We start from the raw sequence: 57,671 nt of genomic DNA, 5'->3' as shown, positions 1-57,671 counted from the left end.
CTTTTTAATTGAATCATTATATGTATTGATTTGTTGCTCTAGAGCTGGGATACCCGCATTCGTACTTGCTAAAATCGAGGTTAGTTGATTTGTGTCCTCTTTAAAGCTATTTGTGTCTTTCGCCATTCTATCACGAAAGGCTTTCAAATTACCTAATAATACATCTACCTCATTTTGATTCTTTACAATATCCGCATACAATGTTTCTAAATCCGCTTTTAACTTTACGCTATCTTTTTGATCAATTGCTATTAACATGTTATTATAATACGCTTGAAAAGTATTGTTGTAATTAATAATATTTTGATCTGTTTTCATAATTTGAGGTTTCATATTGTTTAACCAATACGTCGCGTTAATTTTTGCATCTCGTTGGTGCTGAATCATATTTCCTTTAAACTCACTATTAATCGAACTTATTTTACTCAAATCAGTCTCTTGTTGATTTTGAATTAATTTTGCATATGAATCCATTGCAAATATGCTTGATGTCGTTTGCGCCATTACATCTTGGAATCCAGCTGGCCCTAATGAATAATTTTTCGCACTTTCTTGCAATGTTTTTACGTTTTGTTCTGCTGCAAAAGGATGTAAAGGCAATGCATTACTCGTTGCCACCCCAGCAATCATTAACGTTAACAGACATTTTTTATAAAATCTTTTCTGCATTCTTTTCACCTATTTTCTTTATAAGGATATAGAAAGCTCCTGCTCACAACTGAACAGGAGCTTCAAATCTTTCATCAATACGTAACACTCTAACGATTCGTATTTGATTAAGCTTTTTTCGTATCTACTACTTTAATATCTTCAGCATAAATCTTTTCTGCATAGTCTTTAATGTTTTTCCAGCTATCTTTCGCAATGTTTAAATCTTCTTTAATGAAAACAAGGTCATTCGGACTAATTGAATCTACATTTTGAAGTAAAGAATTGTATTTTGATCCCATTGTGTACCATTGGTTTGAAATGTTTTGCAACGCTGTAATTGCAGTATCAATTGTATTTGTTAAATACTCGGTTTGTGTTTTAATGTTCGTTAACCCAGCTACTTCTAATTGAGCAGTTGTAACTTGTCCTGTTATTTTTTGAATTTCAGCTTGTGCATTATCAAGTTCTTTTTTCGCTAATACGATACCAGCTGTACCACCGCCTACAGCTGCTGCACCACCTGCAATTAACGCGACTCCTAGCGGCGTTCCTGCACCTGTAGCAATCACTACTGCACCGCCAATAATTGCAATTGGTCCTAAAGCTGTCGCAACTGATGAACCGATAATAATTGCATTATATTTACTAATTGCTTCATTGTACGTTGTAATTTGATTTTGCAGAAGCGGGATTCCTGCATCTTGACTAGCTAAAATAGATGTAATTTGATTTGCGTCTCCCTTGAAGTTTTGCGTATCGGACGTCATTTTATTTCGGAATTTCTTCAAGTCATCTACTAACTGATCTACTTGCGCTTTATTTTCATTAATACTACTTGATAATCTAGTTAAACCTTTCGTAAGAGTCGCTTTATCTTTTGCATCTACCGCAGCAACTAAAGTATCATAATAGTTTTGGAATTTCGTATTGTAATTAATGATATTTTGATTCGTTGAAATAAGCTGTGGCTTTAATACATCTAACCATTGCTTCGCATTTCCTCTAGCTGTATCCTGGTGCTGAATCACTTTCCCTTTTAAAGCCGCATCAACAGACGATACATTTCCAAAGTTAACATTACCTTGTTTAATAATTGTTAAAGCGTACAGATCCATTACTAAAGCGTTTGAACCTGTTCTTTCCATTGCATCTTTTAGGCCTTCTGGTCCTAATGAGTATTCCTCATAGTCATTATAAGCTTTTGCTACCGCATGAACTGGAGCTTGTTTCACTGTACTTTCAGCTGCATACGTATGGGCTGGCATAATGTTTCCTGCTGCAAATACTGCCATAAGTGCTGATAGAGCCATTACTTTATAAGGTTTTTTTGTCATTTTTCTTCTCTCCCTATATCGTTACTTATTTTTAATGTACTTCAACGTTTGTAACGTAATCTTCAAATTGATTTGTTTGCTTATTCATTTCATCACTTACTTTTTTAATTTGATTGAAATGTTTTTGAAGTAAACTACTATCTGTATATGTGCCTTCTTCAACATTCTTTTGAATTTGGATCATATTATTGTTTAGAACTTTCCAATCTGTTAATAACGTTTCTAAAGTTGTAATTTGACGATCGATTAGTTCTGTGAAACTACTTACTTGATCTTCAACGAATGTAATTTGTGTCGCCTCTGCTTCAGTTTGTGATAATTTTTGAATAAGTGGTAGTAGCTCTTTTTGCTTTTGCTGAATGCGAAGAGCTGCTTCCCTCGTTTGACTATCGGCAGCATTTACAATTTCATTACTTAAAGTACCGATAGAAACGAAATCAATTGTTTTCGTTTGTGCAGTTTGATTTGTAATTGTAAATACTTGTTTACCGATATTAATAGAACCTTTAATAATTTCTTGAGGTCTATTCAAAATAGTAGTTAGTTCAGCTTGAATTTCCCCTTGAATTCTTTTAATATCTTCTCTTAACTTCACAATATCTCCACTTGATCCTTGCAGTATTTTTATTGCTTCATCAGCTTTAATCGATAAGTTATTGCTATCTTTGTCTAATACCGTTTTAAATCGATTTAACTCTAATAAATCTTGCTCCATACTCTCTTGGATGCTTTGTACTTGCAATTGTAACTTTCCATATGCACCTGTAAAATCCGCTTTTGCTTGTTCATCTTCATTTACGTTTCCTGCTAGTTCATAGAGCTTACTATAATAGCTATTAAATCGAGTGCTATATCTCATCATCTCTTGATTTAAGTCGATTAGCTTCGGATTATATTCATCAATCCACTCTCGTACATTTGCCTTTGCAAACTTTTGATGATTCGTCAAACTACTCATCGCGTTCACCTTAATGTCTGGCTGTTGTAAAATAACTAATCCGTATGCTTGTATAAGCGGCGATTGTGATCCTAACATTCTAATTGAATTGGATAATGTATTTGGAGCAATTACATTTTGTGCATATACTGCTTTCACTTCTGTTTGCCCCTCCTTGGCGTAAGCGCTTACAGGAATGAAGCAACTCGTAGATACTGCTGTAACCAATAACCCTGTGATTAAAGTCTTTTTCACTTTAACTCCTCCTATGTATTAGCAACTATTACTATCGCATTTTATTATTCTATTTTCTTGCACATAATTTGAGATGGTTAAAATAGAGAACGTTCTCACCGCGATCCATGTATGAACCACCTCTCTCAACTTTTATTGCTACAGTACTTACTTATTGTTATAAAACATTTCATATATGATTAGTATGAATAATATTGTATAAAACTTCTATTTTATAGCCATTTCCACATTCACATAGTGAATATATTACATAAAAATATTATTTGTTATAAACTAAAAAACGTACGTAAATATGAAATTTCGTTTTGTTTTTCATGTAAGTTTTGTACTGTAAGGTCATTTAAACACAGCTATTTATATAACGTAAAGAAGTATTTTCATTCCCTTTATTTTCAAGCTTTATTGTCCTTATTCCAAAATATAATCCTCTTCACTTTTCCAATTGAAATATCCATATATCACAACAAAAACCTCTACTTATTTACAGATTCAAAAATTATATCAATATATCTTTTATACTCATATGCAATTATGCATAGTGTATACACAAAAAGGATAGCTTCACTTTCATGAAGCTATCCTTAAAAAATCTTCTTACTTTTTCAAATGATATGGAACTGTCGTAATAACAACATTTCTTTTATAGAGTAAATACGCACGAATGAGTAAACTAGACTGATTATGAAGAATGTTATGCCAACCTTTTTTCGGAATGAACTGTGGTATAACGACAGTAACACGGTAATTTGATTCACTCGCTTTATATTGCACTGTATCAATAAACTTTGTTAGCGGTTGAATAATACTTCTATAATGAGAATGTAAGGTAACAAGTCTTACTTCAGGTTGCCACTTCTTCCATTTCTCTTCAAATTTCTTTTCCTCTTCCCTGTCAAAAGCAACATATACAGCGATAACTTGATCTGCAGAAAGAGACTTCGCATAGTTCAATGAGTTTTCTACCACGTGCGTCATACCAGCTACAGGAACGACAATTACATTTCCTTCAATCGGAACAATCCGTTCACAAGTTTTTAAACTTAGTTGGTCTCCTACTGCATCATAATGCTTCTTAATTCGGTGGAACAAGAAGATAATAACAGGTAAGAAAATAAGGATTGACCATACTTGTGCGAATTTAGTTAAAAAGAACATAATCATTACGATAAAACTAATGACTGCTCCAATTAAATTGACCGTTAATCGTAAAGCCCATCCTTCAGGCTTTTCGCGAAGCCATTTTAATACCATCCCCGTTTGAGAAAGTGTAAATGGAATAAATACACCTACTGCATATAGCGGAATTAAATGTTCTGTTTGTCCTTGGAAAGCTACAATTAAAATAATTGAGGCAACTCCAAGTATAATAATACCGTTTGAGTAACCTAGGCGGTCTCCTCTAATCGTAAACATTCTCGGTATAAATTTATCTTTTGCAAGGTTAACCGCTAATAAAGGAAATGCAGAATAACCAGTATTAGCAGCGAGAATTAATATTAAAGCCGTTGTACCTTGTATGAAATAGTACATGAAATTACGTCCAAATGTTTGTTCAGCAATTTGTGAAACAACTGTTACTTCTTTACTTGGAGTAATTCCGTAATAATAAGCTAAGAAAACAATTCCTGAAAATAAAACGGCAAGTAATGCACCCATTGCAAGCAATGTTTTCGCAGCATTGTTAGGTGCAGGATCCTTAAAGTTTGGAATTGCGTTAGAGATCGCCTCAACACCTGTTAAAGCCGAACTACCTGATGCAAATGCTCGTAACAGTAAGAACAAACTAATACCCGCAACCGGAGTTCCAATTGGCGTGTGTAATGTCGGTGAAACTTGACCAGTTATAATATTATATATACCTACACCAATTAATATAAATAGTGCTAGAACAAATAAATAAACAGGATATGCTAAAACGGAAGCTGATTCCGTTACCCCTCTCAAATTTAATATCGTAATAAATATAACAAATATAATCGCAATGATTACATTATGTGCATGTAAACTAGGAAAAGCTGATGTGAGCGCATCTGTACCTGCTGATACACTTACCGCAACAGTTAAAATATAATCCACTAATAAAGATCCTCCAGCTATTAACCCTGGATTCATCCCTAAGTTTTCTTTTGATACAACATACGCGCCTCCGCCATGCGGATAAGCAAAAATAATTTGACGATAAGATAAAATAAGGGCTGTCAATAATACTAATACCCCAACAGCGATCGGAATTGAATACCAATAAGCAATCGCTCCAAGACCTGCTAAAGCAATTAAAATTTGCTCTGGTCCGTATGCAACCGATGACAATGCGTCAGAAGATAAAATAGCTAACGCCTTCGTTTTATTAAGCTTTTGTTCTCCTAACTCTGTTGATTTTAACGGTCTTCCAATTAAAAATCTTTTAATAGATGAAACCAATGCTGTCCACTCTCCAATAATTTTGTACGAACTTTTCTGCTAGTTACAGCGAATAAACTATTTCCTCAGAAAACAAAAATGTCTACAAGCCATAACGAAATAGACTTGTAGACATTATATTTTTTGTCGCACAAGCTCCACCTTCCTTCTCAATATAACGCTTACGAGGTTAGCTGTCGGATTCGGGCCTATGAGTAGCCCTACCTTTTTCAAGGATTCACCCCATTGGATTAAGAACTAATCCATAAGAACGGGTCCCCCGCACCATGCGGTTTCAGCGATTTAGAAAATTGAAACTGTGGATTATAATACTCCTTTATTTTCAAAATGTAAATAAAAATTTTTAAAAAGACAAAATTTAAATGATTTCGCATAATTCGCCGGTAAACATACATAATGAATACTAAAAAATTGATAAAGGAGACTCACATGTCTAAAGAAAAGAAGCCTATTTTTTCCGATTCCTATTTAGATGCATTAGCAAATGAAATTAATCAATTATACGGTAAACGTGAACAGGAAATAAATTTGACAGATAGAACGAAAAGAAACAAATAAGTTGTCATAAAAAAGAAAGCAATACACTTATATATTGCTTTCTTTTTTATTTTTTCATACATCCAATTCTATTGCTGATTTGTTAAAGGTCATTTCTTCATACACTTTCAAATTTTGATATACCGTACCCAATAATGGTGCTTCTATAGAAAATTGTTCTGCTACATCTAGTAAGTATCCTTGTAAGTGCTCGCCTTCAATGAACGAACCTTTTTCCATATCCCGCTGCATCGATGACTTCATATCATATGAAATTTTATCAATTGTTTTCATATGTTCTTGGGCAATACCATCCTTAACTGGAGCTTTCATAGATCTCATGATTTGCACACATTCTTCAAATAAGTTTTGGATAAAAGCGCGTCCACCTTCGCTTTCGCGAATCGGTCCTATCGGTGCCCGCATTAATGTTGTCACACCCGACATTACAGTAATAAATAAATATTTATGCCACATATCTTGCATAATGTTTTCACTTAAAACAAAACTAGATTTCGTACCTGTAAATGCTTTAGCAATATGCTTTATTCTCTCTGAATCTTGAGGCTTCATTTCTCCAAACACAAGTCTATTTGCAGCACTCGTCTGTACAATCTCTCCTTGATCGTTTAACGTCGTCTCGATAAAGCATAAACCGCCAATCACTTTCTCTTCACCAAATTCTTTTTGTAATAGTGGTACATGTGCGATACCATTTAGTAATGGAATGATGACAGTTCTTTCGCTAACAAACGGTTTTACATCTTGAATTGCCTCGTTTAAGTGATACGCTTTTGTTGAAAATAAAATAACATCAAACTGAGAAGTTTGATCTTCTTTCGTTATTAATTTTAGTTGGAAGGAAAAATCCCCGTTAACACTTCGGATTACAAGCCCTCTTTCCTCCAATTGTTTTTTCCGTTTACTACGAACAAGAAACGTAACATCTTCTCCCTTTTCTACTAAGCGACCTCCAAAAAAGCCTCCAACACCACCAGCTCCTAATACTAAAATACGCATGCAACATCCCCCTTTTCAAAATATAATTTTATAACTTTTCGTATACATAACATTATACATGTCCCCTGCTAAATAAGCTGAATTTTCATACTTAACCAAGTGTAAAACAGTGGTTATTTTCAAATAAATTTGGGCATGTTGTTTTTATAGCATATATGGAAAGGAAACAATGTAAATGGAGGCAATACAAACAATCGAGGAAAAGGATGTAACAACAGCTATATTTCAATTTATATTCCCGTTTTCTTTTAAAACTGGATATGAACAAAATATGTTTCCCTTCTTACAGAAAAATGACTTTCACCCTTTTCGACTCGATCATCTTGAAAATGAAAATACATACTACGGAAAGTTTCAAGTTTCACATCAGAATATGGAAGCATATTATCTTTCATTTACAAATAAAATACTCTTTCCTCACTCAGAACATCAAAAAGGATTGCAGCGTTATTCTAAAGACCTTAACTTAACTGGACATTTAACAACAAATCTTATTTCCGTTCCATTTAAGATTCATTCTATTGACGTAACACTTTGTCCTTATGAGCTCGGCTTCTTAACAATTCGGACGGAAGTAGAAACCGCTCCAAACATGACATTATCGGAAGCAATTGAATTCGCTGCCCGCTTCCGTATACTTGAAACTAAAAATGATACAAACGAGACTATTTGTATTGAATGTAATGGAAAAAAATATTCACAAGTAGAGAAACTTATATTCGGCTATTTATTTCATGGGGTAACCGACTTCTTTGAGAAAAAGAGATTGCGGAGCTCTTACTTTCAAACATTCCCATTCTTTGAAGATCAACGAATGTATGTACAAACTTTATTATCCATAGACAAAGAGTCGGACCTTCATGTAGTTGATGTATACCGAGCTTCCAGTCTTTCCGGATTAACAGACGATGGTAAGCCCTATATTAGTGCAAATAATGTTCCTTATATTCAAGATTATTTAACAAAACATTCTTATCAAAGATGGGCCCCTAATCGCTACTTTATTATGGAAGAACACATTTTTACATGTATAACAAATGAAGGTGAGCAAGCAATCGCTAAACTTGCGAGTCAAATGTATGGGGAGTTTTATTACGCTTTGTTATTAAATCTATTTCATAAAGTTGTTTTATTAAAAATGGCAAACGCTTATGCCGAGTTAAATATTGAACAAGATACAAATGAAATAGAGCAATTAATTTATTCAATCAATTCGTTTACAGCGAATTACTTTTCTTTAGAGTTAGTATCTCAATCACAGAGTGAAGATATTTTCTTTCGATTAAGAAAGCTTTTTAACATTGAAGTACTATAATCGAATGCAAAACAAAATCTTGATAGTTTGTTTAAATATCAAGAAAATGTCGCTTCAAAAAAAGATAGCCTTTTACTATTAATTTTAACGCTCTACTCTGTAGTAGGCCAACTGTTAGGTTTTACTATGATTGATTTGTTAAGAAACACCGATTCAAACAAAATATCGTCGCCACTTGAATTTTTCGCGCTTTTAATAGCTATTAGCGGCATCGTCATTTCACTTATTTTAGGTGCACAAAGTTTATACCAATGGGGCATACAACATAAACGAAGAAAAGCGTGGGTAAAACAAACTGTACTTTCTGCTGTGAAAGAGAAAGATGATAAGAAGTAAAGAAGGTTATTCTCAAATTTAAAATACGTGGTACACGTTTTAGTAAACGAAATTTTTATCGGCGATATATTTCGATTATATCAGCGCAACTCGAAATATATTGCCGATTTTTAAGATATATTGACTTACCGAAAAAAGCTGACAAAAAAAGTACTCCAAAATAAAATTTGGAGTACTTTTTTATTAAAACTTACTTTCCTGCTTCGATTTTTTCTAATGCAGCAGCTACTTGTTCTTCTGTTAATTCATGTTGTATTACGTAGCGGTTACGAGGGCTTACACGACATTCATGAGAACATGCACGTAAATATTTCGCTTCGTTTTCTTCAGAACATAAAATTTTCTTATTACATTCTGGATTTGAACAGTTTACATAGCGCTCACAAGGTTCACCTGAGAAGTGGTCTTTACCAACGATAACATGTTCTTTTTGGTTTACTGGTACAGCGATACGCTCATCAAACACGTAACATTGTCCATCCCAAAGCTCACCTTGTACTTCTGGATCTTTTCCGTACGTTACAATACCTCCGTGAAGCTGACTTACATCTTCGTAACCTTCACGAACTAACCAACCAGAAAACTTCTCACAACGAATTCCGCCTGTACAATACGTTAAAATCTTTTTGCCTTCAAGTACTTCTTTATTTTCGCGAATCCAATCTGGTAATTCACGGAATGATTCGATATCAGGTTTAATCGCACCTTTGAAGTGACCTAAATCAAATTCATAATCATTTCGTGCATCAATGATAACTGTATCTTCTTGTTTCATTGCTTCATAAAAATCTTTTGGCTCTAAATACTTACCAGTGATTTCGTGTGGGTTAATGTCATCTTCTAGACGAAGTGTAACTAATTCTGGACGAGGACGCACGTGCATTTTCTTGAATGCATGACCATCAGCTTCATCTATTTTAAATACGATGCCATCAAAACGTGGATCGTTGTTCATAGCCTCCATGTATTTCTCTGTTTGTTCTACAGTACCAGAACAAGTTCCGTTAATACCTTCTTTTGCTACAAGAATTCTACCTTTTAATTCAAGTGAATTACAAAATGCTAAATGCTCTGCCGCGAATTCTTCTGGGTTTTCAATTGTTGTGTACATGTAATATAGTAATACTCTATATGGTTTTGTAGTTGCCAATGTATTTCTACCACCTATCTAATTTTTAAAATCATGTATAAGTTAACGTTCATATCAAAACATATATAATAAGAAAATGAATCCATTTTCTTCTCTTTATACTATTTTCTATCAGTTAACAAAAATAAAAAACAAGATTACACACCAAAACACTATGGTTATGTTGTAATCCCAATATATTATATATCATACAAATGCAATTCCATCAATTAATATGCTGTATTATCGGCTTTATGTTCACATAAATTTCAAAAATAGTCCTTTAATTTATTATGTTTCCCCACGTCTTCACACCATAAACTCCCAATTTTTTATAACGTCACACCATTCATTGTATAAAGGCATATAATTTGCACTAAGGAAACATTTATGTTCAAATAAAAATATCATCTAATACATTTACATGTATTGAAATAAACAATAAGAATACTTACAATAATTTCATCATGTTAACATTTCAAAGGGGAAAACGACTATGAATAAAGATATATCAAAAAATGAACAAGTCCCTTCTCAAAGTACAACTGTTCAATCAGCGCATTTAGCATTAAGCGGACAAACGAAAGGTTTAAAAAGACTATTACCTTTTTTAGGTCCTGCTTTCATCGCTTCAGTCGCTTATATTGATCCTGGCAATTTCGCGACAAATATTGCCGCTGGATCACAATATGGATATTTATTACTCTGGGTAATTCTCGCTTCTAATTTAATGGCTGTATTAATCCAAACTTTATCAGCTAAATTAGGAATTGCTACAGGTAGAAACCTTCCTGAAATTGCTCGAGAAAACTTCCCAAAACCTGTTTCCATCGGCTTATGGATACAAGGTGAACTCGTTATTATGGCTACTGATTTAGCTGAATTTATCGGGGCAGCACTCGGATTGTATTTATTATTTGGAATTCCGATGCTACCTGCCGCTTTAATTACAGCAGTCGGATCATTTATTATTCTTGAGTTTCAACGCAGAGGATTTCGTCCATTAGAAGCTATCATAACAGGAATGATTTTCATCGTTGTTATCGCTTTTGGTGTACAAGTCTTTTATGCAAAACCGGAATTAAGCCCTCTACTTTCAGGGCTCTTCATTCCAAAATTCCAAGGTGTAGACAGTATATTACTTGCAGCGGGAATTTTAGGTGCGACAGTTATGCCACACGCAATCTATTTACATTCCGCCTTAACGCAGCGCCGCGTAGTCGGAACAAATGATGAACAAAAGAAAAAGATTTTCCGCTTCGAGTTTATTGATATTATTATCGCAATGGTTATCGCTGGAGCAATTAATGCAAGTATGTTAATTGTTGCTGCTGCACTATTCTTTAAAAATGGCTTACATGTTGAAGACCTTGATGTTGCTTTTAACCAGTTTAGTACTTTAGTCGGTCCTGTATCAGCTGCTTTATTTGGAATTGGGCTCTTATCAGCAGGACTATCTAGCTCTTCTGTCGGTACAATGTCAGGCGATATAATAATGCAAGGTTTCATTCGAATGCATATTCCGTTATATTTACGACGTTTTATTACAATGATTCCACCATTAGTAATTATCGCTTTAGGTGTAAATCCAACTTACGCTCTAGTCATGAGCCAAGTCGTCTTATCATTCGGTATTGCCTTTGCGTTAGTACCACTGATTATGTTTACAAGCAGTAAAACAATTATGGGTGCGCTCGTTAACCACCGCATAACAACTTTTATCGCTTGGATTATTGCTGCACTTGTTATCATTTTAAATATTTTCTTACTGTATCAAACATTTGTAGGTTAATAAGAAAAGGTATTCCAATAATACTGGAATACCTTTTTTCATTACCACTTATGTACGTACCTTTTTCCGGCATTATCACACCTTTCTCAGTTCGAAAGTAAAGTGGTAATCCTTCCGAAAGAAATATGCTCACCTTGGATGGATCCTGCCTTTGATGATGAATATGCAAATGCGGCTCACTTGAACTTCCTGAGTTACCGACCTGAGCAAGAAATTCTCCTCCATTTACATGTTGTCCTTCTTTAACTTTAATTGATCCTTGCTTTAAATGGGCAAGAATTAAATATGTCTCTGATTCATCTAGTCGTAAATAAATATGATTACCCGCCATTGATTGAAAATCATCCTCTCCCGGAACTACATCTTTTTCACCATTATTGATGGATACAACTGTTCCAGAAGCTGGTGCCATTACTTTCGCTCCATATATTCCATAATCCTCTAACTTACTGCTTTTCACTTCAGCAGGAGGAATAAGAATATCATATGCCCAGCGCTCATTTGGTTTTATAACGTGATAATTCGTTTCTAACCGATCACCGCCCCAGCCGATTAATGCTCGTTCATTCAAAGGAAAGCGAACGACTACCTTAGGACTCATAGAATGTACATCTGCTGGGTAAGCAAGTACCCCTATGTTAGCAAACCACCCTAAAGGCCAAGCTCCAATTATAGAGAAAAGAACGATGAAGAGTAGCGCTCTATCTATTCGCTTTTTGAAAATTCCTTTCCACAAAAAAAGTAATACTGACCCTATCAAAATAAAGATTGATACTAAGCTAAAGGCTTGTATACTCCACCAAGCAATGACTGATATAACACCTTTAGCTAAATAAACTACACTCCAACTTATAATTAAAAACGCAACTAAAATTACTAATACATATTTCTTCCACATGTTGTATCCTCACTCCCATATCTTTGTTCTACATAATACGAAGTGAAAATTACGACATCTAAAAGAAATAATTACGACTTTCTTACAATTCTTTATAATGCGGTAAAGCGATAGTGAAAACAGTTTCTTTCTCGTTACTACGCACAGTAATATCCCCGTTATGAAGCTCTGCTATACTTCTCGCAATTGCAAGCCCCATTCCTTTGCCACCCGTATGAGAGCTACGTGATTTGTCACCACGATAAAACTTCTCAAAAACGTAAGGAAGGTTCTCATTGGGAATGCATTGTCCAAAATTTTTAATTTCTATTTCAACATTCATGTCTCTTTTAGAAATTTGAATCAAAATCTGTTTTCCGTCTTTCCCGTACATAATACTATTACTAATTACATTTTCGAACAGCCTCACCATAAGCGCTACATCCATTTCCACATGTAACTCCTTATCACTATTAATACAAAAGCTCATATCGGCATCATCTAGTTGTGGCACAAAATCAATCATGATTTGTTCAATGAACGCTTTCATATTTACTACACTTTTATGTAATTCAATCTCCCTATAATTTATTTGACAATACTCTAATAAATCATCTACTTGATTTTTTAATTCATAACTTTTTCGCTTTAATATACTTACATACTGTTCACATTCTTCTCTATTTGTATGAAGCTGACTTCCTAACAGGTCCACGTAACCGATTAGAGATGTTACAGGTGTTCGTAAATCATGAGAAATATTACTAATCATTTCAGTTTTCATTTCCTGTGATTTTTTTTCATTTTCGATAGACTCTTTTAAACTTTTAGCCATTCTATTAACATTCGCTGCTAATTCACCAATCTCGTCATTTTTTGAAATAGGTATATGTATTTCCAAATTACCATCACTTATTTCTTTCACGTTCTTATTTATTTCAGATAACCTTTTCATCATTGTTTTTGTCATGAATGCAAAGTATATTGTAGTAATAATTAAAAAAGCTATTACATATAAAAGTGAATATTTTTCTTCTAACGCAGTAACATGACTATATATATTTCCAATTACAATTTGAAACGCTATTATACTTACAGTCGCTAATAAGATGCTACATATGAATGCGATAAAAAACTTAGCTCTAATGCCTTGTAATGATTTAATCTTCAATTTTATATCCGACTCCCCAAACATTTTGAATAAACTTCGGTTCTTTTGGATTCTCTTCAATTTTATTTCTTAATCTTGCGATATGAACCATTACTGTATTATTACTTTCATAGGCTCTTTCTTTCCAAACGCTTTCATATATTTCTTCAATAGTAAAAACACGATTCTTTGCAGCTGCCATTAAGTACAAAATATCATATTCAGTTTTCGTAAGATTGATTGTTTCTCCGTATAACATTACTGTTCTAGACACTTCATCTATTTCTAAACCTCTAATGTTTATTTTCTTTTCTATTACTTGGACAGCATTTTGATTGAAATATGTATACCTTCTTAATTGAGCTTTCACTCTCGCTATAAATTCAATTGTACTAAACGGCTTCACAATATAATCATCTGCGCCAGTACTAAATCCAATTACTTTATCTACATCCGATGATTTTGCACTTAAAAACATAATTGGTAAACTATGTTTCTCTCTAATCCTTCTGCACAATTCTATCCCATCCATGTGTGGCATCATAATATCCAAAATAGCAAGTTGAATACTGTTATTATTTATAATTTCTAAAGCCTCTTCTCCGTTATGAGCACTTAAAACTTTAAAACCTTCTTGCATTAAATTCGCGTTAACAAATCGAACAATATCTTGATCATCATCTACAATTAAAATTGAGTTTTTCTCCATATACAAACCTCTTTTTGAAATATATTCCACAATCAATTTTATCACAAATCAAAACCATACTTCCCTCTTGAATAATCTTTATTTTCAGACTAGATTATATAATAACAACACATTCTAGTTTCAAAAGAAATGGAGTGAAAGCATGTTTCCTATATTGAAAACCGACCGACTCATTTTAAGAGAACTTACCGAAGAAGATGCACCGAGTATACTACAATGCTTCTCTAATACTGACGTACTGCGCTATTATGGCCAAAAACCATTACAAGATGTTGATCAAGTGAAACAAATCATTCATAACTTTAAACTGAGTTACAATGCAAGAAGCGGTATAAAGTGGGGAATTGAATTAAAAAACAAGAAAGAACTCATTGGAACAATTGGGTTTCATGATTGGTCTTCTGAGCATAAACGGGCCAATTTAAGTTATGCCTTTTTCCCTGAATACTGGGGAAAAGGATATGCGACTGAAGCTGTTTCTGAGGTTATATCATACGGTTTCCATACCATTCACTTAAAGCGTATTGGGGCAATTGTATTTCTTGAAAATGAAGCTTCAAATAAGGTGCTATTAAAATTAGGATTTGAAAAAGAAGGCGTTCTAAAAAATTATATGTATCAAGATGATATCCCCTATGACACGAATTTTTATTCTTTATTAAAATCGGTTTAATAGAAATTATGCGTAAAAACTCGTTTCAGAATAGTGGATCTTTAACGAAAGATGGGAAACCGAGCGTTGTTCATTTCTTAGATCATCATGCGACTGATGCGAAGTACAATAAATTATATAATTTAAAAAAAGGGGCATGAGCATATTCTTACTCATATCCCTTTTTTACGTTCTTTTTCTGTTTTCGCAATGCTTTTGGAATGTATACACAGAAAGGTTCGCTTTCCATGTAATCTCCCGTTATTGCATATGCTCTAGAACGAGATCCCCCACAAACATATCGAAACTCACAAACACCACATTTTCCTTTATAATTGTCAGGATTACGAAGGTTTTGAAAAACAGGGGAGTTTCGATAGATTTCAGCTAGCGATTTTGTTCTAATATTCCCGGTTTTAATCGGCAATAACCCACTTGGATATACATCTCCAATATGAGAAATAAATACAAAACCGTTTCCATCATTCACCCCTTTTGGAGCACGCCCAAGCTCATTAACTCGCCCCGTCATCCCATTTATCAATACATCCTGATATTGAATGACCTGTTTTTCCTTTTTATGTTCTTTCATTTTTTCTTGGATCACAACACGTCTATAGTGCTGACCAGCTGTTGTTTTAATATCAAAAGAAACCTTCTTACTAAGTTGATATAGCCAACGGAATACCCTTTCATGTTGAGCTGGTGAAATCATATCTTTTTCCTTACCTCGCCCTGTTGGAACTAAGAAAAATATACTCCAGAGTACACATTCTAATTCTTCTATTAATACTGCCATCTCTTCAAGTACATCCACATTATAATTAGAAACAACAGTATTAATTTGAATAGGAATTTTTAATTCATGCAAATAACGAATCGCATTCATCGTTAATTGAAATGACCCTTCTGTCCCTCTAAAATGATCGTGTATTGCAGCTGTTGGTCCATCTAAACTAAATGCCCATCTAGCAAGTCCTACTTCTTTTGCTTTTTGAATCGTTTCTTTCGTAACGTTCGGGGTGGCACTTGGCGTCATAGATACTCGAACACCTTTTTTCACTGCATATTCCGCAATATCATATACATCTGAACGCATTAATGGATCTCCACCAGTAAATACAAGCATTGGGTTTTCCATTTCATATATATCATCAATTAGTTTTTTTCCTTCTTCGAATGTTAGCTCTAGAGGATGACGATGATACTGTGCTTCTGCACGACAATGCAGACATTTTAATTGACATGCCCTTGTCAACTCCCATATTACGATAAATGGATTTTTATTAAAATCAAGATTCATCAATATTAACCCTCCCATCAATTGATATTCTAATTGTAAAGTTATATATGTATTTATGGTGTGAGATGCATCACAAATAACTCTCTTCCTAACCTGCTGTTGATCTAATGTTTCTACCTTCCTCTTCAACAATTACAGAATCTCTTTTTTAATATAAATACCCCTTTAGACTAAATTATCTAAAGGGGCAAAACTACACAACTTTTTATTAACATCGCGGCTTTCTTCAACTCATCAAATTTAAATTACGTTTTTTTAAAGTTTTTCAACATCTTTACTTCTTTTCTAAAACCATAAAGAATGTACTATCCGGTAGCGCAACAGCATTCCCAGACTCATCTTTAAACTCGATTTTCTCGCTAAGATGTTGTGTATATCCATCCTGTAAATAGTTCATAGCTTGAACGATGTTTATGTTATCTCCAAAGATACCCTTTACGAAATCCTTATATTCGTTTGGCGTAAATATTCCAAACTGCTCTTGCACCTCATGAACGAAGGAATCCTCGCCCCATGTATACGTATATAAGAACTCCATTGCATCGTTAACAGACATTTTGACTGTATTGTCTGCAAGTACCTCATACTGGATTATGCGCCCCTTAAATTCACGGATATACTGCTCTAAGAACTTCATTGCACCTGCATCTTTAAAATGAATCACACGCATTAACGTTTTATCTTCGGTCATGATACCATCACGAATGATAATACGACCTCCTGGTTTTAACACCTCATAGGCACTCTGCAGCCCCTTTTTAATTACTTCATGATTGAATTTCTTACCTTCATACTCGATATAAGAGAACAGCTCATGAAGGATAGAAGAATATACAATCGTATCAACCGATTCTTTTTCAAACGAGCTGTTTAAGTTGATTGCATCCCCTTTAATGACGTCCCAAGAACGCCCCTCGTTCTGCTTCTTCTTTTTCAACGTATCAATTACGTTTTCAGAAATATCGATACCGTAGATTCGTTTGTCCTCGGTCTCTTCTTCGATCATGTCTAACATGACACCGCCACCGGCTCCGACATCTACAATCATATCTCCCTTTATATAATCAAGAATAATTCGTTTATCATCAGCTGAGCTATTCATATGCTCCAGATACACTTCTTCGTTATGGAATCTATCATATGCATCCTTACGTAACCCGAAGAAATCAAAGAGCAATACATTTGCCCGAGCATGCATCATATCTATCTTTTCTGCCTCTACACAGAAGGTAATTAACGCCTCACCTACAGCAGAAAACTGAAACGACACATACGCGGTCTTCATATCTTCATCGACTTTCACCTTAAAAGAAACATGCGTTGTATTCGGTTTCTCGTTCTCACGGTACTCCCGTAGATACTTCTCAATAACCCGCTTACGATACACGTTGTCCTTTTTTTCGCCTTTGAAATCATAATGCAGCTGCTGCATCAATTTCTCGAAATGTATATGCTGAACTTTTCTAGTGCCTATCTCGTTCTTTAACATAACAAAAACTGCCCAAATATCCTCAAAGCTAAGAGCATGCATAGACGGTTCTACATACCACAAATCCTTATCAGATAAAAATGTTTGAACGTCTCTCTTCTCGCTCCCCATAATTATATCTTTTTCAAATACTGACTCCTTATGTTTTGGCGTGAGTCTATGTATACGAGAAGTAAATGGCTCCATATAACCATCAAACAGGCCATCAATTGTAATCTTCAAATCGTTCTTCACTTCACTCCACAAAGCTTTTGATACACCTTCAATAATGCATTGGTTAAGATAGTATAGAATCTCCTTTAACCTAACGTCTCCGTATTCTTCTTTATATGTATTAATTAAATCAACATGAGAGTCCAAACGAGCCTCCCCGCGTATATACTGCCCGATTAATCCATGTGTTCTAATTAAATCTCGAATAAACAAATACTCAGTAGAGTTTAAGTTTGTCTCTACACGTTCAATAAACTGAATATCACTAAAGATATCAGCAGAACCCTCGTTATGTACGAATAGATTAATCCCTTTTTTCTTCCATTGCTCCCGCTGTTTTAAAGATCCTACCTTTGCAAGTTCACTATACGTTAGTACCTTTTCAATAATACGATACGCTTCTTCATCTAAAGGCAGTCCATCTAACACTTGTAGCGTACGGTGTACATAGTACAACACCGCATCTGTTTTTAATGTTCCAAGTACTTGTACATTCTCATAGTTTTGATGTATCTCCTCTGCCTCAATTAAATACTTTAACCACGTAGGGAGAGTATCGGAAAACCCTTCAATGTATGTATTTAGAATCTCAATGTTTTTCAACTTATTTACCCCCATATATAATCAATATCTGTAGTAAAGTCTGGGCACCTTCTCTAAAAAGATCATCACCCTATGTCCCCCTTTACCATCTAGAACTCTTTCAAATACAAACGCATCAAACCCAGTCTCTTTATCTTGTAAAAAAGAGTTATCAAGTTTGTAACATATTCTTTTGTTCATCTCTTATTTTAACTTCATCAGGAATTTCGGCGGAATAAACAGTAGGACTCAGCGGATCACTTCTTACATTGATAAACATATGTTGTGATAGAATCAACCGAAAATGGAAACGGCAAGCGGGTGCACTCCACTTGCCGTTTTTTCATAGCTTAGTATGTACTTGAATTTCTTTCGCTTTCTCTTTTTCACCCTTCACGCGCACAATTAAATCATATGATCCGGATTTTGGCGCTTCAAAAGAAAGCAAGCCTTCTTTTTGAGAAGTGATTTCTTCTTCATAAATAACCTTATCATCTTTTGTAACTTGTAATAAAATCGTACCTTCCTCAACGGCTGCTTCATAAGGAATTTCTACATTTCCTTTTTCAGCTTTAACCGTTTGCACATCGTAATACCCTTGCAACGAACCAATTTTTAAAGTCGTTTCGCCATTTTTTTGAACCTTTGTGACTTGTGTTGCTGTATTGCATGCGCTTAACAATACAACAAGAGTAAGAATCATAAATAAACGTAGTAATTTCATAAAAATCCCCCTTTTTTTATGTATATGAATTAAGATTCATTCTTTAACTATTTCAAAAACACCAATAGCTTAAAAGAATCACCGCTTTTCTTCAATTTCTTTTTTTAATAATTTTTAAAACTCTAATTCTGTTTCATTAATAAAACCAAGATGTAATACACTAGAAATATCTTCATGATTCAAAAAGAAATTGTACTCCGAAGAAATATTACCATGAGGGAAAAACAACGTACATAATTCCATGTTTTTTGTTTCAGAATCCATCTGTCTTCTTCCATAAACCATTATTGGATGTTCCCGATCTTTAAACTTTACATCAGAACCTATTGGAAGTAATTCTAACTCTAAATTTTATCCCATCTTATTTCTCACCTATTAAAATAGCTTTTTTTACAATAAAATACATAATAGAGAATAATAACAAAACCCCAATTGTACCAAAAGTTGCAATTGAAATTTTCCCTGCTAGTGATTCATTTGGATCTAATGCATTAGGTAGAACTGTCCCAAAAATTGCAATACAAGCTAATATAACCATAAAATATTTAAATCTTTTTACTTTCTTATTCATACTAGTTATCCCCTTTATTCCTTAACATTAACTTCTAAACCAAATCCCCATAAACCTAAATCAGGACCTAATGGTATATAGAATTTAATTCTGCTTTTTCTAGCTTCAAAAGATCCCCCGAGATTCCCAAATTAATATCCCCAAGTATTATACATACCAATTCATTCATATAGAAAAAGCCCCGTTCAAATCAAACACTTCAGCTCCCTTTTTTTATAATACTCAAACAATTTCACACAAACATCTCTATCAATTCATCTTAATACCTCAATTACCTTTTAAGTATATCAATGACAAAATAAATAATCTAATATTTTTTTATAATTAAAAACAAACATAGTTACTACATGAAAATGTTTGTATGCTGATCTGTACTGCATTCCCTTATTCCATGTACTCTTTAAAAAAACCTTACTTTTTAAAAGTAAGGTTTTTTTATTTATTCATTAGCAATATAAGCATTCTTATAAGTATAAATACCACCAAATTGATGCTTCTCAATTCCTTTTACATAACCCTTTTGTACGTAAGCTGAGCCCATTTGATAAAGCGGTGCGACCGCAGCATCCTCTAATAGAATACGCTCGGCCTCTTGCAATGCTTCCCATCTTTTCTTCTGATCTAATACTAGATCGCTTTTCGCTTTCTTTATTAATTCATCGTAGTGACGGTTAGAATAATTCATTTTGTTATTTTGATTATCCGTCGTAAAGAGTTCTAAATAACTAATTGGGTCTTTATAATCCGGTCCCCAATTTCCCATAGATATATCGTAATCTCCTATTTGTTCTAACTGTAATTTTTGCTTAAATGGCTGTTGTTTAATTTGGATCGCGAGTCCCTGCAAATGCTTTTCTAAGTCACCTTTTATATATTCTGCCATACGTTTTGCATTATCTTGTTCAAATGTTAAAAACTCGAGATTTACTTGTTCTACTCCAAGCTCTTTTTTCGCTTCTTCCCAAATCTTTTTCGCATTTTGCAAATCATATGGAGAAAGATCTCCGTTTTCTTTTCTAAAATCTTTACCATTCTCTTCATTTACATGACCAACTGGTACAAGTCCACTTGCAGGTTTTGCTCCGTTATTAATAAAATGAGCAACGAAATCTTTTTTATTTAACGCGAATGAAATAGCCTGACGCACTTTCTTATTTGCTAACGCACTATTTTTTTCATTAAAACGTAGCATAGCAATTGCAGGTTCGCTCGACATATGCAATTCCTTACTTCCTTTATACTTGTCTACAAATTGAGAATTAATAGGCACCCGGTCCAAGTTACCAGCTTCGTACAAATTAACAGCGGTCATTGTATCCTTTACAATTTGAAAGTTTATTTCGTCTAATTTCACTTTCTTTTCATCCCAATATGTAGCATTCTTCTTTAATTGAAACTCTTGTTCATGCTTCCACTTTTCTAATATAAATGGGCCGTTATATATGAGATTACTAGATTCCAATGCATAATTCTTTCCTTGTTCTTTCAAAAATGATTCATGCTGTGGTAAATATATAGGTAGTGCTAACAGCTGTAAAAAATACGGGATTGGCTGTTCGAGTTCCACTTCTAACTTATAATCATTTATAACCTTAACCCCAAGTTCATCAAGAGGCATTGTTCCCTTATTTATCTCTTTCGCATTTTTCACGTAAAAGAGCATGTACGCATATTGAGACGCCGTTTCACGGTTAATTGCACGTTTCCATGCAAACATAAAATCATTTGCTGTCACACTGTCTCCATTTGACCATTTTGCATCTTTACGCAAATCAAATGTATATTTTTTACCATCTTCACTTCTTTTAAACGATTTTGCTACTGCTGGAATAGGCTGATCTTGATCATCTAATACATACAAACCTTCAAATATGTTTTGCATAACGTGTGCTGATGTACCATCCATCGTTTTCGCAGTATCAAGAGAAGGAATTTCTTCTGATACCGTTACATTTAATACTTGTTCTTTTGCCTCTGTGTCACTTTTATTCGCTTTATTATTACAAGCTGTTAATAATAAAGATGTAACAAGTGCCATTACCATTAAATGGCTCTTTTTTCGCTTCATGAGTTGTTCTCCTTAAAAATATAATATTATAAAACGTTATATATTATAGCAGAAATAATAACAGAAAGATGCGACATTCTTTTGAATATTTATTCGTTCAAGAAAAAAAGCTATCCTTTTAAAAAAAGGATAGCTTTTTCAATTACCTATCTTTGTAAACCTCGTTTATAACGACTCGCTTCAAATATAATACGCTCTTCATCTAACGTTTTACATTCGCCATTCCAAACGACACGTTTTCCGTTAATAATTACATCACTTATATCTTTTCCACTAGCAGCATATACAAGGTGCGATAACACTTCATCTGCTGGTTGTAAATGCGGCTTATTAGATGGGTCAATTGTGATAAAATCGGCACACTTTCCAACCTCAAGTGATCCTGTTTGTTTCATCCCGATTACTTCAGCAGCTCCTTTAGTCGCAAGTGTAAGAGCAGTTTCAACTGGTAACGCTGTTGCATCTTGATGAATACCTTTTTGTAATAATGTTGCTATACGCATTTCTTCAAACATATCTAAATTGTTGTTAGATGCCACACTATCTGTTGCAATTCCTACTTTTATTCCTGCTTCTAGCATCGCTTTTACATTTGCTATACCAGAACCTAGTTTTAAATTACTATTCGGATTATGAGCTACTCGAACATCATGTTCTGCTAAAAATGCACGCTCATTTTCATTTAACACTACACCGTGTGCAATAACTGTTGGGCGTTTAAACAACCCACAACTTGCTGCATATTCTACTGGACGTTTTCCGTACTGTACTTCAATATCACGTACTTCACGCTCTGTTTCCGAAAGATGAATATGAACCATCGTTTGATTTTCTACTGCAATACGTGCGCATTCTTCTAATAATTCTGTGGAACATGTATATGGACTATGCGGTGCAACCATCGTAGTTAACATGCCACATTCGTTATAGTAACGCTTTACATATTTTTCAGCTTCTTCGATTGCTTTCTTTTCATCATCTTTCGTTCCGAAGCTAAATAAAGTTCTTGAAACAGCAGCTCGCATCCCGCTCCTTGATACCGTTTCCATAATTGCATCTTGATCTACTCCAATTGGATTAAACATGTCAGAGAATGATGTTGTACCACTTTTCACCATTTCAAGTAATCCTAATTCCGTACTAGCGACTGCAAGCTCTGGAGTAAACTGACTTTCAAGTGGCCAAATTCTCGTCTCAAGCCACGGCTGTAATAACATATCATCGCCAATACCTCTTAAGAGACTCATTACAACGTGTGTATGTGTATTGACAAGCCCTGGTAAAACCCACTTTCCTTTCATGTCAATTACTTCATCTACTGCAAAATCATTAGCGAATTCTCCGCTCTTTACATCTATAATTTGATCATTTTCTACAATGATATATCCATTTTCTATCACTTCATTTTGTTCATTCATCGTTACGATTGTAGCGTTTACATAAGTTGTTTTCAAAAGTATTTCCCCTTTCAACTCTATGAAGTTCCCTTTAATAAGTTACCACCATTATAGTAACTTATTAAAGATTAAGAGTCAAAAGATAATTTTAATTCTTTCATTATCTTTTCCTTCAAAATGCTATATTGTTTTTCATTTGTATGTGCAAACGCTTCTTCTCGATTTGATTTCTCATCCAAATAATTCAGGTTTCCATCGAACTGAGTCTCTGTAAAATCAAACCTCTGTCCATCTATACAGTTATAAAAGTGCCACTCCTCTCCAACGCTTGTCTTTTTGATTTTCCCTCCGCATATATCTTGAACGACTAAAGCCGTTACACCACACTGTCCTTTTGCTGGATTTTCACTTGTTCACTTTGAACTTGTTTCAATTGACCAAGATCTCATTAGTGCTTCATATATTCTTTTTCCCTTTATATGATCCATTCTCAGCTTCTCCTACTCTTAATAGTTTTACACATCATACTTCAAAAGGGGCAGTAATCGGTCCTTAAAAACCGTTGATGGTGTCTCTCCGATTAACTTTGCTCCCATTTTCAAATAATATCCTTTTGCATTCGGATCACTATCAATCGTAAAGCTTTTTATTCCTAGTTCCTTTGCTTGCTCTATTACAAACTTCCACATTATTTTCCCATAGCCCTTTCCTTTGTAACGAGGATGAATGTATAAGAAATCTAGAGCTTTATCGTTACGTAAAAATGAGAAAAACCCAATCTTCGTATTATCGTTTTCTAAAACATATACAAAATTATTTTTTATGTACTCATCGGTAATTGTTAAATCCTCCTTACAAGCAAGTATGAATTCTTCACTATAGTTCCACGTTGCTTTTGAATGTAGTGCGAGTTCACTTAGTTCATCTGCTTCGCTTAATAACGCTTTTCTTATCTTCATGATCCTTTCTCCTCACCTTCGATATATAAACTCTTAAAATGATTCGAAAAGTAATTTAAAAAACCTCTTATTTCCGGAAATAAGAGCTTACTTTTATAATTCTTCATAATAGGTAACAATTTTTTAAAAGAAAAAAACGCCATTCCTGAAATGAACTGTACCCCGAATCATGGACACTTAAAAAAAGCCCCATGATTCGGGGTTTTTGTGTATTTTTATCAAAAAACCTCGTTATAATGGAACCAACGATAGAAATGAGGTACGGAGAATGAGTAAAATTATTTTTAATGAGATTCAAATGAAGCAGCTGGAAAAAAATAAAAATGTAGTAAAAGCGTCGGAACGTTCGATTAGCTATTGTCCAGATTTCAAAGTAAGAGCGGTAAAAGAAAATCAACAAGGAAAAGGTCCTAGCCAAATCTTTTTAGAGAATGGGTTTGACTTAGCTGTGATTGGTGAGGAGAAACCAAAACAATGCTTGAAACGTTGGCGAAGAACCTTTGAACAATTTGGTGAAGAAGGATTTTATACAGAACGCCGCGGGAAAGGAAGCACGGGACGTCCTTCGGAAAAACCTCTCTCTTCCGATGAAAAATTAAAGAAAGCGGAAGCGCGTATTGCGTTCTTAGAAGCGGAATTGACATTCCTAAAAAAGTTAGAAGAACTCGAAAGGCAGGCGTTACAGAAGAAGCGTTAACACCACGAGAAACATACACACTGATTGAACAAACCATACGTCGATTCCAATTCCCACGTATGGTGCGTTATCTTTGCACACTGGCTGGGGTAAGTCGGAGTGGATACTATGCGTGGCTTCATCAGACAGAGAAACATCTAGAAAAAGAACGCAATGATGAAACAGATTATGAATGGATCCAAGAAATTTTCAATCGAAAAAGGAAAACATGTGGTGGTCGTTCTATCAAAATGGTGTTGGAAAAGACAAAAGGAATTTGTATGAACCTCAAACGTATTTACCGTATTATGCGTAAATATAATCTTGTGACAAAGATTCGCCGAGCGAATCCTTATAAACACATCGCAAAGGCGACACAAGAACATAAAACATGTCCGAACCTTTTAAAACGCCAATTCAATCAAGAAGAGCCTGAAAAAAGTATGTTAACGGATATTACCTATTTATTTTATGGAAAAGGAAAGAAGGCTTATTTATCATGTGTAAAAGACAGCACAACACGAGAAATTTTAGCCTATCATGTCTCCTCTTCTTTACAAATGGATATCGTCTATCAAACATTAAATAACTTGAAAGAGAGATTAGGAGAAAGCATCCATTCTGAAGCGCTTCTACATTCAGACCAAGGTATTCATTACACACACCCTGAATTTCAGAAACGCGTAAGGGAAATGGGAATCAGACAATCTATGTCCCGTAGGGGCAATTGTTTAGACAATGCACCAATGGAATCCTTTTTTGGTCATATGAAAGATGAATTAGATTATAAAGATTGTCAAACCTTTGAATCCCTCGAACTCAACATAAGGGAATATATGAAGGAGTATAATTATAATCGTTATCAGTGGACATTAAAAAAGATGGCTCCGATTGAATATCGGAACCACCTTTTAAGTGCTTGATTTTTCAGGGCTTTTTTATTAAACTGTCCATTTTATAGGGTACAGTTCAAAAATTGGCGTTCTTTTTCTTTTAACCTTTATGGCATATTATATTAAGAATCATTTTTACACTTCTAAACAGTTTCTACTACTTCTTCAAGCATTATTCCATTTTTAGCATAATTCGTATGCCAAGAAAAAGCTTTTTCTAAAACATGAGGGGTTTGTCCACCTCTCGTTTTAGCTTCTTCGTAATAAGCTCTTAGCTGATCACGATACATTGGATGTGCGCAATTCTCTATAATTAATTCCACTCTTTCTCTTGGCGCCAGTCCTCTTAGATCAACATACCCTTGTTCAGTGACGATAACATCTACATCATGTTCCGTATGGTCTACATGAGATACGAAAGGAACGATACTTGAAATGTTACCACCTTTCGCAATCGATTTCGTAACAAAGATAGCTAGACGTGCATTTCTTGCAAAATCACCAGAACCACCAATACCATTCATCATTTTTGTACCTAAAACGTGAGTAGAGTTAACATTTCCGTATATATCTAATTCTAAAGCCGTATTAATGGAAATTAATCCAAGGCGGCGAATAATTTCAGGGTGATTAGAAATTTCTTGTGGGCGCATCATTAATTTATCACGATATTTTTCAAAGTTAGAAAATACTTTTTGCATTTTCTCTTCAGAAAGCGTGATCGAGCAGCAGGAAGCAAAATTGACTTTCCCAGCATCCATAAGATCAAAGACCGCATCCTGTAAAACCTCAGAATATACTTCTAAATCTTCAAACTCAGAATCTAACATTCCATGAAGAACTGCATTGGCAACTGAACCAATTCCCGATTGTAGCGGCGCTAAACGATTTGTTAATCGGCCTACTTCGACTTCTTTTCGAAGGAACTCTATTAAATGCTGTGCCATAATAACAGTTTCTTCATCTGGAGGGACAATTGTTGATGGCGAATCTAATTGGTTTGTAAATACAATCCCCTTCACTTTTTCAACATCAATCGGAATGCCAATCGTTCCAATTCGATCATCCGTTTTCACAATCGGAATTGGAAGCCTTTCCCCTTGTTTACCTGGTTCATATAAATCATGCAGCCCCTCTAGTTGCGCGGATTGGGCCATATTCATTTCAATAATAATGGACTTAGCATTCAAGGAAAATGCTAATGAATTACCAATTGAAGTCGTTGGAATAATCATTCCGTCTTCAGTAATCGCAACCGCTTCCAAGATAGCGAAATCTATATCCATAACGTCAGCACGAAGTAATTCTGCTGTATGAGATAAGTGCTGATCTACAAATAAAAAGTCTCCGTTATTAATTCCTTTTCGCATAGTCGCATCGGCTTGGAAAGGCAATCTTTTCCCTAAAATTCCTGCCTCAGCAAATAATTTATCTACATCCGAACCTAATGAAGCCCCTGTATAAACATTTACTTTAAAAGATTTATCATTCTTTACTCGGTTCACCAGCGCAAATGGGACTGCTTTTACATCCCCAGCACGTGTAAATCCACTTAAACCTAATGTCATTCCACTTTCAATCCATGAAGCTGCCTCTTCAGGTGTCACTACTCGATCTTTTAATCGTTGATCCCTAATTCTATCTAAATTATTCTCCATATGTACTCCCTCTCCCAATGAATATTCATAATTATTTTACACATTAACACTATCAAAATAGGGATTTTTGTATACAATGCCGAAAATTCAGATAAAACAGCAAATCTAGGTTCTAAAGCAGAACATTTTAGAATCCTAGAAGCTTACGAAAATAGCTAGCATATGATTGACTCACTGGTACCCTCTCTCCGTTATCCATTGAAAGTAAAAAAGTAGAGTGGGTATCAGGATAAATCGCCTTAATATGATTCACATTTACTATAAAGGAACGGTGGCATCTAATAAACGAATCTTTCGGAAGTAAGTATTCAAATTCTTGTAGAGAGTACTTATGTGTTCCTGTTAACTCTTCTGAATTCACATACGTCTTTTTATCTTTAGCCTCTAAATACATCACCTTTGAGAAAGGAACCGGAACCCATCCGTCTGTTGTTTTTAAAGTAACGACTGACTTCCCATCCGTTAAAGCGGGATAAATTGCCGTCACGCAACCTTCAATCTTTCCATTATTTGAAAATGGTACGGCCATTCCATGATAAGGAATACCGAAAACATCTCGGTTAATAAACTCAGAGGCTTTTTGCTTCGTTACCATTGCTTTATGAGCAATCGTCCCTTCCTTAATAGGATCCCCGGCACTAATCTTTAAATCAATTCGTTTACTTGGCCGATAGTAAATATATTCTTCCGTATTCGAAACGGCGATTGATATTTCATCTGAAAATAATTCCCCAACAACATCTAGTAGTATACCTAACGTTTTATCTTCCATAGTATGAACACCTCATTTACTATTATACTACTATTATGAACGGACAACTGTTGCTTTTACATGTAGTGCAAGTTCACTTAATTCACTAGCTTCAATTACTATCTATTTTCTTACTTCCATAATTGTTTCTCTCCACCATCAAAATATGAACTACTAAAGTATTGCCCCGAGCAATAAAAAACCCTTTATTTTTATAAACTTTAAATCAACCTGCTTCTTATATTACTTGCATTATAAAATAAAAAAGTAATATAAAAACATTTCATTTAGGGGGAATTGCCTATGCCGTTGGATTCCATTTCAGGTAACGAATATTCCAAAATTTAAAGGAGTGCCTGAAATTTGTTAAACTCATATATTAATTCATTTTTATATAAAAATAATGAAAAATTTAACGGAACAATTTTAATAGCCCATAAAGAAGAGGCTCTTTATAAGCAGTCATTTGGAAAAGCTAATTATAATTGGGACATACCTAATACATCTACAACGAAGTTTCGTATCGGATCAATAACTAAAATCTTCACAGCAGTTTCAATTTTAATGCTTGTGGAAGAGGAAAAATTACAGCTACATGATACTTTAGATCAATTCATTCCCGATTTCCCAAAAGGAAATCAAATTATGATCAAGCATTTACTAAATCATACTGCTGGTGTCGGTAACATTACTGCTCAACATGACTTTTTATTACAATCTTTACAGCCTCGAACACCAGATGGATTAATACAATGGATTATTGCATGCCCCTTTGAATCTAGCCCTGGTGAAAAATTCAATTATTCAAATTCGGGGTATATTATATTAGGAAAAATTATTGAAGTTATAAGTGGAATGTCTTATGAGGAATTTCTTAAAAATAAAATTTTCTATCCAATCTCTATAATGAACACAAGTATTGATTTGAATCACACTATTCAAAAACATAAAGCAACTGGCTATGAGTTACATCCAAATCACGGCCTACAGAACGCATCATTTATTCATATGTCTAATTCATATTCAGCCGGTGGATTAGTTTCTACAGCCGAAGATTTATATAGATTTGATAAGGCGCTAAAAGAAAATCGCTTCTTATCAAGTAGGATGACGTCTCGTATGCTTACTGCAGAATCTTACGGATATGGTTACGCTTGGAATATTGCTATACCTGAAAAAAATAATAAACTTATATTTCATCACGGAGGAATTAACGGCTTTACGTCCTCCTATTTACGATTAATTGACAAAGAGGCTACAATCATCATTTTAAGCAATGTATCAACACTATTAACATCGACTCTTGCTAATGAAATCGCTTCTTATATAGAAAATAATTTTTAAACCTATTATGATTTGAAAAACCGTTCAGCATTTTGAACGGTTTTTCAAACAATTTAGTTCACCTTAGCCCCATAACACCTTGCTACTGCAACTGCCTGTGCTATATCTAATTTTACATTTTTTAAATCGAAACTTGTAAAGTCAATTCTATCAACTATCGCTCCTTTTAAATTTGCACCGCTAAGTTTCGCCTTACCTAATTGTGCACCGGTTAAATCCGATTCACGTAAATCTGCTTTTTCTAAATTACATTCATATAAATCAGCTTCAATTAAACGTATACCTTTTAACATTTGTTTACTTAAGTTCGCGAACCTTAAATTCGTGTATGACCAATCACCCGATATGATAGTTATTCCGTCTAAATTCGCCTCTTCAAAATCAGAGCCAGTCATTTTACATTCTTCAAACTTCGATACGAATAGATTCGCACCAACAAACTTACAATTTGCAAATGTAGTTCCTTGATGGATAGAAGCGTTAAAAAGAGCACCGGTAAAATCACATTCGATGAAATTACAATTTTCAGTAGAAACTTCCGATGCATCTATCCCTCTAAAACGACATTTTATGAAAGTACAATTCTTCAATTCCTCTTCTTTAATCAAAACATCTTGAAAATCTATTTCTACATATTCTTTACTTACAAATTCACTCATAACTATTCCTCCATATCCTTAAAGAAACCTCACTTCAAAAAGTGAGGTTTCTGCTCATACAATATGTCCATCTAACCAAGAAATCAAATCTTGAAATACTTCATCTCGATTTACTTCATGGAACATTTCATGTCTTCCATTTTCATATAAACGCAGTGTTACATCTTTCACGCCACATTTTTTATAATTCTCATATACTTCCTTTACACCTTTCCCCATATCCCCAACAGGATCACGATCCCCTGAAAAAATATGTATTGGAAGGTTTTGCGGTGTTTTCTTGAACTCTTCTAGTTTATTTACTTCTAATACACCAGAAAATAATTCTCGATAAAAACTAGTCGTACAAATGAATCCACATAATGGATCCGCAATATATTTATCTACTTGATTATTATCTGAAGATAACCAATCAAATTTTGTACGATTTGGTTTAAAGTGTGAATTGAAGTTTCCGAAAGATAAAAAGTTTAGCATCGGACTTTTCGTTTTTTCCCCGCGTAATTTCATCTCAATTGTCGCTACTTTATGACCGATACTTCCTAAAAGCCCTGGATTTCCACCAGTTCCTGAAATAAGAAATCCATCATACAATTCACCCTTCAGTTGTACAGCACGCCTTGATAAAAAAGAACCCATACTATGTCCAAGTAAAAATAACGGGCATGTCTGCTCTTTTCTTATCGTTTCAGATACAAAAATCACATCAGACACAGCCTCATTCCAACCTACATTGGGTTTAAAATGACCATAATCTTCTTCTCTTTTCACCGTTTTCCCATGACCTTTATGATCATGCGCATAAACACCATAGCCCGCTTCTAATAACGCATCAATAAAGTCTGTATAAACACCTGCATGTTCTGTCATACCATGTGCAATTTGAATAATCCCTTTCGGTTCACCTTCTGGTAACCACTTACGTAAATAAATTTCCGATTCATCCATTGCCGTAACGAAACTTTCCTGTACGTTCATTTCGTCAGCTCCCAACTCTATTATGTATCTCAAAAAATGAATATCCATTCATTATTCTTATTATGTATTATATGCAATTGCCTTCATTATGACAAATGACTCACTTTTCCAATTAGCTCAATAACTATTATGTTGACGAACTTTAAATAAAATTATATAGTTACTTACATAAAGTAATTATTATATTTTTGGGAGGTTTCTATTATGATGCCATCATTATTTTTAGCACACGGTTCACCGATGCTCGCTATTCAAGATACAGAATATACAAGGTTTTTAAAAGCGCTTGGAGAAACATATAAACCGAAAGCAATTGTTATTTTCACCGCTCACTGGGAAAGCGAAGTACTAACGATTTCTTCATCAGATAACGAATATGAAACAATTTATGATTTTGGAGGTTTTCCCCCTGAGTTATACGAAATCAAATATCGTGCGAAAGGCTCTTCTAACATTGCATCCATGTTAGAAACAAAATTTAAAAACAAAGGTATTCCGGTCCATCATAATATGACGAGAGGTTTAGATCATGGCTCATGGACACTCTTGCACCGTATGTATCCAAAAGCAAATATTCCTGTCGTACAAATATCAGTCAATCCATTCCTTCCTGCAAAAGAGCAATTTAAGATTGGAGAAGCATTAAAAGGACTTGGACAAGAAGATATTTTAGTAATCGGGAGCGGTGTTACCGTTCATAACTTACGAGCACTGAAATGGAATCAAAGTACACCCGAACAATGGGCAATTGAATTTGATGATTGGATTATAAAACATATGCAGACTACTGATAAAGATGCATTATTTCATTGGGAGACAAATGCCCCTCATGCTCAATTAGCTGTACCAAGAGCAGAGCATTTTGTTCCTTTATTTATCGCTATGGGAAGTGGTGAAAATAACGGTGAAGTCATTCACCGCAGTTATGAGCTTGGTACGTTAAGTTATCTTTGTCTCCAATTTTAAAGAAAAGGATGAAGCAATCATTGCTTCATCCTTTTCTTTTTTTATTCACCTAGTTAACTAACTTCCAAATGTCGTTTCTCTGATACCTCTTCGTTCTTATTATGAAAATAAACCCAAATGCACGCAATAAATAATAGTGATGATGTAGAGAAGAAAACATATTGGAAGCCTGCATGCGCTGCAATTTGTCCACCAAGTACTGGTCCAATCATATTTCCTAAAAACTGAAACGATTGATTATACCCAAATACTCGTCCCGTTACATGGGTTGGTGTATGTTGTTTTAGTAGAGTTTGTACGGAAGGTAATAATCCTGCTTGTGCGATACCTAATAAAAATCGAAGAATTAATAGTTGCCAAGCTGAGGTTACAAATGCTTGCGGGATAAAAATAATTCCTGCAGCAAACAACGCTACAACTAATGTTTTTTGAGGACCAATTTGATCTGATAATCGTCCCAGTCTTGGTGCTGCCAAAATAACTGCTAACCCTGTCGCTGACATCACTGCACCCGCAATTGTTTCAATATGTGCAGTATGAGGACCTACTAAATTTTTTACGTATAATGTAACAATTGGTTGAACGGACATATTAGCAAGTTGAATAATAAATGTTGTTACAAACAAACTAATAATTAAATGCTTCGCTGGAACCATCGTCCATACTTTTTTCGGTTGTACTTTTTTTGCTTGAGCGGAGTGATTCTCTTCATGTAGGAAGAAAAAAACGATGAGAAAAGAAAGGAATAAAAAAGCTCCTGTAACAAGAAAAACATGGCGCATTCCAATTAACTCAGACAAATATCCTCCAAGTAATGGACCAAGTAAAGAACCGCTCACTCCACCAGTTGAAATTGTAGAAATTGCCCAGCCTGAATGCTCTTTCGGAGTTTCTGCCGCAATAAATGTCATCGCCGTTGAAAGGAAACCAGATACTGCTCCCATTAAAAATCTTAGTGCGACTAGTTGATACACATCCGTTACAAATCCCATAAGCGTCATAATAATCGCCATACCAAGGCTCGCACGAATCAGCATCAATTGCCGTCCATGTATATCACCAAGTTTTCCCCATATTGGTGATACGATCGCACCCATTAAAAATGTAATACCAAATGCAAGTCCCGACCACTGTGCAATACTTGAAGTGCCAGTTACTCCCAATTCCTCAATATAAAAAGATAAAAAAGGAATTACTAAACTCATACCGGCTGCAGTGGTAAAACAACCTAGCCAACAAATCATTAAATTTCGTTTCCAGCTGGCCATTTTCACACCTTCTTTCTTTAGATACCCATTCTACACCCTTTCTTGTAAAAAGTTTAGTAATTTGCTTTATTTGTAAGATTTACTACAAAACCCGCTATTTTCTAGTAAAAATCACTACATTTCCACATTGTTTTCATAATAAAACCAACTCCACTTAAATGAAGTTGGTTAGTTGTCCATTATTGGTATTAAACGCGCATTACAACATCGCTCATAAAACTCAACCGGACCCGCTTGTCCAATAATTGCGTATTCATATCCATCTTGCTTCATACTATGTAAACAACGATGTAACAATTGCTTCCCTACACCTTTCACACGATTTTGTTTCGCTGTGCCCATTGGACCAAACAATCCTTTCTTTCCTCTCACTACATCATAGCAAGCGAAACCTACTATCACTTCTTCTTGTTCTGCTATATAAATAGGTAAGTTTTCTTTATATGTACGAAATCCATATTCTATTGAACGTAACCAACGTTCACCAAACTCTGCTTCAACAAAACTTGCTAATTTTTCAAAATCAGAAAGGTTAGCCTTTCTAACAGTACAAGTTAAATCATTATAAGTAGGAACAAAACATTTTAGATCAACCGCTAAATCTCTTGGTTCAGCTATAATATGTAATATACCTTTTTGTATTTGTGCATTTTCAATAAACGTATCCGCGCGAAATAGTGCATACATAACATGTCCTTCATTCATTATTACTTGCTGAAAACGTTCCATACGTTTCTTGGCTATTTGTAAAATTTCTAACACCTTATAAGATAACTTATATTGTCCTATTTCTTTATACCCTTGATCCGTTAAATCGTACTCTTTTCGTATTGAAAGCTTTTCTAAAAAGTCCGCACCAATGTGACGAAACAAATACATATACAACTCGTTGCAAACTCCAGTACCCTCTTTACACATCCCTATAAACAGATGAACTGGTTGAATGATATTATTTCCCGCCTCTTTTGCCGCAATCTTCAATATGTTATAAACACGTTTTGTAAATTGAAATTCCTCCATATGTATCTCCATCCCCTACTACTTTACTATTAAACCGTAACCATAAATAAGTGAAACGATTATTCCAACTACCAATATACCTGGCAGTAAATTTGCCACTTTAATTTTAATAATACTAAGTAAGTTCAATCCAATAGCAGCTATCATAATACCACCTGTAGCTGTCATTTCTACTATAAATTGATTCATTAATTCTTTCGGGACCAAACTATTAATTTGTGTTGCAAAAACCGCAACACCTCCTTCGTATAAAATAACTGGAATCGCCGAAAATACTACACCAATTCCTAGAGTTGTCGTTAATATAATAGAAATAAATCCATCGATAATTGCCTTTGTAAATAAAATATCGTGATTTCCGCGAATCCCACTGTCGAGTGCACCAAGTATGCCCATCGCACCAATTGCAAATATTAAAGTAGCTGTTACAAAACCTTCTGATATGCTCCCTTTCGATCCAACTTTATTTTCTAGCCAATCTCCTAACTGTTTTAACTTTCCCTCTAATTGTAGCCATTCCCCGATGACGGTACCAATCACTAAACTTAATATGACAACAAGAAAATTTTCACTTTTCAATGCCATTTGAAGTCCAAGTACAGTAACCGCTAAACCGATTGCATGCATAATTGTTCCCTTCATACTTTCTGGAATCCTACTAAATAATTTACCTAGTAAAGTACCAAGTATTATACAAACCCCATTTACAACTGCTCCTAATATAACCATTTCTCATTCTTCACCCTTCGAATTCTTTATTTCTACATTTTGGTTTATTCATTGATTTACAGGTTATCTATATGTTAACTTAATATTGAGAATATTAACAAATGTTTTTCACAACATAAACCGCAATTTTTTGTAGTTATACATAATGTGAAACTTTAATTAACGTGAGTTTTATTGCCTACAAATTGCGGTATAAATTCAAAAGGGAAGGTATTTATGAAAACTTTACTAAAACGATTTCTGTTAATAGCCTTTTGCATTACACCAATCGTTGTATTAATTAACTACTCTTTTACTTCAAAGGCGAAAGACAAACCCAATTTGCAAAACAAATCTAGTAAAACCGCTTCAACAAATGAAAAGAAAATAGAAAATCCTGAAATCACACTCACTTTCTCTGGTGATACAATGTTCGATTGGCAATTACGTCCTGTAATCGAAAAAAACGGGGCTGATTATCCATTCCAACATGTAAAAGAAGAAATAACAAAAGCTGATATTTCTTTCGTTAATTTAGAGTCAGCATTTACAACGAAAGAAAAGAAAGCTCCTGGACAATTATTTTGGATTAAAAGTGATCCATCCTCGCTTCAAGCGATAAAAAATACTGGATATGACATTGTAAATATCGGGAATAACCATACACTTGATTATGGGCAAGATGGATTATTAGACACGATTTCTCATGTAGAAAAATTAAAGTTCCCTTACATTGGAGCCGGAAAAAATGCAAAAGATGCATATACAGCACGAGAAATGACTGTAAAAGGGAAAAAGTTCAAATTTCTTTCCTTCGTTCGATTTATGCCTGATACGAATTGGGTAGCTGGTGACAATAAACCTGGTGTTGCGAACGGATATGATTTAAATCTCGTAACAAAAACAATTAAAGAGCAAAAGAAAGATGCAGACTATTTAATTGTCTATATGCACTGGGGAGTTGAAAAATCAAATCGTCCGGTAGAATACCAAAAACAATATGTTCCTAAAATGGTTGAAGCAGGAGCTGACGCGATTGTCGGAAGTCACCCGCATTGGCTTCAAGGATTTGAGTATTATAATAAAGTTCCTATCGCTTACTCATTAGGAAACTTTTTATTCCCAAGTTATGTGAGTGGGAAAAGCGCCGAAACTGGCGTATTAACTTTAACTTTTAAAGGAAAGGATGTCCAAATGTCATTCAATCCTTACATCATTCGTAACAACCAAATTTCCCCTGTCAATGAGGAGGAAAAGAGAAAAGCTCTACAATATTTACAAACAATTTCAACTGATGTAGAAATTGATGATGCAGGGAACATAAAAAATAAACGAAGCTAGATAGAACAAGATTGATTTCTCTGTAACATACTTTACAGAATAGGTGATGAACATGCTGAAAGACTTATTAGAAAATGTAAGTTTGTTAGAGAATATTTATAAAATATCTATAGCCGTTCTACTTTTATGTTCAATTTTCTCTGTTAGACTTCTAAAAAGAATAAAACGAGAACGAAAACTTACTACCTTTGAATTTACTATGTATGTAATCATTCGTATTGCGATACTCTTTTGGTTAACTAGCTTTATCCTTCTTGAATATGGAAAATATTTAGTTTAACTATAAAAAAGATAGAACAAGCAGCATTTCCCTTGCTTGTATCTATCTTTTTTATTTGGATGCTAACTCTTTCCTTCTATTAAATAAGCAAATCAAACAAAATAGGGTTTTTATTAAGCTCCATAAATTGAATATTATTTTCTTTAAAACGAGTAATTAATTGCTCATAGTCCTCTTTATGTTTTAATTCTACGCCGACTAGTGCTGGACCATTTTCCTTATTATGTTTCTTAATATACTCAAAGCGCGTAATATCATCTTCTGGTCCCAATCCTTTATCGAGAAATTCTCTTAGCGCACCGGAACGTTGCGGAAATTCAATGATAAAATAATGCTTTAATCCTTCGTAAATGAGCGAACGTTCTTTCATCTCTTGCATTCTATCAATATCGTTATTTCCACCACTTAGCGTACATACAACTGTTTTACCTTTTATTTCATCTCTATATAAATCAAGCGCTGCAATAGATAGTGCACCCGCCGGTTCAGCTACAATTGCATTTTTCTTATATAGTTCTAAAATCGTCGTACAAACCTTCCCCTCTGGTACTAAAACAATGTCATCAATTACATCTTTACACGTTTCAAATGTTAACTTCCCTACTTTTTTGACAGCTGCTCCATCAACGAAACTATCTATTTTCTCTAACGCGACATTTTCATTTTGAAGAAAAGCCTCTTTCATAGATGCAGCTCCCATTGGCTCTACACCAATGACTTTTGTAGCAGGACTAACACCTTTTACATATGTACCAACACCTGATGCTAATCCACCACCGCCAATTGCTGTAAAGATATAATCCACTGGTTTCTCCATATCATGCATAATTTCAACTGCCACTGTTCCTTGACCAGCAACTACATACGGATCATCAAACGGATGAACAAACGTCATTCTATTTTCTTCACAATAGCGCTGTGCTTCTTGGAAAGAGCTATCAAATGTATCACCAACTAATACAATTTCTGCAAAATCACCACCGAAAAATTGTACTTGCGATACTTTTTGTTTCGGTGTCGTTGTTGGCATGAAAATTTTTGACGGAATCTTCAATAAATTACACGTATAAGCAACTCCTTGCGCATGATTACCAGCACTTGCACAAACAACACCGTTTTGTAATTGTTCTTTTGATAAACCTTGAATTAAATTGTACGCACCACGAATTTTGAAAGAGCGAATCAATTGTAAGTCTTCTCGTTTTACATAAACGTCACAATCATATTTCTCAGATAGAACTGTATCACGTTGTAACGGTGTTTTAATAACGATATCTTTCATGCAATTATGTGCCATTAAGATATCTTCAATTTTCACTCTCTCCTTTACCTTTTGCACCATTTCATATCATCCTTATCTCTTTTTAATTGGCTCAATCAAAATCCGGGATTTTTAGAACTGCACCTGTATTCGCCGATGTTACCATCTGCGCATAACGTCCAAGCCAGCCAGTTTTCACTTTCGGTTCTGGTCGTTTCCACTCTTTTTTACGCTTATCTAATTCTTCATCACTAACTCTTACCTCCAACAATCTTTCCTCAACATCGATGCAAACGATATCCCCTTGTTCCAGAAGTGCAATCGTTCCGCCCGCAGCTGCTTCTGGCGAAATATGCCCTACTGAAATACCACGTGAAGCACCCGAGAAACGACCATCCGTTAATAGCGCAACATCTGCACCTAATCCCATACCGGCAATCGCTGAGGTTGGTGCTAACATCTCTGGCATACCAGGGCCGCCTCTTGGTCCTTCATAGCGAATAACAACTACATCGCCTTTCTTCACTTTCCCAAGCATGATGCCCGCAAGCGCCTCATCTTGTGAATTAAAAATAACGCAAGGTCCTTCAAATCGTTTTACTTCAGTTGCCCCGCTTTTAATAACTGCCCCATCTTTCGCAAGGTTTCCTTTTAATATACGTAATCCCCCTTCTTCACTATGAGGGTTTTCGAGAGAATGAATTACTTCCTTATCTTTAATCTCTGCATGAGCAATGTTTTCTCTTAATGTTTGCCCAGTAGCAGTAATACGATCTAAATGAAGTACTCCCTCTTTTCGGCTCATCTCTTTCAAAATTGCACTAATCCCGCCTGCTCGATCAATATCTTCCATATGCCAATTGGAAGCAGGGCTTACTTTACATAAATGTGGTACACGTCTTGAAACTGCGTCAATACGGCTCATATCATAATCTAGTCCTGCCTCATGAGCGAGTGCTAATGTATGCAACACTGTATTTGTTGAACCGCCCATTGCCATATCAAGCGCGAACGCATCATCAATTGCTTCTTCCGTTACAATGTCCCTCGGTTTAATATCTCTTTCAATTAAAATCTTTAATTTCTCTGCTGCTTGTTTAATTAATTCTTCACGTCTTGGATCAATAGCTAAAATACTACCGTTACCAGGAAGAGCTAAACCTAACACTTCACATAAACAGTTCATAGAATTCGCTGTAAACATACCAGAACAAGAACCACAAGATGGACAGCCATGATCTTCAATATCCTTTAATTCTTCTTCTGAAATTTTGCCAGATTGATAAGCTCCTACTCCTTCGAAAACAGAACTTAAATCAACAACGTCTCCTTTTGACGTTTTTCCAGCCGCCATCGGACCACCTGAAACAAAAACAGTTGGAATGTTAATACGAAGTGCAGCCATCATCATACCGGGTGTAATTTTGTCACAGTTTGGAATACAAATCATGCCATCAAACCAATGTGCATTTACAACCGTTTCTACTGAATCTGCAATAATTTCACGACTCGGAAGCGAATAACGCATACCGATATGCCCCATCGCAATACCGTCATCTACTCCAATTGTATTAAATTCAAATGGAACCATACCTGCTGCACGCACTGCTTCTTTAACAAGTTTTCCAAACTCATTTAAGTGCTTATGACCTGGAATAATTTCAATAAAAGAATTACAGATAGCTATAAACGGTTTATCAAAATCTTCATCTTTCAAACCAGTTGCTTTTAATAAACTACGGTGCGGCGCTTTATCAAAACCTTTTTTAATCATGTCACTTCTCATCTTGTCAAATCCCCTCTTACGTATTTTTCACTTACAATCGCTTACACTATTTCTTTACTAATTCTTTCGGTGCATGAATCCAGCTCATCATTTCACGAAGTTCTTCCCCTACTTTTTCTAACTGATGATTTTGCTCTGCTTTTTTCATCGCATTATATGTTGGACGCCCAGCTTGGTTTTCTAAAATCCATTTCTTCGCGAATTCACCTTGCTGAATTTCTGTAAGTACTCGTTTCATTTCTTTCTTCGTTTCATCTGTAACGATTCTCGATCCTGTTACATAATCTCCGAACTCAGCCGTATCTGAAATAGAATGGCGCATGTTCGTTAAACCGCCTTCGTACATTAAATCAACAATTAACTTTAATTCATGTAAACATTCGAAGTATGCAATTTCAGGACGATATCCGCCCTCTGTTAATGTTTCAAAACCAGCTTTCACAAGTGCAGTTACCCCGCCGCAAAGTACCACTTGCTCTCCGAATAAATCCGTCTCTGTTTCTTCTTGGAATGTCGTTTCAATTACACCTGCACGTGTACACCCTACACCTTTTGCATACGCAAGTGCTACATGTAATGCGGTGCCTGTTGCATCTTGATGTACTGCGACTAACGCCGGAACACCATTCCCTTCTTGGAATACACGGCGAACGAGATGACCTGGACTTTTTGGCGCTACCATTGCTACATCTACGTAACTTGGCGGGTTAATTTGTCCGAAGTGAATATTAAATCCATGTGAGAAAAGTAACATTTGCCCTTCACGGAGATTCTCTTCTACTTCTGTTTTATACACATGTGCTTGCTGTTCATCTGGCAATAACATTTGTACGACTTGCGCGGTTCGAACCGCTTCTGAAACAGACATTACTTCAAACCCATCTGCTTTTGCTACTTCAAAAGACTTACCATGTCGAACACCTACTACAACTTCTACACCAGAATCACGTAAATTTTGCGCCTGCGCATGACCTTGAGATCCATAGCCAATTACCGCAACTGTTTTCCCTTGTAATAACTCTACATTTGCATCTTTTTCATAATACGTTTTCATATTCGATACACTCCTTATAATTTATTTACTTGCAGTACATCAATTAATTTTTTCAACTGACTAACAAGTAATGTCGCTTCATTTTCAGTACAAACTGCTGTGAGTTTCATTTCAGAAACGCCACTAGTATCTCTTTCGTTTAAATATAAAGAAGAAATATAATAGCCACGCCGAGCAAAAATTCCACTTATACGTAATAAGACGCTTGGCTCGTTATGAATAACGAGCGAAAAAGTATGACTCATTCTTCCCACCTCTTCATAATCATTTCGTTATTCCCTTTGTTTGGCGGAACCATCGGAAATACGTTTTCACCTTCTTCTACACAAAAATCAACTACGACAGGACCTTCATGAGCAAATGCTTCTAACATCATTTGTTTCGCCTCTGTTGAATTTGTCGCCCTTAATCCCTCCACTCCATAAGCTTCTGCCACTTTCACAAAATCTGGCGATCCAATTTTCGACTCTGATAAACGATTTTCATAAAACATCTCTTGCCATTGCCTTACCATCCCTAAAAATTTGTTATTTATAATAAATACTTTTACAGGAATATTATTTTCAGCAACTGTTTGTAGTTCTTGAATGTTCATTTGAAAAGAAGCATCGCCTGCAATACAAATGACGAGTTCTTCCTCTTTCGCAAGCTGAGCACCAATTGCCGCCGGGAAACCAAACCCCATCGTTCCTAGTCCGCCAGATGTGAGAAAAGTCCGTGGATTTTTCGCTTTATAAAAATGCGCAACCCACATTTGATGCTGCCCTACTTCTGTCGTAACAATCGCTTCACCGTTCGTTAATTTACTTACTAGACTAATAACATGCTGTGGTTTTAACTCACTTTCTTTTTGGTTGTAGGAAAGAGGGTATTCCTCTTTCCATTTCTCGATTTTCGTAAGCCATTTATCTGTCTGTGTACAAATCGGTATATGTAACAGCATGTGTAACGCTTTTTTCACATCTCCAACAATCGGATATTCCACAGTTACATTTTTATGAAACTCCGAAGGATCTATATCAATATGTACCTTTTTCGAATGCGGAGAAAAAAGTTCTAATTTTCCTGTTACACGATCATCGAAGCGAACACCTAAAGCAAGTAGTAAATCACATTCTGTTACTGCCATATTTGCAGCGTACGTTCCATGCATGCCGAGCATTCCTAAAAATAACGAATCTCCTGGCGGATACGCACCCAGTCCCATTAAAGTGGAAACGACAGGAATACGATTCTCCCTCGCAAATTTGATGAGTTCATCAGAACCACCCGAATGAATGATCCCTCCTCCGATATAAAGAAGTGGGCGTTTTGCTTCTGAAATGGCTTTAGCTACCTCTTTCAGCTTCATACTGTCTGGCATAGGATCTAATTTATATCCTGGAATCTCAATCACTTCATTATAAAAACTTGTTACATTTTCATTTTGAATATCTTTTGGAATATCAATTAATACCGGTCCCGGCCGCCCGCTTTCGGCGATGTAAAAAGCTTCTTGTACAATGCGCGATAAATGATTCACATCACGAACTTGGTAATTATGCTTCGTAACAGGTACTGTAATCCCGACAACATCTGCTTCTTGAAATCCGTCTTTTCCGATGAGAGGTTTTGCAACTTGCCCTGTAATGACAACTAAAGGAATCGAATCCATATAAGCATCCGCTAAACCCGTAACTAAATTCGTCGCCCCTGGGCCAGAGGTAGCAAAGACTACCCCGACCTTTCCAGAAGCTCTCGCATATCCTTCTGCTGCATGAATGGCAGCTTGTTCATGACGAGTTAAAACGTGCTTCAAACCACTTCCGTATAACGCATCATATACTGGCAAAATCGCTCCGCCCGGATAACCGAAAACAGTCGTTACGCCTAATTTTTTCAAACATTGAATAACGTGTCCGGCACCTGTTACTTCTTCACACTGCAATTTCTCACATGTTGTATGCTGCTCCATTTTAATTAACTCCCCTCCCTACCTACAGTAAGCTTTCCGCCAATCCTGGAACACGTATTCCTCTTTCTCTCGTTAATTTTTTAAATTCCTCTGTCAATTGTTTCGTTAACCTTCCTGGTTTCCCATCCCCAATTTCTCTTGAATCAACTTTTACAACTGGAATTAATTCTGCTGCCGTTCCCGTTAAAAACACTTCATCTGCTACATATACGTCATGACGAGTAAATGGCCTTTCCTCACATGGAATATGAAGTCGCTCACATAGCTCGATAACACTATTTCTCGTAATACCTTCTAGCGCTCCTAAATAAGAAGGAGGTGTTAACACCTTTCCATCTTTCACAACGAAAACATTATCTCCAGATCCTTCACAAACATATCCTTGTTGATTTAACATAAGTGCCTCTAGCACTCCTGCTTGCGCCGCTTCAATTTTTACAAGTACGTTATTTAAGTAGTTCATTGACTTAATGCGTGGGTCTAATGCATCTGGCGTGTTACGTCTTGATGCAACAGATACAACGCTTAATCCATTATCGTAAAATTCCTGTGGGAATAACTTTAATTGTTCTGCAATGATAATAACGCTCGGTTTCACACAACTTCTCGGATCGAGTCCTAAGTCACCCTTTCCTCTTGAAACAATTAACCGAATGTAGGCATCCGCATACTCGTTTTTTTGCAATGTTTGTAAAACTGCTTCCTCCATTTCTTCAATCGTCAACGGGATTGTAAGTAAAATAGATTTTGCCGATTCATATAATCGTTTTACATGTTCCTTTAAACAAAATACATTTCCACCATAACTACGAATTCCTTCAAATACACCGTCTCCGTATAAAAAACCGTGATCATATACTGAAACAACTGCCTTTTCTTTTTCTACAAATTCCCCATTCATATAAATGTACTGATTTCCCATCTCACATCGCTCCTCTTTTTTTCTCTCTATTTTGCAATCTATTTCTATATCGATTGCTGAGATGAGTATTTTTAACAGAATATTCAGTATATAAACCTTAAAAATATACTCGTCTCAACAATCGATTACATACATACTTGTAGCAATCCATTGCTGAGACGAGGGAATCGTGGTACCACTCAGCTTCCTTACACTTCTCACGAAATATAAGCTCTGCAAGTCCAATTAGACTTTTGTTTTTCTATCGGAAACAACTCCGCTACTTTTTACTAGTTTTCAAAAGTAGTACTCCGAGGTGATCTTCAATGATGAAATTGTTACCACCCTCACAGCATCTGGGTAGCTCTCTGAAACAACTTTTATCATTTACTCTCCTCTTCTACGCATTCTCTTATTCTATTTTTTAAAATAAAAACTCTCGCCTCAGCAATCAACTACTACAATTTAGTAGCTTTGATTGCTGAGGCGAGAGTTTCGCGTTACCACTCAGCTTCCTTATACTTCTCACGAAATATAAGCTCTGTAGGTCCAATTAGACCCCCGTCCTTTTATCGGAGACGATGCCGTCGCTCTCTACTCAGTTTCCCTTTCGCAAGCGATGCTCCGAGGTGATCTTCAATGATTCGATTGTTACTACTCTCACAGCCTAGGAGCAGCTCTCTGAAACGATCATAACCATCTACTTTCCTCTTCTTTGCATATGCAACATATAAAGTTAGAAAATTCTTAATTCACTTTCATTTGTTAAACGTATTATAGGACGTTGTTCTTTTCATTGTCAACATGTTTTTCCAAAAAAAATAAAATTCAATCAATTTAAGAGAGGTCTATTTATTTTTCTCAAAACAAAATCGGAATGAATTTCTTACACATACTCATATATTACTTAAGTATGTTCGCATTACTACATAAAGAAAAATAACTTAATAACATATAAAATTTTATGGGGAGATGAAAAAACTATGTTAAAAGGAAAAGTGGCATTAGTTACAGGAGCGAGCCGAGGAATTGGACGTGCTATTGCAAAACGTTTAGCAAACGACGGTGCATTAGTTGCTATTCATTACGGGAATCGAAAAGAAGATGCTGAAGAAACCGTTTATGAAATCCAGTCAAATGGCGGATCAGCTTTTTCCATCGGTGCAAACCTTGAATCTTTACATGGTGTAGAAGCCCTTTATAGTTCTTTAGATAACGAATTACAAAAAAGAACCGGTGGTACTAAATTTGATATTTTAATAAACAACGCTGGAATTGGTCCTGGTGCTTTTATTGAAGAAACGACTGAACAATTTTTTGATAGAATGGTTTCAGTAAATGCAAAAGCACCATTCTTTATCATCCAACAAGCTCTATCTCGTTTACGTGACAATAGCCGAATTATTAATATTTCATCCGCCGCCACACGCATTTCTTTACCTGATTTCGTTGCATATAGTATGACGAAAGGTGCTATTAATACAATGACTTTCACGCTTGCAAAACAGCTCGGAGCACGAGGAATAACTGTGAATGCAATACTTCCAGGATTTATTAAAACAGATATGAATGCGGAACTCTTGAGCGATCCAATGATGAAACAGTATGCCACTACTATTTCTGCCTTCAATCGCTTAGGTGAAGTAGAAGACATTGCCGATACCGCGGCATTTCTCGCTTCACCAGACAGCCGCTGGGTTACTGGACAATTAATTGATGTTAGCGGAGGATCTTGTTTATAAAAAAGCATATATTTTCAAATCTTTTTTATTGCGCAATAAAACAATTTATATAATACTATATAAAACATATATATTTAGGAGGATTACAGCAATGTCCGAAAAAACATACGAACTCGCAACCTTCGCAGGCGGTTGCTTTTGGTGCATGGTAAAGCCATTTGATGAACTTCCTGGTATTCATAAAGTACTTTCTGGCTATGCAGGTGGTCATGTAGAAAACCCAACATATGAACAAGTAAAAACTGGTACATCTGGTCATTTAGAAGTTGTACAAATTACATTCGATCCTTCTATTTTTCCATATGAAAAATTACTAGATTTATATTGGCCCCAAATCGATCCAACTGATGATGGCGGACAATTCTTTGACCGTGGCCCATCTTATCGCACTGCTATTTTTTATCATACTGAAATACAAAAAGAGCTTGCTGAAAAATCAAAACAAGCACTTGCAGAAAGCGGTATGTTTAAAGAGCCAATTGTAACTGAAATTCGCCCGGCTGCACCTTTTTATGAGGCTGAAGAATACCATCAACATTTCTATAAAAAGAACCCAGAGAAATATGCTACTGAGCAAAAAGAATCTGGCCGTGAAGACTTTATAAAAGAAAATTGGCAAAAAAAATAATAAAAACGCATCGTGCTCTCTTTTCAAAGTGCGATGCGTTTTTATCTTTGAAAAAAGTACCATACAATGATGAGAACAACCGCTGTTAATGTCCAAAGTAATATTTCATTTTTCACTCTACTCTTTTTCTTAGTCATTTCATCTCCTCCTAATAGCGATACAACCTATTCAAGATTTCCTCTGTTTCATTGTCCATCTTATATACGTGAATACATCCTTACAAATTCTTATAACAAGGCCACCAATGATTCCGATTGCAATTGAAATTACTAACGTCTGTCCAAAACTAAAAGATTTTGTATATGTTATGTAGAAAACAATGCACACAAGTAAAATATCTGGTAAAGAAAATAAAAGTTTTTTAAACAATTCTTCACCTCTCCTATGTTTTTTTATAAATTATATCGTCTACTGTAGCTTTAAAAAATTCCATTTAGACACTCATTTTACGGAAAGAAATAAGAACCTCTTTTTAAAAGGGATTCTTATCTACATATCCTATTCCATAATTATTCCTAAAATAGAATAATATTAATAGTGATTTATTGTAAATTAACCATTTGCTAGGCAATCGGATATTACGCCAGCTACTTACGTCGCATTGACCATATGTATTATCACCTCCCGCTACCACCGTGCCGTCTGATTTCAGGCCGACTGTATGTACACACCCCGCCGCTATCGCTACAATATCTTTCCAATCGCTTACATTACATTGACCATACCCATTCGAACCTACTGCCACTACAGTACCGTCTAATTTCAGAGCTATTGTATGATTACTCCCTGCCGCTACTGCCACAATATCTTTCCAGCTGCTTACATCACATTGACCATGTTTATTATTCCCTACTACCATCACTTTGCCATCCGATTTCAAACCAACAGTATGAAGATAACCAGCTGCCAACGCCACAATACCACTCCATTTGCTTACATTGCATTGCCCATATCGATTATTCCCTACTGCCGTCACCGTTCCATCCAATTTAAGACCAACTGTATGCCAGTCACCCAGCGCAGCCGCCACAATATCTCTCCAGCTGCTTATATTACATTCTCCTTCTTTATTTCGTCCCACCGCTATTACCGTTCCATCCGGTTTAAGGCCAATAGTACGACGCCACCCCGCTGCAACCGATACAATATTATGCCAGTCGTTCACATCACATTGATCATGCTTATTCCACCCCGTCGCTTCCACAGTATTATCACATTTCAGAGCTATTGTATGAGCATTACCGGTGTTCGTCGCCATGTGAACATTGCCCGCTGCGACGGCTTCAATATCATACCAGCCACTTACATTGCATTCTCCTTCTTTATCTCGCCCCACTGCTACTACCGTGCCATCTGATTTCAGAGCAACGGTATGACCACGACCCGCTGCTATCATATCTTTAGACCACCGTTTCGCTTTTAACATTTCTTCTTTCGGTGAAATGCAATTCATATTTACCTCCTTCAAAATAAGCAACTGTTTCAAAATATATCTTTTATCAAACTTTATTTCATTATCAAGACCTAAATCGTAAAAAACCATAAATAATAAAGAGTGATACATATTAGTCATGGATAATATGTATCACTTTTCACTACTTTTTCCGCAATCTCGCCCTTTAATGGAATAATAGATTACTTATAACTGGTTTGTTGAAATATTATAACCAAAATATTTTTGTTGACTATGACACTGGTGTCATACTTTAGAATTAAGTTTGAACATCTGAAAGGAGGCATTTTCATTGAAGAAAAATGACCAAAGTGAGAAAAAACAAAATATCAGTCAAGTATCAGATACAGATGTATCTGTGATGGAGAACCCGCACCGTTCACCTGTTACAGTTATCGGCTTAGGTCCGATGGGCCAGGCGCTAGCTGGTGCATTCCTGATGAACGGGCACCCTACGACATTATGGAACCGAACCGCCGAAAAAGCCGATTACCTTATTTCTCAGGGGGCGACCCTTTCAAATTCAGTCACCGGCGCGGTCTCTGCAAGCCCCCTGGTGATCATTTGTGTTCTGGACTATAATGTCGTCCATGAAATCCTTGGCCCCGCGGGAGATACCCTGAAGGGACGGACACTGGTGAACCTCACTGCCGACTCGCCCAAACGTGCCCGTGAAATGGCCACATGGGCTGCCCAACACGGAGTCGATTACCTCGATGGGGCAATTATGACCCCTACTCCGACCATCGGGACACCTGCGGCTTCCGTCCTGTATAGTGGACCAGAATCCATCTTTAAGGTCCACCAACCGACCTTGGCAAGCTTAGGTGGCACTACTTCTTATCTTGGGGCGGATCCTGGCCGGGCAGCGGCATATGATGTGGCCCTACTCGATCTCTTTTGGACATCCATGAGCGGTTACGCTCACGCTCTCGCACTTGCCACTGCCGAGAATATTCCGGCAAAGGAGTTCGCTGTCTATGCCCAAGGCATCATAGACATCTTGCCCGACATCATGGCTTATTTGGCAAGCGAAGTAGACTCGGGTCACTACCCTGGTGACAAGTCCAATATCATCTCAGCCTCGGCAGGAATGGAACACATTATCCATGCTGCTCAACACCACGGCCTCGACGTTAGCGTTCTGAGTGCTGCAATGGCCGTAACCCAGCAGGCCATCAACGAGGGCTATGGAACCGACGGATTCTCACGCTTGACCGAACTGCTAAAAAAAACGTCTGCATAACATCATAGTCGTCTGTAGAGATCCCGGATTCCGCCATGGTCGCGGACTGGGATCTTCAATTATTCCGTTGTTTCAACTAAGGGAATTTCCATTTCTCATTCTTCTTTTATCCGTCATTTGCATGATTTGTTTTTCCAACCGATACTTTACAACGTCCAATACACTGATTTGTCTGTTGATTTGATCCAGCTTCACTTGATAAGTTTCCAGCATTTCTTCACAAAATTCATAGTCTTCCGGACCATTATCCTCGCATTTCAATATTTCCTCAATTTGTTCCGATGTCAGACCCAGACCTAAATAAAGTTGAATAATTCGAATACGTTTGATGGCAAATTCATCGAACTCGCGATAACCATTTTCAAGGCGTACAGCGGTAATTAGATTTTTTTTCTCATAATGCCTTATGGATCGGATACTTGCACCTGTCTTTTTAGACAGCTCACTGATTTTCAATAGAAACGCCTCCCTATTAAATATTCGAAAACCTTATCTTATAATATGACATTAGTGTTACGGAAAATAATAACATATAGGTTTTTGTTTCATGGAAGTTGTGATGTAAGTGGTTCAGTTTTTCAAATAATCGTTCTAAAACTGATTGGGAGATACGGTTATAAGATTTCGTTTTTGATTTCCATTTATCTATTGAACTAATTATCCTCTAATAATCATAGTACAGTTAAATTTTTAATCTACTTCTTCAAAAAATAAAAACCTCCAGTTTAAGTACTAGAGGTCTTCCATTTTATTTCTTTAATCGCTCAATAAAATCCTGTAATTTATCAAGTGATTTCATGTTCTGATTACAAGCTACACCATCTTTGCAAATATAATTTCCTTTTTTTACGAAAGTTCCTGGTACATCGCCTTTAATTTCAACTAAAAACATCCCAACTTCTTCATGTCCATGACATAATGAACAAATGCTTTTTTTATTTAAAATTTGGAACGTTCCTTGCAGACCAACAAACTTATTTTTATCATTTTTCGCTATAATAAATTTCCTGCTTGACCCTTTATCAATCCAGCTTAAATAAGATAATTCTTTCATATCCAGTTCTTCCATATCAGGCAGTTTTAACTTTTTCGCTTTAGGAAATAATTTTTTTAATGTTTGCGCCGTAACTTCCTGAAACGGAATGACATACGGATTTATTTTCGTTAAAAAAGATTCTGCATCTTCTCTATTTTGAACTGTTAATACCATATCAATTAACTCTTTCTGTTCATCCGTTAAATCCTCAAATACATGTATTATTTTTTCAATCGCTAATGATTTTAATGCTTGAATGACACCTCTATCATTTGCCGTTGCGTGTCCATTTGCTAAAATATAAGCTTGTGATTTTATAAAATTATATTGATCACTTCTAATAAAAGCTTCCATCTTTATCACTCCATACAAATTGTTGATCTAGTTTTATTGTATACAAAGATTCAGCTTTTTGATATGTAAAAGATAACTTAGAAACGAATATTACATACATCGATTATATTCTATCGCTTCATTTCCTGACAAAAGAAACCATCGTCTGTTTTCCATTCAGCATATAATACATCCTCAAATTTAGTAATCCCTCTTTGCTTTATTTGCTTATACAGCCATCCTTCATCAAAACCAGCTTCTCTCAAATTATCTTTCACTACTTTTCCATCACTAATTAATGAAATTGGTAAGTATACAGGCTTATGTTTTAAACTTAAATCATTTATGGTAGGAGATTCATATTTGCTCTTTTTCAGAACACTTATATTTCCGTTAGGTTCCAATATCATATATTCAACTTCTCGAATTGAAAAAATATCTTTTTGTTGCCTAAGCATTTGTTGTAATTGATTAATATCCAAATGATTTGATTTTAATTGCTCTCTGTCAATATGCCCATTACGAATGATAATAGAAGGGTATCCTTCAAAGAACTTTCTTGTCCTTCTAAATTTTTGTGTTATTACTTCTATTGCGTAAATTAAAATTACCCATACAAAAACAGCGTATAAAATAGACCATACTCTCACCTCAGGATCATATACAGTGTTTCCAACTAGTTCTCCGATTACAATGGCGGAAATAAAATCAAAAGGTGTTAGCTGCGATATTTGTGTTTTCCCTAATATTTTAGTAGCAATTAATAAAACAAAAAAACCAACAAAAAGTTCTATCGTTATTTGCCCCAGATGATTCATAATCGTTCACCTTTCTGTAATATGTAATATGACGTTTTTATTTCTATTCACATTTCTATACGATACAATTGTGATTCATTTTTTCTATTATCATGCCCATTCACACCCCGTATATCCAATACGGGCAAAGCAAAAAGAGTCTAGTTCAAAATGATAATTGAACTAGACTCTTTTGTTTTCATTTAGAATACACAATCTTTTTAATCGTTTCTCCAGAAAGAAAATACTCTTCTGCAAGTTGATGAATGGAAATTCCGCTTTTAAACGCTTCTTTAATAGCTTTGTTTCTTTCATCTAATTGTTTTCTTCCTCCAGATCGTGTACCCCATTTATAATGTTTTGTTTCTTGTTTTGGAATGTAAATTGTTTCACCTTGTATATACTTTTGAATTTCAGTAATTAAACTTTCTGGTAAAACGGCCTTAGCTTTTACGTATTTCATTTCTGCTCGCCCCTTATTTTTTATGGTTCATTTCAATAAGGTGCAAAGCCAAATATAAAAAATGATACGAGCTCATTTAGGCGATTGTATATTACTTGTCTACCTCACGCAAAGTATCGCCATTTCCATACTTGGCTTTGCATGAGACGCTGCAGTGTCCGGCAATTGAATTGTAATCGCCATTTAAACACCTCCTAATATACCTTTTGCATTTTATTATATGATAAATCTCTTCCCCTTGCATCCACATCCTTTTTAAAGCGTGAAATTACTTAATTTGATATAATACTTTTTAGTCCAATCCAAAAATATAGTGAGGTTGCTTTATGAAAAAGAAAATAATCATTACAATCGTTACATTATTCATTATTACTGTAGCATTATTTGGAACATACAAATTAATGAACGCAAGAAGTTTTCAATTATTTGGTGATTTAACAAACCGAGTAGAAACAAATGAAAAAGTGGTTGCTTTAACTTTTGATGATGGCCCTACGAATAATGTAAAACAAATATTACCGCTACTAGATACATACAATGCAAAAGCTACTTTCTTTTTAATCGGAAATGAATTAGAAAAAAACCTATCGTTAGGAGAAGCTATCGTACAATCTGGACACCAAGTTGGAAACCATACATATTCTCATAACAGAATGGTTTTAAAAACACCTTCTTATATTAAAGAAGAAATAGAAAAAACGAATTCATTAATCCGCCAAACAGGATTTACAGACGCAATTGACTTTAGACCACCAAACGGAAAAAAGCTAATTGGTCTGCCCTATTATTTAAATAAAAACAATATCGAAACAATTACATGGGACCTTGAACCTGATACTTTTTATAAATCTGCTGCTGATAAAATTGAATATATTAATAAAAATGTAAAACCAGGTTCTATCATTTTACTGCACCCTATGTATGATGAGTCTAATGAAAATTTACAGACCATTGAAGGTATTTTAGACTCTTTATCTAAGAAGGGCTATCAGTTCGTAACAGTAAACGAACTGCAAAAAAGAGCAAAATAAAGTGAAACATTAATCAGTAGGGGCTTTTACGGGCAGTTGCTCCTTCATCTAACTTCTTCGCTTTCGCTGTGTTTCGAGGGGGGAGTCTTACTGTCCGTTAATGCGGGATAAAAAAGGTAGCGTATCATACAATGATACGCTACCTTTTTGTTTAAATAATGCCAAGTACATTTAAGAATACGATAATAATCGCAATTGGTGCGATAAAACGAAGTAAGAATAACCATACTACGAATAATTTATAACCCTTATTTTTACTTACACCAAGCTCTTTCATTAATACATCTTTCTTCATTTTTAAAGGAACGAAGATAGAAACTAATAAAACACCAAGTGGCATTAGTACGTTACTAACTGCATAATCCGCTAAATCAAAGACTGTCTTTCCGAAAATCTTCAGGTCACTTAATATACCAAATGATAATGCTGATGGTACTCCAACAACGAAGATTAGTAATCCTACGATTAAAGCCATTTTTTCACGTTTCCCTTTACCTTTTGCAGTTAAAGATGCAACGCTAATTTCTAACATCGAAATTGCTGATGTAATAGTAGCGAAGAAGAATAGTAATAAGAAAACGATGAAGAATAATTTTCCGAATGCCATTTTACTGAAAATAGCTGGCAGTACGATAAATAATAGTCCCGGTCCTTGAGATGGTTCCATTCCAAATGCGAACACTACTGGGAAAATTGCAAGCCCTGCAAGTAATGTAATCACAAGCGTTAAAGCTACGATAGAAAATGCTGAACGTGGTAAGCTTTCTTCTTTCGGTAAGTATGAGCTATACGTTACCATAACGGCTACACCGACAGATAGCGAGAAGAACGATTGCCCCATTGCATATAATATGATTTCTGATGTTACATGTGAGAAATCAGGTTGTAAGAAGAAACGAACTCCTTCTCCAGCACCATCTAACGTAAGTGCACGAACGATTAAAACAAAGAATAAAACGAATAATGCTGGCATGAAATATTTATTTACTTTTTCAACACCATTTTGTACACCTTTACTTACGATGAAAATAGTAATAAGGATGAATAATAGCTGTGATCCAACTGCTAAATACGGATTGGAAATGATTTCACCAAACGTAGCTTCGTATGCCCCATTTCCTTCCCATAGTCTACCTGTAATTGCATTCCATAAATATAATAAAATCCAGCCTCCTACAACACTGTAGAAAGAAAGTAATATGAAACATGTTACAATCCCTAATTTCCCTAACCATGGCCATAATGTTTTTGGTGCGATTTCTCTATATGCATCAACGGCCTCTTTTTGTGTACTTCTTCCGATAACGAATTCAGCTAATAATAGCGGTAAACCAATTAATAATGTGAAACCGATAAAAATAAGGAAGAACGCGCCGCCCCCTCCAATTCCGGCCATGTATGGGAACTTCCAAATTGCCCCTAGACCAATCGCTGAACCTGCTGCAGCTAATACGAAACCTAATTTCGATGTCCATTGCTGTGAATTCATTTGTTAATCTCCTCTCTTTATCTTTTTCTGTTTTACAATCCGGTATTTATATTGTTCTATCCACACTCTTTTCTAATACGTTCACTTCCTCCCTACTAATAAAAAAACGCCCCTACGTAAATACGTAGGGACGACAAAAATATCGCGGTACCACCCTAGTTATGAAGATACAACAAAAGTAAGACCTAAATAAAAAACGTCCCTACGCAAATACGTAGGGACGATAAAATATCGCGGTACCACCCTAGTTATGAAGCCACAACAAAGTAAGACCTAAATAAAAAACGTCCCTACGTAAATACGTAGGGACGATAAATATCGCGGTACCACCCTAGTTGTGAAACAATCTTCACCACTTTATTTGATAACGGTATAAACTACCGTCTTTCATTTCCTCAAAATATGAGATTTATGAAAGATGCTCCAGGACGAACTTCATGAATAATCTATATACTGATTCACACCAACCATCAGCTCTCTGAAATAGGGAGATATTCACTACTATACCCTTTCATTGCCCAAATATTATTTTCCGAATTGATTACTATCATTTTTATCACACATTAAAAATAGTGTCAACTTATATTTTGAATCTTTATGTATTACGTTCTATTTAAAAATGTAAAATATGACTTTTAAATGAATAATATTAGAATATTTATGTTCCATACTATATTAACTTCTCTAACAGGTTTATAGTAGTATACGATGAACGCAAGACAGCACGAGTAGGAGGAAAGAATTTTGTCTACTTCAAAAGTTTTAAAAGGAACTGCTTTATTAAGTGGTGCGACAATGATTTCACGTATATTAGGTTTTATATACTTTTTCCCTTTTCAACTATTAGTCGGAACACAAGGGGTCGCTTTATATGGATATGCATACTCTTGGTACGGTATTTTATTAAGCTTTTCAACTGCCGGTATTCCTATTGCTGTTTCCAAATTTGTTGCAAAGCATAATGCGCTTGGTGATTATAGTACAAGCAAAAAATTATACAACTCTAGCGTAAAATTAATGCTGTTTATGGGCTTTTTAGGGTTTTTAGTTTTATTTATTGGAGCACCATACATATCACAATTTATTATTCGCTCGAAAACGCCAGATCCACAATTTATCGCTGACGTAACACTTACGATGCGAGCATTAAGTTTTGCACTTATTATCGTACCAGCAATGAGCGTTACACGTGGTTATTTCCAAGGATTTCAACATATGAAACCAAGTGCTGTTTCTCAAGTCGTAGAACAAATTGCACGCGTTGTTTTCATTTTAGTTGGTAGTTTCATCGTCTCAAAACTATTAGGGGGTTCCGTAGCTTCTTCTGTTGCAGTTGCTACGTTTGGTGCTGTTATTGGGGCACTTGCCAGCGTCTCTATTTTAATGATGTACTGGAAAAAGTATAACCGATTAAAACCTCCCGAAGGTGAATTAAAATCAAGGGCATCTAATATCCCATTAAAAAATATTTATATAGAATTACTTCGATATGCTATCCCAATTGTATTTGTCGGTATCGCAATTCCACTCTACACGTTAGTAGATCAATATACTGTAGCTGATGTCCTTAGAGCAATGGGAGAGCCTTTAGAAACAGCGAATGCAGTGTTCGCTTATATAACGAACTATGCCCAAAAGTTAATTATGATTCCAGCTTCACTTGCTACTGGATTCTCATTAACGATCATTCCGGCTGTAACGAAATCCTATACAAGCGGGAAACTAGCAGAATTACAAGAACAAATTGCAAAGATATTTCAAGTCTTGTTATTCTTCACTATCCCAGCTGCATTTGGCCTTGCTAGCATCGCTTACGATGCATTCCGTATGGTTTATGTAAATCCCGAAATTGCACTTGGTGGATCACAATATTTAATTTCATTTGCACCTTCTGCTATATTAAGTGCGATTTTCACAGTTTCAGCTGCCATATTACAAGGAATCGATTATCAAAGAAAAACGATGATCGCTTTCTCAGTCGGTATTCTCGTTAAAGTTTTAGTAAATACACCGCTCTTACATTTATTTGGTGGACACGGTGCTGTACTTGGAACCATTCTTGGATACCTCGTTTCCAATGTTATTATGTTGTACTGCATCGTTAAGTTTGCGAAATTTAAAATTGGTGAAACAGCAAAAACAGTATTTCTTATTACGATTTACTCCGCAGCGATGTCTGCTGTTGTAATAGCATTAAAAGCAATATTAAAATGGTTAATTCCTGGACAATCTTATATGGAATCACTTCTCATTGTTGTTATATGCGGCGCTGTAGGAGGGATTGTTTACCTTTTATTCGTCTTAACGAGCGGACTTGCTTCACATATTCTCGGTGATGAGATTCAACGATTACCAGTACTAGGTAAATTAATTAAATAAAAAAAGAAGGGATGTAACGCATTGTTACATCCCTTCTTTTTACTTTGCATATTGCATACGTTTTTGCTGTTCAACAATATGTAATTCTGGATCATGGTGTTCTACTAAATGGAATAGTTCTTCAATTAACACTTCTAATTCCTGTACACTATACTCCGGTTTCCCTATTAACGTATTCGCCATACGCTCATATAAGTTTTCAGGCTTAATAATCATTCGTTCCACATTATATGGCATCCATTTAAACGCTGGGTGATGTACATACATTTTATTCAAACCAAATAAGACCCCAAATATATTCCTTTGTGCTTCACAAATAACATCATATAACATAAGCCAATCTTTTCGTTTTAAAAGCGCCTCTCGATTATGCCAGCGATTACTTAACCAAAGATTTTCTGAAATCATCCGTTTCGCTAGGTCTTCTGGATATGCTACCACTCTATCTTTTAATTCATGTACTTTCTCTTCTCCATACAAACTAACACCATCATGAACGGATGATACGATACATTGTTTTTCATAACTTATATCATATCGATCCACCACATCCTCAATAACTTTCTCTACTGTTTCTGTTAAAAAGTTACTAATCTCTAATTTAATTCCTTCTTTCGTCAAATATGTTTCCGACCATTCTTCTTCCTCGTAAGGATGGTATGACAAAATTGTTCCACCAATATAGTTAATAGGCCCTTTACGATCCTCATCCTTTGGTGGCATTGACCATAAAATATGTAGTTCTATATCTGAATGTTCATCTTCTAGCTTTCTAGCTACTGAACCCGCTAAAATAATAGCTTCGATCTTCGGATTTCTCCTATAAATCTCCGATATTTCTATTGCTTTCTCTTTTAATCCCACTTTATTTCCCCCTAAAATTGCAGTACAACTTCGCTTTTCATTTATCTATTTCGATATTACGCATTATATTTCCTTTTCAAAGTTCCACTGAATCATATTTCTACCCAATAACGCTGAACAATTTCACTTGTATGAGAAGAAACCACTTCATCTTCTAACACACCGCCAACCTTTTGAATCGTTTTAGCAGAGCCGACATTCGATTTATCGCAAGTTATTAACACTTTCTTCAATCCTAATTTTTGCGCTTCACCCAATGCAAGTTTCAATTGTTTTGTCGCATAACCTTGG

At 35.4% G+C, this 57,671-nt stretch carries 52 protein-coding genes, 3 pseudogenes, 1 riboswitch and 3 other annotated features (2 of these 59 running past the window's edge); of the genes and pseudogenes, 15 read left to right on the top strand and 40 right to left on the bottom strand.

The annotated features are described in order from the left end of the window. The 4 genes from nheC to AAG068_RS09210 form a co-directional block, all read right to left on the bottom strand. Positions 1–669, bottom strand: partial view of a non-hemolytic enterotoxin NHE subunit C gene (gene nheC, locus AAG068_RS09225; RefSeq protein WP_342719029.1) — the 5' portion only. The gene continues 411 nt to the left of window position 1, outside the view; 669 of the gene's 1,080 nt are visible here — the first part of the coding sequence; it begins with the start codon at positions 667–669; the stop codon falls past the left edge of the window. Positions 670–776: 107 nt separating this feature from the next. Continuing rightward, positions 777–1,985: a non-hemolytic enterotoxin NHE subunit B gene (nheB, locus tag AAG068_RS09220; RefSeq protein ID WP_042512898.1), complete on the bottom strand. Its 1,209-nt coding sequence runs from the start codon at positions 1,983–1,985 to the stop codon at positions 777–779. Between the two features lie 31 nt (positions 1,986–2,016). After that, a complete protein-coding gene (gene nheA / locus AAG068_RS09215; protein WP_342719028.1) occupies positions 2,017–3,177 on the bottom strand; it encodes a non-hemolytic enterotoxin NHE subunit A in 1,161 nt (386 codons plus the stop codon). Between the two features lie 594 nt (positions 3,178–3,771). Beyond that, positions 3,772–5,598: an APC family permease gene (locus tag AAG068_RS09210; RefSeq protein WP_048527299.1), complete on the bottom strand. Its 1,827-nt coding sequence runs from the start codon at positions 5,596–5,598 to the stop codon at positions 3,772–3,774. Positions 5,599–5,741: 143 nt separating this feature from the next. Next, positions 5,742–5,888: riboswitch (cyclic di-AMP (ydaO/yuaA leader) on the bottom strand. A 139-nt stretch (positions 5,889–6,027) separates the two neighbouring features. Between AAG068_RS09210 and AAG068_RS09205 the strand changes: the two genes are divergently transcribed. Further along, complete coding sequence (locus AAG068_RS09205) at positions 6,028–6,156, top strand: hypothetical protein (protein WP_000031869.1); 129 nt, start codon at positions 6,028–6,030, stop codon at positions 6,154–6,156. 54 nt (positions 6,157–6,210) lie between these two features. On the opposite strand, the gene panE is transcribed toward AAG068_RS09205, so the two are convergent. Continuing rightward, positions 6,211–7,155, bottom strand: a complete 945-nt coding sequence (panE, locus tag AAG068_RS09200; RefSeq protein WP_342719027.1) for a 2-dehydropantoate 2-reductase — start codon at positions 7,153–7,155, stop codon at positions 6,211–6,213. A gap of 175 nt (positions 7,156–7,330) precedes the next feature. On the opposite strand from panE, the pseudogene AAG068_RS09195 reads away from it, so the two are divergent. After that, positions 7,331–8,806 (top strand): annotated as a pseudogene (locus tag AAG068_RS09195) (hypothetical protein). Positions 8,807–8,996: 190 nt separating this feature from the next. On the opposite strand, the gene AAG068_RS09190 reads toward AAG068_RS09195, so the two are convergent. Continuing rightward, positions 8,997–9,956, bottom strand: a complete 960-nt coding sequence (locus AAG068_RS09190; protein ID WP_088315063.1) for a rhodanese-related sulfurtransferase — start codon at positions 9,954–9,956, stop codon at positions 8,997–8,999. Positions 9,957–10,431: 475 nt separating this feature from the next. On the opposite strand from AAG068_RS09190, the gene AAG068_RS09185 reads away from it, so the two are divergent. Beyond that, positions 10,432–11,727: an Nramp family divalent metal transporter gene (locus AAG068_RS09185; protein WP_342719026.1), complete on the top strand. Its 1,296-nt coding sequence runs from the start codon at positions 10,432–10,434 to the stop codon at positions 11,725–11,727. Here the strand turns inward: AAG068_RS09185 and AAG068_RS09180 are convergent. From AAG068_RS09180 to AAG068_RS09170, 3 genes are all read right to left on the bottom strand, one after another. Next, positions 11,684–12,625, bottom strand: a complete 942-nt coding sequence (locus AAG068_RS09180; RefSeq protein ID WP_342719025.1) for a M23 family metallopeptidase — start codon at positions 12,623–12,625, stop codon at positions 11,684–11,686. The two genes, AAG068_RS09185 and AAG068_RS09180, sit on opposite strands and share 44 nt — an antisense overlap. Before the next feature lie 82 nt (positions 12,626–12,707). Then, positions 12,708–13,775: a sensor histidine kinase gene (locus AAG068_RS09175; protein ID WP_342719024.1), complete on the bottom strand. Its 1,068-nt coding sequence runs from the start codon at positions 13,773–13,775 to the stop codon at positions 12,708–12,710. Next, the gene (locus AAG068_RS09170; RefSeq protein ID WP_048527292.1) at positions 13,765–14,463 is read right to left on the bottom strand and encodes a response regulator transcription factor; all 699 of its coding nucleotides are present in this window, start codon (positions 14,461–14,463) and stop codon (positions 13,765–13,767) included. Before AAG068_RS09170 ends, AAG068_RS09175 begins: the two co-directional genes overlap by 11 nt. A gap of 142 nt (positions 14,464–14,605) precedes the next feature. On the opposite strand from AAG068_RS09170, the gene AAG068_RS09165 reads away from it, so the two are divergent. Then, entirely contained in the window at positions 14,606–15,136 is a 531-nt protein-coding gene (locus tag AAG068_RS09165) for a GNAT family N-acetyltransferase (RefSeq protein WP_048527291.1), read from the top strand. A gap of 8 nt (positions 15,137–15,144) precedes the next feature. Further along, positions 15,145–15,276 (top strand): hypothetical protein, encoded by a 132-nt coding sequence (locus AAG068_RS09160; RefSeq protein WP_342719023.1) that lies wholly within the window; start codon positions 15,145–15,147, stop codon positions 15,274–15,276. A gap of 8 nt (positions 15,277–15,284) precedes the next feature. Here the strand turns inward: AAG068_RS09160 and AAG068_RS09155 are convergent, their stop codons facing one another. The 9 genes and pseudogenes from AAG068_RS09155 to AAG068_RS09115 all read right to left on the bottom strand — a co-directional run bounded on the left by AAG068_RS09155 (position 15,285) and on the right by AAG068_RS09115 (position 24,421). Next, positions 15,285–16,418: a TIGR04053 family radical SAM/SPASM domain-containing protein gene (locus AAG068_RS09155; protein WP_342719727.1), complete on the bottom strand. Its 1,134-nt coding sequence runs from the start codon at positions 16,416–16,418 to the stop codon at positions 15,285–15,287. A gap of 274 nt (positions 16,419–16,692) precedes the next feature. Continuing rightward, the gene (locus AAG068_RS09150) at positions 16,693–18,738 is read right to left on the bottom strand and encodes a class I SAM-dependent methyltransferase (RefSeq protein WP_342719022.1); all 2,046 of its coding nucleotides are present in this window, start codon (positions 18,736–18,738) and stop codon (positions 16,693–16,695) included. Positions 18,739–19,045: 307 nt separating this feature from the next. Next, positions 19,046–19,426: a hypothetical protein gene (locus AAG068_RS09145; protein WP_342719021.1), complete on the bottom strand. Its 381-nt coding sequence runs from the start codon at positions 19,424–19,426 to the stop codon at positions 19,046–19,048. A gap of 114 nt (positions 19,427–19,540) precedes the next feature. Beyond that, complete coding sequence (locus AAG068_RS09140) at positions 19,541–19,753, bottom strand: DUF4176 domain-containing protein (protein WP_342719726.1); 213 nt, start codon at positions 19,751–19,753, stop codon at positions 19,541–19,543. A 34-nt stretch (positions 19,754–19,787) separates the two neighbouring features. Then, the gene (locus AAG068_RS09135; protein WP_342719020.1) at positions 19,788–19,997 is read right to left on the bottom strand and encodes a hypothetical protein; all 210 of its coding nucleotides are present in this window, start codon (positions 19,995–19,997) and stop codon (positions 19,788–19,790) included. 439 nt (positions 19,998–20,436) lie between these two features. Beyond that, the gene (locus tag AAG068_RS09130; protein ID WP_342719019.1) at positions 20,437–22,065 is read right to left on the bottom strand and encodes a peptide ABC transporter substrate-binding protein; all 1,629 of its coding nucleotides are present in this window, start codon (positions 22,063–22,065) and stop codon (positions 20,437–20,439) included. Between the two features lie 146 nt (positions 22,066–22,211). Beyond that, a complete protein-coding gene (locus AAG068_RS09125; RefSeq protein WP_342719018.1) occupies positions 22,212–23,537 on the bottom strand; it encodes a bifunctional S-methyl-5'-thioadenosine deaminase/S-adenosylhomocysteine deaminase in 1,326 nt (441 codons plus the stop codon). 53 nt (positions 23,538–23,590) lie between these two features. Further along, positions 23,591–23,950: pseudogene (locus tag AAG068_RS09120) on the bottom strand (YunG family protein). A 27-nt stretch (positions 23,951–23,977) separates the two neighbouring features. Further along, the gene (locus tag AAG068_RS09115) at positions 23,978–24,421 is read right to left on the bottom strand and encodes a GNAT family N-acetyltransferase (protein WP_342719017.1); all 444 of its coding nucleotides are present in this window, start codon (positions 24,419–24,421) and stop codon (positions 23,978–23,980) included. Between the two features lie 268 nt (positions 24,422–24,689). Here AAG068_RS09115 and AAG068_RS09110 point away from each other — a divergent pair. Further along, a protein-coding gene (locus AAG068_RS09110) for an IS3 family transposase (protein WP_088060789.1) occupies positions 24,690–26,020 on the top strand; the annotation gives its coding sequence in 2 pieces (ribosomal slippage) (positions 24,690–25,077 and positions 25,077–26,020; 1,332 coding nt in all). Between the two features lie 113 nt (positions 26,021–26,133). Here AAG068_RS09110 and AAG068_RS09105 read toward each other — a convergent pair. Then, positions 26,134–27,648, bottom strand: a complete 1,515-nt coding sequence (locus AAG068_RS09105) for an acetyl-CoA hydrolase/transferase family protein (RefSeq protein ID WP_342719016.1) — start codon at positions 27,646–27,648, stop codon at positions 26,134–26,136. A 127-nt stretch (positions 27,649–27,775) separates the two neighbouring features. Continuing rightward, positions 27,776–28,420 carry a LytTR family DNA-binding domain-containing protein gene (locus AAG068_RS09100; RefSeq protein WP_342719015.1) on the bottom strand — a complete coding sequence of 215 codons (645 nt, stop codon included), beginning with the start codon at positions 28,418–28,420 and terminating at the stop codon, positions 27,776–27,778. 342 nt (positions 28,421–28,762) lie between these two features. On the opposite strand from AAG068_RS09100, the gene AAG068_RS09095 reads away from it, so the two are divergent. Then, positions 28,763–29,743, top strand: a complete 981-nt coding sequence (locus AAG068_RS09095) for a serine hydrolase domain-containing protein (protein WP_342719014.1) — start codon at positions 28,763–28,765, stop codon at positions 29,741–29,743. Between the two features lie 53 nt (positions 29,744–29,796). Here AAG068_RS09095 and AAG068_RS09090 read toward each other — a convergent pair whose 3' ends face one another. Further along, on the bottom strand, positions 29,797–30,402 hold the full coding sequence (locus AAG068_RS09090) for a pentapeptide repeat-containing protein (protein WP_342719013.1): 606 nt from the start codon (positions 30,400–30,402) through the stop codon (positions 29,797–29,799). Positions 30,403–30,456: 54 nt separating this feature from the next. Continuing rightward, positions 30,457–31,380: an alpha/beta hydrolase gene (locus tag AAG068_RS09085; protein ID WP_342719012.1), complete on the bottom strand. Its 924-nt coding sequence runs from the start codon at positions 31,378–31,380 to the stop codon at positions 30,457–30,459. A 204-nt stretch (positions 31,381–31,584) separates the two neighbouring features. On the opposite strand from AAG068_RS09085, the gene AAG068_RS09080 reads away from it, so the two are divergent. Further along, complete coding sequence (locus AAG068_RS09080) at positions 31,585–32,346, top strand: DODA-type extradiol aromatic ring-opening family dioxygenase (protein ID WP_342719011.1); 762 nt, start codon at positions 31,585–31,587, stop codon at positions 32,344–32,346. Positions 32,347–32,399: 53 nt separating this feature from the next. On the opposite strand, the gene AAG068_RS09075 is transcribed toward AAG068_RS09080, so the two are convergent. The 3 genes from AAG068_RS09075 to AAG068_RS09065 all read right to left on the bottom strand — a co-directional run bounded on the left by AAG068_RS09075 (position 32,400) and on the right by AAG068_RS09065 (position 35,363). After that, positions 32,400–33,614, bottom strand: a complete 1,215-nt coding sequence (locus tag AAG068_RS09075; protein WP_342719010.1) for a multidrug efflux MFS transporter — start codon at positions 33,612–33,614, stop codon at positions 32,400–32,402. A gap of 168 nt (positions 33,615–33,782) precedes the next feature. After that, positions 33,783–34,634 (bottom strand): GNAT family N-acetyltransferase, encoded by an 852-nt coding sequence (locus AAG068_RS09070; RefSeq protein ID WP_342719009.1) that lies wholly within the window; start codon positions 34,632–34,634, stop codon positions 33,783–33,785. Positions 34,635–34,652: 18 nt separating this feature from the next. Beyond that, positions 34,653–35,363, bottom strand: coding sequence for a DUF554 domain-containing protein (locus AAG068_RS09065; protein WP_342719008.1), 711 nt, complete (start codon positions 35,361–35,363; stop codon positions 34,653–34,655). Positions 35,364–35,579: 216 nt separating this feature from the next. Here AAG068_RS09065 and AAG068_RS09060 point away from each other — a divergent pair, with 216 nt between their 5' ends. Both AAG068_RS09060 and AAG068_RS09055 read left to right on the top strand, forming a co-directional pair. Continuing rightward, complete coding sequence (locus AAG068_RS09060) at positions 35,580–36,683, top strand: CapA family protein (RefSeq protein WP_342719007.1); 1,104 nt, start codon at positions 35,580–35,582, stop codon at positions 36,681–36,683. 52 nt (positions 36,684–36,735) lie between these two features. Further along, positions 36,736–36,963, top strand: a complete 228-nt coding sequence (locus AAG068_RS09055; RefSeq protein ID WP_342719006.1) for a hypothetical protein — start codon at positions 36,736–36,738, stop codon at positions 36,961–36,963. A gap of 79 nt (positions 36,964–37,042) precedes the next feature. Here AAG068_RS09055 and ilvA read toward each other — a convergent pair whose 3' ends face one another. Genes ilvA through ilvE form a run of 6 tightly spaced genes read right to left on the bottom strand, consistent with a single transcriptional unit; the run spans position 37,043 to position 43,940 of the window. Further along, positions 37,043–38,305, bottom strand: coding sequence for a threonine ammonia-lyase IlvA (gene ilvA / locus AAG068_RS09050; RefSeq protein WP_342719005.1), 1,263 nt, complete (start codon positions 38,303–38,305; stop codon positions 37,043–37,045). A gap of 31 nt (positions 38,306–38,336) precedes the next feature. After that, a complete protein-coding gene (ilvD, locus tag AAG068_RS09045) occupies positions 38,337–40,010 on the bottom strand; it encodes a dihydroxy-acid dehydratase (protein ID WP_342719004.1) in 1,674 nt (557 codons plus the stop codon). A gap of 46 nt (positions 40,011–40,056) precedes the next feature. Next, entirely contained in the window at positions 40,057–41,064 is a 1,008-nt protein-coding gene (ilvC, locus tag AAG068_RS09040) for a ketol-acid reductoisomerase (RefSeq protein WP_342719003.1), read from the bottom strand. Between the two features lie 14 nt (positions 41,065–41,078). Continuing rightward, positions 41,079–41,309 (bottom strand): ACT domain-containing protein, encoded by a 231-nt coding sequence (locus AAG068_RS09035; protein WP_342719002.1) that lies wholly within the window; start codon positions 41,307–41,309, stop codon positions 41,079–41,081. Continuing rightward, entirely contained in the window at positions 41,306–43,018 is a 1,713-nt protein-coding gene (ilvB, locus tag AAG068_RS09030) for an acetolactate synthase large subunit (RefSeq protein WP_342719001.1), read from the bottom strand. Before ilvB ends, AAG068_RS09035 begins: the two co-directional genes overlap by 4 nt. Positions 43,019–43,040: 22 nt before the next feature. After that, a complete protein-coding gene (gene ilvE, locus AAG068_RS09025) occupies positions 43,041–43,940 on the bottom strand; it encodes a branched-chain-amino-acid transaminase (RefSeq protein WP_342719000.1) in 900 nt (299 codons plus the stop codon). Positions 43,941–44,091: 151 nt separating this feature from the next. Next, positions 44,092–44,331, bottom strand: a binding site (T-box leader). 67 nt (positions 44,332–44,398) lie between these two features. Then, positions 44,399–44,644: a binding site (T-box leader), on the bottom strand. Between the two features lie 258 nt (positions 44,645–44,902). On the opposite strand from ilvE, the gene AAG068_RS09020 reads away from it, so the two are divergent. After that, the gene (locus AAG068_RS09020; protein ID WP_342718999.1) at positions 44,903–45,661 is read left to right on the top strand and encodes an SDR family oxidoreductase; all 759 of its coding nucleotides are present in this window, start codon (positions 44,903–44,905) and stop codon (positions 45,659–45,661) included. A 91-nt stretch (positions 45,662–45,752) separates the two neighbouring features. After that, positions 45,753–46,289 carry a peptide-methionine (S)-S-oxide reductase MsrA gene (gene msrA / locus AAG068_RS09015; protein WP_342718998.1) on the top strand — a complete coding sequence of 179 codons (537 nt, stop codon included), beginning with the start codon at positions 45,753–45,755 and terminating at the stop codon, positions 46,287–46,289. A 168-nt stretch (positions 46,290–46,457) separates the two neighbouring features. Here the strand turns inward: msrA and AAG068_RS09010 are convergent, their stop codons facing one another. Next, entirely contained in the window at positions 46,458–46,658 is a 201-nt protein-coding gene (locus tag AAG068_RS09010; protein ID WP_078439579.1) for a hypothetical protein, read from the bottom strand. Between the two features lie 190 nt (positions 46,659–46,848). Next, positions 46,849–47,742, bottom strand: a pseudogene (locus AAG068_RS09005) (RCC1 domain-containing protein); the annotation flags it as partial. A gap of 361 nt (positions 47,743–48,103) precedes the next feature. Between AAG068_RS09005 and AAG068_RS09000 the strand changes: the two are divergent. Next, positions 48,104–48,988, top strand: a complete 885-nt coding sequence (locus AAG068_RS09000; protein WP_342719725.1) for an NAD(P)-dependent oxidoreductase — start codon at positions 48,104–48,106, stop codon at positions 48,986–48,988. A gap of 72 nt (positions 48,989–49,060) precedes the next feature. Here the strand turns inward: AAG068_RS09000 and AAG068_RS08995 are convergent, their stop codons facing one another. The 4 genes from AAG068_RS08995 to AAG068_RS08980 form a co-directional block, all read right to left on the bottom strand. Further along, positions 49,061–49,444, bottom strand: coding sequence for a MerR family transcriptional regulator (locus AAG068_RS08995; protein ID WP_342718997.1), 384 nt, complete (start codon positions 49,442–49,444; stop codon positions 49,061–49,063). Between the two features lie 292 nt (positions 49,445–49,736). Continuing rightward, a complete protein-coding gene (locus tag AAG068_RS08990; RefSeq protein WP_342718996.1) occupies positions 49,737–50,378 on the bottom strand; it encodes a FusB/FusC family EF-G-binding protein in 642 nt (213 codons plus the stop codon). 110 nt (positions 50,379–50,488) lie between these two features. Next, positions 50,489–51,175, bottom strand: coding sequence for a DUF421 domain-containing protein (locus AAG068_RS08985; RefSeq protein ID WP_088092037.1), 687 nt, complete (start codon positions 51,173–51,175; stop codon positions 50,489–50,491). 178 nt (positions 51,176–51,353) lie between these two features. Further along, positions 51,354–51,617: a CD3324 family protein gene (locus AAG068_RS08980; protein ID WP_342718995.1), complete on the bottom strand. Its 264-nt coding sequence runs from the start codon at positions 51,615–51,617 to the stop codon at positions 51,354–51,356. Positions 51,618–51,943: 326 nt separating this feature from the next. Here AAG068_RS08980 and AAG068_RS08975 point away from each other — a divergent pair, with 326 nt between their 5' ends. Next, on the top strand, positions 51,944–52,648 hold the full coding sequence (locus AAG068_RS08975; protein ID WP_342718994.1) for a polysaccharide deacetylase family protein: 705 nt from the start codon (positions 51,944–51,946) through the stop codon (positions 52,646–52,648). Between the two features lie 151 nt (positions 52,649–52,799). Here the strand turns inward: AAG068_RS08975 and AAG068_RS08970 are convergent, their stop codons facing one another. Next, entirely contained in the window at positions 52,800–54,137 is a 1,338-nt protein-coding gene (locus AAG068_RS08970) for a sodium-dependent transporter (RefSeq protein ID WP_342718993.1), read from the bottom strand. 301 nt (positions 54,138–54,438) lie between these two features. Continuing rightward, positions 54,439–54,661: a binding site (T-box leader), on the bottom strand. A 220-nt stretch (positions 54,662–54,881) separates the two neighbouring features. Between AAG068_RS08970 and AAG068_RS08965 the strand changes: the two genes are divergently transcribed. Beyond that, positions 54,882–56,516, top strand: a complete 1,635-nt coding sequence (locus AAG068_RS08965) for a putative polysaccharide biosynthesis protein (protein ID WP_342718992.1) — start codon at positions 54,882–54,884, stop codon at positions 56,514–56,516. 39 nt (positions 56,517–56,555) lie between these two features. Here the strand turns inward: AAG068_RS08965 and AAG068_RS08960 are convergent, their stop codons facing one another. Then, positions 56,556–57,380, bottom strand: a complete 825-nt coding sequence (locus AAG068_RS08960; RefSeq protein ID WP_342718991.1) for a DUF4037 domain-containing protein — start codon at positions 57,378–57,380, stop codon at positions 56,556–56,558. Positions 57,381–57,472: 92 nt separating this feature from the next. Next, on the bottom strand, positions 57,473–57,671 hold the end of the coding sequence (locus AAG068_RS08955) for a GNAT family N-acetyltransferase (protein WP_342718990.1). 314 nt of this gene lie beyond the right edge of the window; the window shows 199 of its 513 coding nt (coding positions 315–513); its start codon lies beyond the right edge, outside the window — the gene reads right to left on this strand; the stop codon is at positions 57,473–57,475.

The sequence above is a fragment of the Bacillus paramycoides genome, from assembly GCF_038971285.1.
Lineage (GTDB): Bacteria > Bacillota > Bacilli > Bacillales > Bacillaceae_G > Bacillus_A.
This window is presented reverse-complemented; position numbering and strand designations above follow the sequence as displayed.

Coding starts and splice junctions, on each gene's coding strand:
- nheB (WP_042512898.1), bottom strand. CDS start 1,985: ATGACAAAAAAACCTTATAAAGTAATGGCTCTATCAGCACTTATGGCA.
- AAG068_RS09205 (WP_000031869.1), top strand. CDS start 6,028: ATGTCTAAAGAAAAGAAGCCTATTTTTTCCGATTCCTATTTAGATGCA.
- panE (WP_342719027.1), bottom strand. CDS start 7,155: ATGCGTATTTTAGTATTAGGAGCTGGTGGTGTTGGAGGCTTTTTTGGA.
- AAG068_RS09185 (WP_342719026.1), top strand. CDS start 10,432: ATGAATAAAGATATATCAAAAAATGAACAAGTCCCTTCTCAAAGTACA.
- AAG068_RS09180 (WP_342719025.1), bottom strand. CDS start 12,625: ATGTGGAAGAAATATGTATTAGTAATTTTAGTTGCGTTTTTAATTATA.
- AAG068_RS09170 (WP_048527292.1), bottom strand. CDS start 14,463: ATGGAGAAAAACTCAATTTTAATTGTAGATGATGATCAAGATATTGTT.
- AAG068_RS09165 (WP_048527291.1), top strand. CDS start 14,606: ATGTTTCCTATATTGAAAACCGACCGACTCATTTTAAGAGAACTTACC.
- AAG068_RS09160 (WP_342719023.1), top strand. CDS start 15,145: ATGCGTAAAAACTCGTTTCAGAATAGTGGATCTTTAACGAAAGATGGG.
- AAG068_RS09155 (WP_342719727.1), bottom strand. CDS start 16,418: ATGAATCTTGATTTTAATAAAAATCCATTTATCGTAATATGGGAGTTG.
- AAG068_RS09150 (WP_342719022.1), bottom strand. CDS start 18,738: ATGGGGGTAAATAAGTTGAAAAACATTGAGATTCTAAATACATACATT.
- AAG068_RS09145 (WP_342719021.1), bottom strand. CDS start 19,426: ATGAAATTACTACGTTTATTTATGATTCTTACTCTTGTTGTATTGTTA.
- AAG068_RS09135 (WP_342719020.1), bottom strand. CDS start 19,997: ATGAATAAGAAAGTAAAAAGATTTAAATATTTTATGGTTATATTAGCT.
- AAG068_RS09130 (WP_342719019.1), bottom strand. CDS start 22,065: ATGAAGCGAAAAAAGAGCCATTTAATGGTAATGGCACTTGTTACATCT.
- AAG068_RS09115 (WP_342719017.1), bottom strand. CDS start 24,421: ATGAAGATAAGAAAAGCGTTATTAAGCGAAGCAGATGAACTAAGTGAA.
- AAG068_RS09105 (WP_342719016.1), bottom strand. CDS start 27,648: ATGGAGAATAATTTAGATAGAATTAGGGATCAACGATTAAAAGATCGA.
- AAG068_RS09100 (WP_342719015.1), bottom strand. CDS start 28,420: ATGGAAGATAAAACGTTAGGTATACTACTAGATGTTGTTGGGGAATTA.
- AAG068_RS09090 (WP_342719013.1), bottom strand. CDS start 30,402: ATGAGTGAATTTGTAAGTAAAGAATATGTAGAAATAGATTTTCAAGAT.
- AAG068_RS09085 (WP_342719012.1), bottom strand. CDS start 31,380: ATGAACGTACAGGAAAGTTTCGTTACGGCAATGGATGAATCGGAAATT.
- AAG068_RS09080 (WP_342719011.1), top strand. CDS start 31,585: ATGATGCCATCATTATTTTTAGCACACGGTTCACCGATGCTCGCTATT.
- AAG068_RS09075 (WP_342719010.1), bottom strand. CDS start 33,614: ATGGCCAGCTGGAAACGAAATTTAATGATTTGTTGGCTAGGTTGTTTT.
- AAG068_RS09070 (WP_342719009.1), bottom strand. CDS start 34,634: ATGGAGGAATTTCAATTTACAAAACGTGTTTATAACATATTGAAGATT.
- AAG068_RS09065 (WP_342719008.1), bottom strand. CDS start 35,363: ATGGTTATATTAGGAGCAGTTGTAAATGGGGTTTGTATAATACTTGGT.
- AAG068_RS09060 (WP_342719007.1), top strand. CDS start 35,580: ATGAAAACTTTACTAAAACGATTTCTGTTAATAGCCTTTTGCATTACA.
- AAG068_RS09055 (WP_342719006.1), top strand. CDS start 36,736: ATGCTGAAAGACTTATTAGAAAATGTAAGTTTGTTAGAGAATATTTAT.
- ilvA (WP_342719005.1), bottom strand. CDS start 38,305: ATGGTGCAAAAGGTAAAGGAGAGAGTGAAAATTGAAGATATCTTAATG.
- ilvD (WP_342719004.1), bottom strand. CDS start 40,010: ATGAGAAGTGACATGATTAAAAAAGGTTTTGATAAAGCGCCGCACCGT.
- ilvC (WP_342719003.1), bottom strand. CDS start 41,064: ATGAAAACGTATTATGAAAAAGATGCAAATGTAGAGTTATTACAAGGG.
- AAG068_RS09035 (WP_342719002.1), bottom strand. CDS start 41,309: ATGAGTCATACTTTTTCGCTCGTTATTCATAACGAGCCAAGCGTCTTA.
- ilvB (WP_342719001.1), bottom strand. CDS start 43,018: ATGGAGCAGCATACAACATGTGAGAAATTGCAGTGTGAAGAAGTAACA.
- ilvE (WP_342719000.1), bottom strand. CDS start 43,940: ATGGGAAATCAGTACATTTATATGAATGGGGAATTTGTAGAAAAAGAA.
- AAG068_RS09020 (WP_342718999.1), top strand. CDS start 44,903: ATGTTAAAAGGAAAAGTGGCATTAGTTACAGGAGCGAGCCGAGGAATT.
- msrA (WP_342718998.1), top strand. CDS start 45,753: ATGTCCGAAAAAACATACGAACTCGCAACCTTCGCAGGCGGTTGCTTT.
- AAG068_RS09000 (WP_342719725.1), top strand. CDS start 48,104: ATGGAGAACCCGCACCGTTCACCTGTTACAGTTATCGGCTTAGGTCCG.
- AAG068_RS08990 (WP_342718996.1), bottom strand. CDS start 50,378: ATGGAAGCTTTTATTAGAAGTGATCAATATAATTTTATAAAATCACAA.
- AAG068_RS08985 (WP_088092037.1), bottom strand. CDS start 51,175: ATGAATCATCTGGGGCAAATAACGATAGAACTTTTTGTTGGTTTTTTT.
- AAG068_RS08980 (WP_342718995.1), bottom strand. CDS start 51,617: ATGAAATACGTAAAAGCTAAGGCCGTTTTACCAGAAAGTTTAATTACT.
- AAG068_RS08975 (WP_342718994.1), top strand. CDS start 51,944: ATGAAAAAGAAAATAATCATTACAATCGTTACATTATTCATTATTACT.
- AAG068_RS08970 (WP_342718993.1), bottom strand. CDS start 54,137: ATGAATTCACAGCAATGGACATCGAAATTAGGTTTCGTATTAGCTGCA.